The organism is Limisphaera ngatamarikiensis (assembly GCF_011044775.1).
GTDB lineage: Bacteria > Verrucomicrobiota > Verrucomicrobiia > Limisphaerales > Limisphaeraceae > Limisphaera > Limisphaera ngatamarikiensis.
The window spans coordinates 57,985-115,655 of record NZ_JAAKYA010000042.1 but is presented as its reverse complement, the minus strand read 5'-3'; the positions used below and the strand labels follow the sequence as shown (position 1 = coordinate 115,655).

At 63.8% G+C, this 57,671-nt stretch carries 41 protein-coding genes and 1 pseudogene (2 of these 42 only partly in view); 21 read left to right on the top strand and 21 right to left on the bottom strand.

The genetic code is table 11. The features are described from left to right. On the top strand, nt 1-161 hold the end of the coding sequence (locus G4L39_RS06295; protein ID WP_165106774.1) for a hypothetical protein. It extends 181 nt beyond the left edge of the window; 161 of the gene's 342 nt are visible here — the last part of the coding sequence; the start codon falls outside the window, past its left edge; the stop codon is at nt 159-161. Nucleotides 162-318: 157 nt separating this feature from the next. Here the strand turns inward: G4L39_RS06295 and eboE are convergent, their stop codons facing one another. Then, on the bottom strand, nt 319-1,491 hold the full coding sequence (eboE, locus tag G4L39_RS06290; RefSeq protein WP_165106773.1) for a metabolite traffic protein EboE: 1,173 nt from the start codon (nt 1,489-1,491) through the stop codon (nt 319-321). 642 nt (nt 1,492-2,133) lie between these two features. On the opposite strand from eboE, the gene G4L39_RS06285 reads away from it, so the two are divergent. Next, on the top strand, nt 2,134-2,778 hold the full coding sequence (locus tag G4L39_RS06285; protein ID WP_165106771.1) for a site-2 protease family protein: 645 nt from the start codon (nt 2,134-2,136) through the stop codon (nt 2,776-2,778). A gap of 352 nt (nt 2,779-3,130) precedes the next feature. Here G4L39_RS06285 and G4L39_RS06280 read toward each other — a convergent pair whose 3' ends face one another. Together G4L39_RS06280 and G4L39_RS06275 are read right to left on the bottom strand one after the other, a co-directional pair. Then, nucleotides 3,131-5,113, bottom strand: coding sequence for a HEAT repeat domain-containing protein (locus G4L39_RS06280; RefSeq protein WP_165106770.1), 1,983 nt, complete (start codon nt 5,111-5,113; stop codon nt 3,131-3,133). Between the two features lie 18 nt (nt 5,114-5,131). Beyond that, the gene (locus G4L39_RS06275; RefSeq protein ID WP_205880827.1) at nt 5,132-6,331 is read right to left on the bottom strand and encodes a Gfo/Idh/MocA family protein; all 1,200 of its coding nucleotides are present in this window, start codon (nt 6,329-6,331) and stop codon (nt 5,132-5,134) included. A 402-nt stretch (nt 6,332-6,733) separates the two neighbouring features. On the opposite strand from G4L39_RS06275, the gene G4L39_RS06270 reads away from it, so the two are divergent. From G4L39_RS06270 to G4L39_RS06250, 6 genes and pseudogenes are all read left to right on the top strand, one after another. Further along, complete coding sequence (locus G4L39_RS06270) at nt 6,734-8,050, top strand: XylR family transcriptional regulator (protein WP_165106767.1); 1,317 nt, start codon at nt 6,734-6,736, stop codon at nt 8,048-8,050. Between the two features lie 829 nt (nt 8,051-8,879). After that, nucleotides 8,880-9,659: a type II secretion system protein gene (locus G4L39_RS06265; protein WP_165106766.1), complete on the top strand. Its 780-nt coding sequence runs from the start codon at nt 8,880-8,882 to the stop codon at nt 9,657-9,659. Between the two features lie 175 nt (nt 9,660-9,834). After that, nucleotides 9,835-10,542, top strand: a pseudogene (locus G4L39_RS15900) (LamG domain-containing protein); the annotation flags it as partial. 135 nt (nt 10,543-10,677) lie between these two features. Beyond that, nucleotides 10,678-12,735: a LamG-like jellyroll fold domain-containing protein gene (locus G4L39_RS06260; protein ID WP_425485738.1), complete on the top strand. Its 2,058-nt coding sequence runs from the start codon at nt 10,678-10,680 to the stop codon at nt 12,733-12,735. Nucleotides 12,736-12,765: 30 nt separating this feature from the next. Continuing rightward, nucleotides 12,766-13,887, top strand: a complete 1,122-nt coding sequence (locus tag G4L39_RS06255; RefSeq protein ID WP_343203310.1) for an arabinan endo-1,5-alpha-L-arabinosidase — start codon at nt 12,766-12,768, stop codon at nt 13,885-13,887. 166 nt (nt 13,888-14,053) lie between these two features. After that, nucleotides 14,054-16,672: an alpha-L-arabinofuranosidase C-terminal domain-containing protein gene (locus tag G4L39_RS06250; protein WP_165106762.1), complete on the top strand. Its 2,619-nt coding sequence runs from the start codon at nt 14,054-14,056 to the stop codon at nt 16,670-16,672. Between the two features lie 434 nt (nt 16,673-17,106). On the opposite strand, the gene G4L39_RS06245 is transcribed toward G4L39_RS06250, so the two are convergent. Genes G4L39_RS06245 through G4L39_RS06235 form a run of 3 tightly spaced genes read right to left on the bottom strand, consistent with a single transcriptional unit; the run spans nt 17,107 to nt 19,904 of the window. After that, a complete protein-coding gene (locus G4L39_RS06245; protein ID WP_165106761.1) occupies nt 17,107-18,819 on the bottom strand; it encodes a hypothetical protein in 1,713 nt (570 codons plus the stop codon). A gap of 15 nt (nt 18,820-18,834) precedes the next feature. Continuing rightward, a complete protein-coding gene (locus G4L39_RS06240; RefSeq protein ID WP_165106759.1) occupies nt 18,835-19,455 on the bottom strand; it encodes a PulJ/GspJ family protein in 621 nt (206 codons plus the stop codon). Then, complete coding sequence (locus G4L39_RS06235; protein ID WP_165106758.1) at nt 19,452-19,904, bottom strand: type IV pilus modification PilV family protein; 453 nt, start codon at nt 19,902-19,904, stop codon at nt 19,452-19,454. The genes G4L39_RS06240 and G4L39_RS06235 overlap by 4 nt, the downstream gene beginning before the upstream one ends. Nucleotides 19,905-20,145: 241 nt before the next feature. Between G4L39_RS06235 and G4L39_RS06230 the strand changes: the two genes are divergently transcribed. The 6 genes from G4L39_RS06230 (at nt 20,146) to G4L39_RS06205 (ending at nt 27,438) form a co-directional block, all read left to right on the top strand. Beyond that, nucleotides 20,146-20,814, top strand: a complete 669-nt coding sequence (locus tag G4L39_RS06230; RefSeq protein ID WP_165106756.1) for an HAD family hydrolase — start codon at nt 20,146-20,148, stop codon at nt 20,812-20,814. 155 nt (nt 20,815-20,969) lie between these two features. Continuing rightward, the gene (gene fabG, locus G4L39_RS06225) at nt 20,970-21,713 is read left to right on the top strand and encodes a 3-oxoacyl-[acyl-carrier-protein] reductase (protein ID WP_165106755.1); all 744 of its coding nucleotides are present in this window, start codon (nt 20,970-20,972) and stop codon (nt 21,711-21,713) included. 103 nt (nt 21,714-21,816) lie between these two features. Further along, nucleotides 21,817-22,062 carry an acyl carrier protein gene (gene acpP / locus G4L39_RS06220; protein ID WP_165106754.1) on the top strand — a complete coding sequence of 82 codons (246 nt, stop codon included), beginning with the start codon at nt 21,817-21,819 and terminating at the stop codon, nt 22,060-22,062. Between the two features lie 65 nt (nt 22,063-22,127). Continuing rightward, the gene (fabF, locus tag G4L39_RS06215) at nt 22,128-23,387 is read left to right on the top strand and encodes a beta-ketoacyl-ACP synthase II (protein WP_165106752.1); all 1,260 of its coding nucleotides are present in this window, start codon (nt 22,128-22,130) and stop codon (nt 23,385-23,387) included. A 40-nt stretch (nt 23,388-23,427) separates the two neighbouring features. After that, a complete protein-coding gene (locus G4L39_RS06210) occupies nt 23,428-24,789 on the top strand; it encodes a thymidine phosphorylase (RefSeq protein ID WP_165106750.1) in 1,362 nt (453 codons plus the stop codon). Between the two features lie 888 nt (nt 24,790-25,677). Then, the gene (locus G4L39_RS06205) at nt 25,678-27,438 is read left to right on the top strand and encodes a hypothetical protein (protein ID WP_165106748.1); all 1,761 of its coding nucleotides are present in this window, start codon (nt 25,678-25,680) and stop codon (nt 27,436-27,438) included. A gap of 145 nt (nt 27,439-27,583) precedes the next feature. Here the strand turns inward: G4L39_RS06205 and G4L39_RS06200 are convergent, their stop codons facing one another. The 6 genes from G4L39_RS06200 to G4L39_RS06175 form a co-directional block, all read right to left on the bottom strand. Then, the gene (locus G4L39_RS06200; RefSeq protein ID WP_165106747.1) at nt 27,584-29,050 is read right to left on the bottom strand and encodes an NADP-dependent isocitrate dehydrogenase; all 1,467 of its coding nucleotides are present in this window, start codon (nt 29,048-29,050) and stop codon (nt 27,584-27,586) included. A gap of 111 nt (nt 29,051-29,161) precedes the next feature. Continuing rightward, nucleotides 29,162-31,135: a squalene--hopene cyclase gene (gene shc / locus G4L39_RS06195; protein ID WP_165106745.1), complete on the bottom strand. Its 1,974-nt coding sequence runs from the start codon at nt 31,133-31,135 to the stop codon at nt 29,162-29,164. A gap of 208 nt (nt 31,136-31,343) precedes the next feature. After that, nucleotides 31,344-32,642: a diaminopimelate decarboxylase gene (gene lysA / locus G4L39_RS06190; RefSeq protein ID WP_165106743.1), complete on the bottom strand. Its 1,299-nt coding sequence runs from the start codon at nt 32,640-32,642 to the stop codon at nt 31,344-31,346. A gap of 75 nt (nt 32,643-32,717) precedes the next feature. Further along, nucleotides 32,718-32,948: a hypothetical protein gene (locus tag G4L39_RS06185; RefSeq protein ID WP_165106742.1), complete on the bottom strand. Its 231-nt coding sequence runs from the start codon at nt 32,946-32,948 to the stop codon at nt 32,718-32,720. Between the two features lie 651 nt (nt 32,949-33,599). Then, on the bottom strand, nt 33,600-34,439 hold the full coding sequence (locus G4L39_RS06180; protein ID WP_165106740.1) for a type II secretion system protein: 840 nt from the start codon (nt 34,437-34,439) through the stop codon (nt 33,600-33,602). Nucleotides 34,440-34,452: 13 nt separating this feature from the next. After that, a complete protein-coding gene (locus G4L39_RS06175) occupies nt 34,453-34,896 on the bottom strand; it encodes a hypothetical protein (RefSeq protein ID WP_165106739.1) in 444 nt (147 codons plus the stop codon). A gap of 189 nt (nt 34,897-35,085) precedes the next feature. Between G4L39_RS06175 and G4L39_RS06170 the strand changes: the two genes are divergently transcribed. Continuing rightward, nucleotides 35,086-35,310 (top strand): hypothetical protein, encoded by a 225-nt coding sequence (locus G4L39_RS06170; RefSeq protein ID WP_165106737.1) that lies wholly within the window; start codon nt 35,086-35,088, stop codon nt 35,308-35,310. 7 nt (nt 35,311-35,317) lie between these two features. Here G4L39_RS06170 and G4L39_RS15400 read toward each other — a convergent pair whose 3' ends face one another. Beyond that, on the bottom strand, nt 35,318-36,835 hold the full coding sequence (locus G4L39_RS15400; RefSeq protein WP_165106736.1) for a sigma-54 interaction domain-containing protein: 1,518 nt from the start codon (nt 36,833-36,835) through the stop codon (nt 35,318-35,320). A gap of 1,080 nt (nt 36,836-37,915) precedes the next feature. Here G4L39_RS15400 and G4L39_RS06160 point away from each other — a divergent pair. Then, complete coding sequence (locus G4L39_RS06160) at nt 37,916-41,197, top strand: LamG-like jellyroll fold domain-containing protein (protein ID WP_165106734.1); 3,282 nt, start codon at nt 37,916-37,918, stop codon at nt 41,195-41,197. A 144-nt stretch (nt 41,198-41,341) separates the two neighbouring features. Then, on the top strand, nt 41,342-43,261 hold the full coding sequence (locus G4L39_RS06155; protein WP_165106733.1) for a metallophosphoesterase family protein: 1,920 nt from the start codon (nt 41,342-41,344) through the stop codon (nt 43,259-43,261). Between the two features lie 179 nt (nt 43,262-43,440). On the opposite strand, the gene G4L39_RS06150 is transcribed toward G4L39_RS06155, so the two are convergent. From G4L39_RS06150 to G4L39_RS06125, 6 genes are read right to left on the bottom strand one after another with little or no spacing between them, the layout of a single operon-like run. Then, a complete protein-coding gene (locus G4L39_RS06150; RefSeq protein WP_165106732.1) occupies nt 43,441-44,757 on the bottom strand; it encodes a sulfate adenylyltransferase subunit 1 in 1,317 nt (438 codons plus the stop codon). Nucleotides 44,758-44,796: 39 nt separating this feature from the next. Further along, the gene (cysD, locus tag G4L39_RS06145; protein ID WP_165106731.1) at nt 44,797-45,702 is read right to left on the bottom strand and encodes a sulfate adenylyltransferase subunit CysD; all 906 of its coding nucleotides are present in this window, start codon (nt 45,700-45,702) and stop codon (nt 44,797-44,799) included. Between the two features lie 45 nt (nt 45,703-45,747). After that, nucleotides 45,748-46,404, bottom strand: coding sequence for a phosphoadenosine phosphosulfate reductase domain-containing protein (locus G4L39_RS06140; RefSeq protein ID WP_165106730.1), 657 nt, complete (start codon nt 46,402-46,404; stop codon nt 45,748-45,750). Continuing rightward, a complete protein-coding gene (locus G4L39_RS06135; RefSeq protein ID WP_165106729.1) occupies nt 46,401-48,095 on the bottom strand; it encodes an NADPH-dependent assimilatory sulfite reductase hemoprotein subunit in 1,695 nt (564 codons plus the stop codon). Before G4L39_RS06135 ends, G4L39_RS06140 begins: the two co-directional genes overlap by 4 nt. Nucleotides 48,096-48,108: 13 nt before the next feature. Beyond that, entirely contained in the window at nt 48,109-49,071 is a 963-nt protein-coding gene (cysK, locus tag G4L39_RS06130; RefSeq protein WP_165106728.1) for a cysteine synthase A, read from the bottom strand. A 32-nt stretch (nt 49,072-49,103) separates the two neighbouring features. Continuing rightward, entirely contained in the window at nt 49,104-49,331 is a 228-nt protein-coding gene (locus tag G4L39_RS06125; RefSeq protein ID WP_165106726.1) for a DUF2061 domain-containing protein, read from the bottom strand. A 525-nt stretch (nt 49,332-49,856) separates the two neighbouring features. On the opposite strand from G4L39_RS06125, the gene prfB reads away from it, so the two are divergent. Both prfB and trpC read left to right on the top strand, forming a co-directional pair. After that, nucleotides 49,857-50,954, top strand: a complete 1,098-nt coding sequence (gene prfB / locus G4L39_RS06120; RefSeq protein ID WP_165106815.1) for a peptide chain release factor 2 — start codon at nt 49,857-49,859, stop codon at nt 50,952-50,954. Further along, nucleotides 50,951-51,787: an indole-3-glycerol phosphate synthase TrpC gene (gene trpC, locus G4L39_RS06115; protein WP_165106724.1), complete on the top strand. Its 837-nt coding sequence runs from the start codon at nt 50,951-50,953 to the stop codon at nt 51,785-51,787. Before prfB ends, trpC begins: the two co-directional genes overlap by 4 nt. Nucleotides 51,788-52,905: 1,118 nt before the next feature. Here the strand turns inward: trpC and crtI are convergent. Both crtI and G4L39_RS06105 read right to left on the bottom strand, forming a co-directional pair. Beyond that, nucleotides 52,906-54,384 carry a phytoene desaturase family protein gene (crtI, locus tag G4L39_RS06110; RefSeq protein ID WP_165106723.1) on the bottom strand — a complete coding sequence of 493 codons (1,479 nt, stop codon included), beginning with the start codon at nt 54,382-54,384 and terminating at the stop codon, nt 52,906-52,908. Nucleotides 54,385-54,421: 37 nt separating this feature from the next. After that, nucleotides 54,422-55,807, bottom strand: coding sequence for an aldehyde dehydrogenase family protein (locus G4L39_RS06105; protein WP_165106721.1), 1,386 nt, complete (start codon nt 55,805-55,807; stop codon nt 54,422-54,424). Nucleotides 55,808-55,849: 42 nt separating this feature from the next. Between G4L39_RS06105 and G4L39_RS06100 the strand changes: the two genes are divergently transcribed. Further along, nucleotides 55,850-56,626: a hypothetical protein gene (locus tag G4L39_RS06100; protein ID WP_165106720.1), complete on the top strand. Its 777-nt coding sequence runs from the start codon at nt 55,850-55,852 to the stop codon at nt 56,624-56,626. A 21-nt stretch (nt 56,627-56,647) separates the two neighbouring features. Beyond that, a protein-coding gene (locus G4L39_RS06095) for a phytoene desaturase family protein (RefSeq protein WP_165106718.1) crosses the window boundary here: on the top strand, nt 56,648-57,671 show its 5' portion. Its footprint extends 464 nt past the window's final position; only the first 1,024 of its 1,488 coding nucleotides appear in the window; its start codon is at nt 56,648-56,650; its stop codon lies beyond the right edge, outside the window.

Below are 57,671 nucleotides of genomic sequence, written 5' to 3'. Positions count from 1 at the left end.
CGGGGGGGCGGCTTCCGGCAGTGGGCCAACCCTTGGCCGTATATCGCGATGGGTTGCGGGTGGGAGAGCTGAAGGTCACGGGCCCGCAGCGGGAGGAGCACATTGTGGCTGATATCACGGCGGGCGAAGTGCGCGTGGGAGACGAGGTACGCTCAAACTGAACCATTGTGCGGGGCAGCTGCGGGCAGTCGGCGGTGTTGCTGCGAGCCGCTCGGGCCAACGCCGGACCCGCAGGCACCCGGAGAAGCAGTGTGATTGCCGCCGTGCAAGCGGGGCCGTTTTCGGCAGCAGACCCGAGGTGCCGGGGAAGGATCCAGTTCACGGGGCCGGCCGCAGGCCGCGTTGTTGGAGCCTGGCCAGCAGCCACTCGTAATCAGCGGCGATCTGATCGGGGACTGCGACGGTGCGTTCCTCTGCCGGGAGTATGTCCCAGGTTTGGATTTCGATCTCCAGGTGCCGGCACAGGCCGGGATCGGTCGCCACCTGGTCCATCAATGTTTCCACATGATCCTGCGTGAGGAGAAACCATTCTCCATCCGGGGTGTGAAGCGGTGCATGAAGATGGAGCCGGCACTCCACCGCCGGCAGGCTTTCGCGCGCGGCGCGTTTGGCCTCTGCCAGGTTCCGGAAAATGATTCGTTGCCCGTCGGGCATCCAGGCCACCACGTGGTGTTGGTACTCGGTTTCCTGCAGGGGCTCAAGAAACTGGCAGATCTCGGGGCAGGGACAAATCCGCGGGACCACGCCGAATTGGATTTTGCCCAGTTTGATATGGGCCTCGCGAAAGCAGGCCAGCACTGCGATCGGGTCCTCGAATTCGACGGCGAAATGGGCTGCGTCGTAGGCCACGGTGAGGAATTCAATGAGCCGCGAATCGTTCATGTGTTCGCAGCGGAAGGTGTGGAAGAACTCCAGGATTTCGCCGCTGGTTTCCAGCAGACAATGGGGCGTGGGTTCCAACGCCAGTCGGATCATGCGCCCGGTGCGTTCGCGGGTTCGGTCGAGGTGCTCGATGCACTGCCACAGATGCGTGCGGATCAGGGCCAGTTCCTCGGGTGCATAGAAGGCGCTTTTTACACCGCCGGGCAGGGTGCTGATGGTGCCCTCGACGTCCGGAGGCAACAACTGCACCAAAAGATCGCACAGCAGATTTGTGAACGCGGTTCGCTCCGGCGAGGTCCAGTCGGGCACAAAGACCCGCGGCGGAGCCAGCCGATCGCGAAAGTGACCGCACGGAAAACTGTGGATGCTGAAGACGTAGGCGCCGTGCCGATCCAACCATTTGCGAAAGGCGCGCATCTGGTCCGGGTGGCTCAGTTCCCGGGCGGCGCGCCCGCTGAGTCGCAGGCTGATTCCCATGGGGCGGTCGGGACAGACCCGGGCCCGGATTGGCAGCCAGTACTGTTCCAGCCGGCCCAATGTTTCGGCCCACGAATCCCTGCGGTAAAGGTTGCTGCAGTGGGCCAGGTGCAGGCCGTGCATCAGTTTCATGGTGTCCCACGGGAACCATACGCCCGTTTGGCACCGCGGCCAAGGGCGGGGTTATCAGATCTCCACCGTGTGCCAACCCGCCGGTCCGATTGAAGGAAGACGCGCCCCTTGGGACAGGGCCGGGGGTAGAGGCGGGAAGCGCATGGACGCGGACGCTCCGCGAAGGCGTTGAACCCGGGGTAAACCTCCGCCCGGGGGTCAAGGCGAGCTGCGAAACCCTGGAGGCGGCGCGGCGCGTAAGGTCACCTGCATCCGCACGGGCGGTTGGCCCGGCGCCCCGAAGGTGTGCTGGAGCGGGTGAAATTTGGAATGCCACAGGGTGCGATGGTAACGCGCCAGGTTACCTGACAGGACCGGTGCCGGCTCGTGCGTCGGGCCCGCTGGACGCAAGGGTTTTGGGAGGGGTGGGCGGGGTTGCTGCCGGTATGCGCGGCAAGTTCGGGCTTCTTGCGCCTGATGTGGGCCATCGTGTGTGGAGGCGGCGTCTGGCATTTTGACACAGGGCTGCAGGCAGCCAGGAACAGGCACCCCACCGCGTCAGGACGCGGGCATGCCCCGGTCGCCCCAGAGCGGACTGGCTTTCAGGCGGTTATGTCGGATGCACTCGACGTACCGCGGTGGCTGGCCTAGGCTGCCGGGTCGATGGATGTGAATCAGCTGATTGATGGCCTGATTTTTTACATCGGCCTGTTGGTGCTCCTGACGTTCCACGAGTACGGGCACGCGTGGATGGCCCTGCGATGCGGAGACGACACGGCCAAGCTGCAGGGACGTTGCTCGTTGAACCCGCTGGTACACATGGATCCGATTGGCACGGTGGTGCTGCCGCTGTTGATGATTTTCCTGCCCGGTGCGGGACAGTTTCTTGTGGGCTGGGCCAGGCCCGTGCCGGTCAACCCGTATAATCTGAGGCACCCGAACCGTGATCAGATCCTGGTGGCCATGGCCGGACCGGCCATGAACGTGGTGTTGGCCGTGGGCCTGCTCGGGCTGGCGCGGATTTGCGAGCTGGTTGGTTTCGCAGGCCTGATCGAATTGCTTGCCCGGATGGCCTGGTTGAGCCTGCTGCTCTGTTTCTTCAATCTGATTCCGATTCCGCCATTGGACGGCTCGTACCTGATGCGGCAACTGACCGGGATGTCGCACGAAACTTATCACCGGATTGCCCAGTACGGCTTTCTCATCGTGATTCTTGTCCTGCAGGTCCCCGTGGTCCGGCGTCTGTTGACGGACGTGACTCACTTCTCCTGGGTAATGATCGCGACCGTGTTTGGTCTGGGGGGGTGAGGAAGCAGCGCCAAGGGATGCCGGTTGCCCGATTGTTTTGCGCTGCGCCGGCGCCAATCAGGCCGGAGGGCACCCACCCAGTTAATGCGGGGAGCGCGCTGCTTCCGGGTCCAGAAGCTCTCTCCGGTCCATATTTACCGCTGGGCAGTCCAGTGTGATTGGCACCTCCGTGGCTGTATTGCACCGGGCGGCCGGGACGAAGGGTTGAAGATTGCCTTCTTTTGGACGGGCGGCCCGAATGAAGAACCCGAGGGGGCGCCAACACACCTGCTGTGGCTGCGCGGCACAGTTTCATGTGCGGGGGCGCAGGTGCTGGGTCTGGAGGGGACTGTGCAAGAAACGGCTTGTGCGGTCAGCCGCCCGGATTGACCAATGCCTGCGCACGGCGTTTCAAGTCTTCGTTGGCGGTGAGGGAGATGACCCGCTGCACCGCAAGCTGGACGGGTTCCGGAAGGGGCTGTTGGCCGGCGGTTTTGCACAGGCGCTCCGCCACGTTGAGGAGAGCGGCACAGGCTGCATCGCGGGTCTCTGTGGAGTCGAGAAACGGCTTCACCAAGGTAACGACCTCGGGGGTGGACAATCCGCCCACGGCGGCCAGGTAGAGGTGCGCCATGGAGGTGCCCTCGACAAGGCGGGACGCCTGTCGGCACATGGCCAGTCGCTGTTCGGCGTTCAGTTCCGGGTCTGCGGCCCATTGGAGGTAACGCCGCAGCGCATTTTCGCGGCGGTCCGCTTCGGGGGCTTCCCGGGCCAGGAGCAGCAGGGCCTCGGTTACTTCGGGCGAGCGCCATTGCAAAAGGGCCTCGAAAGCCGCGGCGCGAAGTTCCTGCGGACCGGTGCGCACGGTCGCCAGGCTATAGCGCAACGCGCGGTCGCCTCCGAGCTGGGCAAGCACTCCGTAGAGGACCGGGGCCTGAGTGGGCCCGGTGCCGGCCAGTGCGGTGAGCACGCCTTCCGTTTCTTGCGGACCGGCACCGATGCGTGTGGCGAGGGCCAGGAGGGCTTGGCGGGCGGCATCGAGGTCCTCCCGCTCATTCAGGTGCCGCACTTCCGTCAAAAGCCAGTTCCACTGCATGCGGTTGCCCAGCTCGCCGATCAAGCGAATGGCAGCCAGACGGACCTCCGGGGCCTGGGTTCGGACCATGCGCTGAAGCCGGGGCAGTGCAGCGGCCAGCCGGCGGCGTCGGACCAGGTCCAGGCCGGCCAACTGTCGGGCCGGGTCATCGGCATCCAGCAGCGAGAATATGGCCTGTTCGGCTGCGGCGCCGGGCAGGGCCGCCAGGCCGGAGCGGGCGGCTTCGCGCAGCTCGGGTTCGGCGTGGTACGCCCACGGGACCAGGGCCGTGGCGGCACGAGGATCGCCCAGCCAACCGAGCCCTTGGATGGCTGTGACCCGCACACGCGGGTCGGGATGGTTGGTGGCCTGGAGCAGGAACGGCAGGCCGGCCGGGTCGCCACGAAAGGCCACTGCTTGGAGCACCGGAAGAGACAGGTCGGGTGGCAGCAGGGATGCCGCCTCGCCCAGGGCCCGTGTAACCGATTCACCCGGCAATTGTTGCGCGGCTGCGAGGGCGGCCTCGACCCGGAGAGGGTCGCCGGAACGCAGGCATTCGCTGAGCAGACGCACGTCCCTAGGGCCTTGCATCAAGATCCGGCCCTGCAACGCGGCGAATCGAATGTGAGCCGGTGCGACGCCCGAGGCTTCCAGACCTTCATAGATCCGCAAGGCCGGTTTCCACTGCCCTGCTTGGTGGAGTCGGTGCGCCGCCCGTAGCAGGGCTTCACCGAGGGTGGCGCGCACGTCTGGTGCGGCGGTTTCCCAAATGGTCCAGAGTGCCCGGACCGCTTCAGGAGTCGCCACCTCGCCCAGGGCAAGGGCGGCGGCGCGCCGAATCTCGGGCGAGGGAGAGGTCAGGTGTCGCGCAAGCAAGGGAACGGCGGCCGTGTCGCGTCGGACTCCCAGCGAGGTCAAAAGCCCGGCCAGGACCGGACCCTCGGCCCCATGCGCTGCCTGACGGAGTGCTTCGTTGACCGCCTCACCCGGTACGGGTTCCAGGGCGTACCGGGCCATATGGGAAAGCTCGGCGTTGGTCAACATGGGTGCCAGTGCGGGCAGGGCGCGGACCGATCCGATCCGGGCCAGCTCGCGGCAGGCGTCCATGCGGGCCTTGAGGTCGGCGTCCGGGGCTTGAAGCCGGGCGCAGAGTTCTGTTTCCCGGGGGTCGGGCCGGGACTGCGTTGGCGGGGCGGCGACAGGGCGGGTCCTGCAGCCACCGGCGAGGGCGCCGGCTGCGATGAGGGAGGTGAAGACTCGAAAAAGCCGGGTCGAGTTCATGGCAAAAGTTCTCGCGCTTCAAATGGTGTAAGGCGCCCGCATGGCGCGGGAGCGCAAACGGTTGGCTTCCGGATCATTGGGGAATTCCTCACGCACGGGGTCATACACCAGGTCGCGTCCAAGCCACATGCAGATGTTGCAGGCGTGAACAGTGGCCATGGAATAGTGCATGACCAGGGCATTGGCCACGGGCGGGCGGCGCGATTTCACACAGTCGAAGAAATCCCGTACGTGGCTCATGGGCCGACCGGTTCGGGCCATGTACTGGTCAATCACACGCCGGTATTCGTTCAGGATCCGGGGCGAGGAAACTTCGGGCCGGGAATACCCATCGGCGCAGGAGGCCCAGCCTTCCGTGCCTTCAAAGCGGACGCCACAGGAGCCGCGCCAGAGTTGCTCTCCGCGGGAAAGGATCAGCCGGGTGCCGTCGGCGAACTCGGCCACCATGCCGTCGCCGGTATCGTTGGCCACGTGATGATAGCGGACGGGGCAGGTGTGGGCCCGGTCCAACCCCATCAGAGCCTGGGCAATGGTGTGGGCGCCCCATTCGCCAATGGATCCGGTGTGAAAATCGTAAAATCCGCGCCATGCACCCGCCACGTAGGCGGGGTTGTAAGGGCGCCACGGACTTGGGCCGAGCCAGGCGTCCCAGTCGACCTCCTCGCGCGGGGGTTCCGGTTGGCCGGGCAACCAATCATGGCGCATCAGCGCCTTGTCCCAGGGTGCAATGTGCACATGGACGGTGTGCACGCGGCCGAGCAACCCCTGGTGGGCGGCTTCTTGACAGAAGACAAAGTTGGCTTCGCTGAGTCGCTGGGTGCCGGTTTGGTAGACCCGCCCGTATCGTTGGGCTGTTTCCACCACGGCGCGTCCTTCGGCGATGGTCATGCAGGAGGGCTTTTCCACGTACACATCCTTGCCCGCTTGCATGGCCCAGATGGCGGCCAGGGCGTGCCAGCGGTCGCCGGTGGCGATGAGTACGGCGTCGACGTCGGTTCGTTCGGCCAGGAATTCGCGGATATTCCGGTAGGCCCGGCAATCCCGGTTTCCGTAATGGTCGTCGACAACCTGCTTGGCGGCCTGGCGGGCCTCCCGTCGTGCATCGCACACTGCCACGAACCGGACGTCTTTTTCGGGCAGCATCCAGCGCAATACATGGAGACCCCGGCTGCCAATTCCGATGGCACCCATGAGAATCCGTTCACTGGGTGGAATCATTCCGGCGCGGCCCAGCGCGGAAGCGGGGACGATCGTGGGAAACCCGAGGGCGACCCCGGTCAGTGACAAACGCCTCAAAAACTCCCGCCGGTGGATGCCGGCATGACCGCGATGGACGGACGCTTTTGAGCCTGACGAGGACGCTGGTTCGCGCATGGGCCGAAGCCTAAAATTACGGCGGCTCCGGGCCAAGTGGAATTTGCCGGGGTGGGCCGGCCGACGTTCCCTGCACCGGGGGATCATGCGAAAGGCTGGCAACGCCGGGTACGTTGTCAACTACATATTGGGGCATGCGCGCGCCAGGGCTGTGCGTCCGGGACAGGCCGGGACTGCCGAAACCACACCGTCCAAACCCTCGGACGGACTTGACGCCCGGCAACTCCCGGGTGAAGTAAGGAACACATGGCAGGCGCGCCGACCAACAATACCGGACCCGAAACCCTCGTCCCACCGGCGGGAGCAGTCGCCACCGAGGTCGCCTCAAAGGGGAGCGAGGCTGAAGCTCCATCCCGTGCACGGCCCGCGACGGTCACCCGCGGTCGCACCCGAAAGCGCGTTTCTCCCAGGACCTCCATTCCGCGGGTGGCCCTGCTGATCGAGTCGTCCCGGGCGGCCGGTCGGGCGCTGTTGTGCGGCATTGCCCGCTACGCCCATCACCACGGACCCTGGTCGTTCTATTGGGAAGCGCGAGGGTTGGAGAATCCGTCACCCTCGGCGCTGGTGCTGGACGCCGACGGCGTCATCATGCGCGACACGGGTCAGGTGGAACAGGTCCTGGCCCGGGGCTTGCCCACTGTTGTGGTCTGCCATCGCCACGCCGAGATGGACGGGGTCATCAGTGTGGTGACGGACGGTGAGGTGATCGGACGGCTGGCTGCCGAGCATCTTCTGGCCTGCGGCGTGCGTCACTTTGCCTTTTGCGGCTACAAGGATTGCACCTGGTCGGAAAGTCGTTGGGCCTCCTTTCAGCAACGCGTCGCCGAGGCGGGGTTTGAAGCCACGGTATTCCGCGTCCAGGCAGAGGTTACCGGGGCGCCCTGGCAGGATCAGCGGCCCGCCATTGCCCGGTGGCTTCAAACCTTGCCACGTCCCGTGGGTCTCATGGCCTGCAACGACGACCTCGGCCACGAGGTGGTGGCGGCCTGCAAGCTGGTGGGGTTGTCCGTGCCCGATGACGTGGCCGTAATCGGCGCCGACAACGACGAGGTGGTTTGCGGACTCAGCGACCCACCCCTGTCCAGCGTGCATATCAACTTCGAACAGGCGGGTTATGAAGCGGCGGAGGTGCTGGACCGGCTCATGCGTCGGGGGCGCGGCGAGACCGGCCGAATCCTCGTCCGCGCCAGTCATGTGGTCCCGCGCCGGTCCACGGATATCCTGGCGGTGGACGATCCCGTCCTGGCCCGGGGCTTGCAGTTTATCCGGGACCATGCCCGGGAACCCTTTTTGGTCGACGACGTGGCCCGCGCCGCCGGGATCTCCCGCAGGGCCCTGGAAAAGCGGTTCCGCCGCTTTCTCGGACGGTCCATCCTCCACGAAATTCGCCGGGTCCGTGCCGACCAGATCGCCCGGATGCTGGTGGAAACCGACCTGCCGGTTTCTGAGATTGCTCAACACCTGGGCTTCACGGATGTCCAACACGTGGCCCGCTACTTCCGGGCGGCCAAACACATGAGCCCCCTGGCTTGGCGGAAACTTTACGGGCGAAGGCCCTCCTGAAACGTTGAGAGCAGGTTCGCCCGGCTGGCCGGTGCCGGGGAGGTCTCCGGTTCGAGGGGCGGGTTTTCACCGCTGGAACGCAGCGTGTAGTGTGCCCGCTACGCATTTCCGGTTGGTTTCTTCAGGACGCTGAAGCGTTGCCGGCGACGTAATGGCGCGACACTTTGCCCCGCAGCGGCGTCCAGGGCAGGCAAACTGCGGGCTTATTTCGATGCATCTTTGCCGGACGTAGGGATGGGTAGGGTGAGGGGCTCTGCTGACCGGCATTTGCAATCCAAGGGATCCAGGTGGCCCTGGTATCGGGCCTTCGGGGGGATGGAAAGCTTGACAGGGCGGGGTACGGCCGGCCGTTCGGGTCGCCATTGGCTACGCGCTGTAGCATCAACCGGACCCATTGTTGAACGGTTGCTTCATCAGCACGGTGGATGATTTGGGGATCTGTTGTGCTGGGCCGGATGCCCTGCACCACTCGGGGGGCGGCAGGTCGGTGGTGCAGACTGTGAAAGGGACCCACGCATGGGCCGGGTAGTCCAACGTCTTATGGGCGGCGGCCCGACCCGGACGGGTGCCACCGCAGCCTTCAACCGGAATGGAGAGGCTTTGCTGTGTCCACAACATATTGATGTGCAGTCGGTTAGTTTGCATGCGCTCTGAAACTGGCCTACCCCAGGCCCGGATCGCTCATGGCCTGCTGATCAACCGCCTAGCCGGGTTTCGTTCGCAAAATGGCGAAATCTGTGCGCAAAATGGCGTTGTCACCGTGTCAACCGCCCGTTACGTTGTCGTATCAAAGGCGCTGTCGCGGCGTCGTACCCGAACCGAGATTCCTATGAGCAGGCTGGATGCGAACCGATCGGTGGACCGTCGAGGTTGTCCGAGTGGATTTCGTGCGTTTACCCTCATCGAACTGTTGGTGGTGATTGCCATCATTGCGATCCTGGCCGGGATGTTGTTGCCGGCTCTTTCGCGGGCCAAAGAGCGGGCCAAGCGAATCCACTGCATGAACAACATCAAACAGCAAAGCACCGCCCTTTTCATGTACGCCGGCGACAACAACGATCGCCTGCCAAGTTGGCGGAACATTGGCAACTGGCTGTGGGACATTCCGCAGGCTGTGACAGACCGGCTGGGGCCGGAGGGGGTTATCCGCCCCTTGTGGTATGATCCGGGGTTCCCCGAGCAAAACGATGACGAACTGTGGAACTTTGCCGTGAACGCAGCCGGAACGGGCTTCCGGGTGGCCGGTTACGCTTATACGTTCGATGGGACGGGATCTTCAGGGCAGCCGATCCTGAATCCCACCAACGTCAACAAAAAGATCACGCCGGAACCCATCACGTTGGGTGCTCTGACCATGCCGGCGCCGCCGGCCTCGGAACGGGTCCTGCTGGCCTGTGCCACCATTTCCACAGGGAACAGCGAGGCGAACCGGAACATCAACAACTACACCCGGATTCAGGGTGGCTGGAGCAAACCGCATCGGTCTCCCCACCTGAACGGTCCCATTCCCAGCGGTGGCAACGTGGGGATGTTGGATGGCAGCGCCCGGTGGCGAAATTTCAACGAAATGCGCGTTCGTACGTTGTCGGGTCCGTACTTTTGGTGGTAGTCCTGCGGGGAAACCATGGCGGGTCAGCCAGCCAGACGTCGGGCGGCTTGTGCAGTTGCCGGTTTTGCGGCGGGGCGTGGCGCGCGAGAAGCCCCGGCGAGCGTGGTCGGAGTGGTGACTTTCAACCTTGTTGAGCGAGTCGAAAACCAACAACCCACCTGGCGGAGTTGAGTCTATGCGTAAAACCTGTTCGATCCTCCTGGCCGGCACCTTGGTGCTGGGGTCGTACGGCGTCCTGCAGGGCGCCACGTTGAAAAACCGCTGGAGCTTCAATGAACCCGGCGGGCAAACCACGGCGGTTGATTCCGTGGGAGGCAAGACCGCCACGCTGATGAATGGCGCCTACTTCGACGGCAGCGGATCGGTCTGGTTGAACACGCCCAACCTTCCCTCGAGCGATCCGAGCGGGGACTACGTGGCCCTCCCCCCGAACATCATCACCGGTTACACGGCCATTACCATTGAGGTTTGGTACACGCCGTTTGTGACGGCGTTTTGGAGCCGGGTTTGGGACTTTGGCAACAGCTTGAACAACAGCGGCGGCTCCACTTCCTACTTCTTCATGCGCACGGGTGACGCCAACGGAGGTGTGCTGGGCGACATCACCATCATGGTCCCGGCACGGAACACCCAGCAGGTGCCCGGCCCCGTGGTGACCGCCGGTTCGGAGACGCACCTGGTCTGGACCTCCGACGGCAACACCGGTGTGGCCCGAATCTACGTCAACGGCCAGTTGGGCGGTGAAACCCTTGGATTCACCAACACACCGGCCATGATCGGCGAAACGACCAACAACTGGCTCGGCCGATCGCAATGGGGGGCCGATCCGTATCCCAACCTCAGTTACAATGAGTTTCGGATCTGGGACGGCGCACTGAACCCCTTGGAGGTTGCTGCCTCCTACGTTTCCGGGCCGGACACCGTGAACACCGATCCCGGCACATTGAACTCCATTGAGGTCCAGCTCCCCTCGGCGCTGACGAAGGGATCGGGTGCCAACGCCAGGGTGCTGGCCCGCATGTCCCGCATTCCTTTTGCCGTGGACGTCACTGGTATGCCCGGGCTCAGTTACCGATCCTCAAATACCGACGTGGTCACGGTGGACGCCGCCGGGCGAATCCGGGCAGTGGCGCTGGGAACGGCCACCATCACCGTGGAGTTCACTTACGGCGGCCAGACCCGATCCGCCCAGCAGGACGTGACGGTATTGAACCTCGAGCCCATCCTGATCCATCGGTACAGCTTCAACGACGACGGCAGCAGTGTTGCGGTGGACAGCGTGGGCGGGGCTCATGGCACCATTCAGATTGCGGCTGAACAGCGGGATGGCCAGGCGATTCTTTACGGCACCGCGTTGTCGTATGTGGAGCTGCCCGCCAACCTGATCACGCCGCAGACCATCACCCGGAATGCCATCACGTTTGAAGCCTGGGCGACCTTTGGCCCCAACGCCAACTGGGCTCGCCTGTTCGACTTTGGCAACACCGTGGGCAGCGACGGCGGCAACTATGTGTTCTTCTGCCCGCGTTCCGGCGGAAACGACTCCCGGTTCATCATTTCCAACACCCAGCCCGGCTGGAGCGGAAACGGTGAGCAGGGCGTGTACATCCCCACGATCATGGACAATTGGACCAACGTCCATATCGTGGCCATTCTGGACTTCGGTCGTGACCTGGCCGCCGTTTACACCAACGGTCGGTTGGCGGGTCTGAACACCAGCATGACCCGGGAACTTTCGGCCATCATCAACAATTACAGCTATCTCGGCCGGTCGCTCTACGGGGCCGATCCCTATCTCAACGGCATGATTGACGAATTCCGTATCTGGGACGGGGCCCTCAGTGCTCAGCAGATTGTGGCCAGCTATCGGGCGGGCCCCAACAGCACCAACAATGCTCCGGGTCAGTTCATCAGCCTGGACATCGAGGTGCCGGCCCGGATCACGGCGGAATGGCAGGCTCGCGCCCGTGTGATCGGCAACTGGCAGAACGCACCCAACGTGGACCTGTTAGCGGATCCGGACCTGACGCTGACGTCGGATAATCCCGATATTCTGACGGTGGGCAGTGGGGGGCTACTGACCGCGGTGGCGCCGGGAACCGCCACCCTTCGGGCCCGATACCAGGGCCTTGAAGCCACCAAGCAGGTTCAGGTGGTCGCCCCCAGCGCCACGCTGGTGCATCGCTGGACCTTCAACGAAACTGAAGGGAATCGCGTGGAGGATGTGGTGGGTGGTGCCCATGGCTACATCACCTATGCCACCAACACCTTGGGCGTCACGAATGCGTATTGGACCGGGGCGGGCGAGCTGGTGATCAACACCAACGCAGCGCTGGGTGCCACGGACGCTTACATTGACCTGCCGGACGGCATCATCTCCAAACTGACCAACAATGCGACGTTCGAGACCTGGGTGACGATTTACAATGGCGACTATTGGTCGCGCGTGTTCGACTTCGGCAGCCTGCCGGGAGGGCCTACATGGACAGCGGAGCCGAACATCTTCTTTGCCCGGGGTGCCCAGTTCAACTGGGTGTCGGGCAGCATTGGAGGTGCGGCGTTGCCCACGGGCACCAAGGTGCACCTGGTGGTGCTCTTCAATGAATCAGAAAAGCAGGCGAAGTATTACGTCAACGGCGTGTTGGCGGCGATGAGCCAGCCGGGTGCGGTCAATCTCTCACTGTCGCAGATTAACGACACCAACAACTGGCTGGGTCGGTCCCTGTACTCGGAGCCCATGCCCACGCCTTGGCGGGATCCGTACCTGCAGGCGGCCTATGACGAGTTCCGGATCTACTCCGGTCTGCTCTCGGAGGCCCAGATCCTGGCCAACTACGCCGTGGGCCCGAATCCACCGGCTCAGGCGCCGACGCTGGCTGCCCGGATCCAGGGCAACCAGTTGATCCTGAGCTGGCCGAGCAGCGCCACCGGGTTCACGCTCCATTCGACGACGTCGTTGGGAGCCGGCGCAACCTGGTCGCCGGTCAGTGGAACGCCGACGTTGGTGGGCGACCACTATGAACTGGCAGTCCCGCTGGCAGATGCGCCGCAGCGGTACTTCCGACTTCAAAGGTAATCGCGAGGATCCGATGAGTCCTTGATTCACATGGGCTGCACGGAGGATGGAATTTGTCCCCTTCGTGCAGCCCTTGTCTTTCAGGCGGATGCGAACATGAAGACCCGGAGTACCAGGGGGTGCATTGGCGCGGTGGCGGGTCCGTCCGGGATCGGACACGCCATGGCTGACCGAGGAGCACCGTCACGCGCGGCGCTCACAGTGGTCGCTTTGTTGGCCCTGATGTGTGCGCGGGCCGCGGAACCGCCCCCGGTGCCCCGCGGCGTTACTCGGATTCATGATCCTTCCACCGTCATGCGGGACGGCGCGCGTTGGTGGGTCTTTGGGACCGGTCGCGGCATTGTCAGCCTCTGGTCCACCAACCGATTGGACTGGCATCAGGGGCCGTCCGTGTTTCGGGAAGCCCCGGCTTGGGCCAATGAATGGGTGCCGGAGCACCGGTTTCGGTATTGGGCGCCCGACGTGATCCGGGTGGGTGAGCAGTTTTACCTGTATTATTCGGTCTCGACCTGGGGTTCGAGGCAGTCGGCGATCGGGCTGGCACGGTCGCGGGCCCTCGATCCGGAGGCACCGGGCGGCGGCTGGCGCGATGCGGGGCCCGTGGTCCGCACCACGCCGGCCGACAATTACAATGCCATTGATCCGGCGCCCTTTTTGGACCGTGACGGGCGCCTTTGGCTGGTGTTTGGCTCCTACTGGTCGGGAATCAAGTTGGTGGAGCTCGATCCGGCCACGGGCTTGCGCAAAAATGCCGGATCGCCCCTGGTGGATCTGGCATGGAAGGAGGCGATTGAGGCCGCGGCACTGCTCCGTCACGGTGACGATTACTTCCTGTTCGTCAACTGGGGACAGTGTTGTCGGGGTACCAACAGCACGTATGAGATCCGGGTCGGGCGGAGTCGATCTGTGACCGGACCGTACCTGGACCGGGATGGCCGCGACCTTCGGGAGGGAGGGGGAACTCTGTTTCTGAGCGGCTCGGGCCGCTTCATCGGGCCGGGGCATCCTGCGTTTTTCGAGGCAGAGGGGCGGTGGTGGGTCAGCTACCACTTCTACGACGCCGAGCAAGCCGGCCGTAGCGCCCTCGACATTCTGCCGTTGGAATGGGATGCCGAAGGTTGGCCCATGGTCCGGCCGAGGCAGAGACCATGACCGGGCGACAGCAGCAGCCGCGCACCGGACACTGGAAGAGGCGCAGGTGGCCGCTGCCGGTGGCCGCGTACCTTGTCAGGTTTGCAAGAACGACTCGACCGGGGTGTCCCCGAGTGGTGCGTGATGCGACGTGATTTTGTGTGCAACGGAGAACGGAGGTATGCGAATGGTTGAATCGGTTCTTCGCAAGGCCTGGCTTCGGCCGGTCCGGGTGCCGGAGGCATGGGCAATCTTGGTGCTCTGGGGATGGATGATCTCCCCAATCGCCAGGGTTGAGGCAGCCGTGGGGACGGAGGGAACGGTTGCGGGGCGGACACAACCTGCGGTCCTTCGCATTGACCTTCGACAGACAGGCAAGCCGATCAGCACGAATCTGATCGGCGTGTTTTTCGAGGACATCAATTACGCGGCAGATGGTGGGCTTTACGCGGAACTGGTGCAGAACCGGTCCTTTGAGTATCGGCCCACGGCCCGACCGGATTGGACCGCCTTGACTGCTTGGGAAACGGTGCGACGGCGGGGCGCCGACGGGACCGTGGTGGTGGCCGACGCGTTTCCGGTCCATCCGAACAACCCGCATTACGTGGTGTTGGAGACCCGGGCTCCCGGCGATGGTTTTGGACTGCGCAACCGCGGTTTTGACGGGATTTCGGTGCAGGCGGGCAATGTCTATGACTTTTCGCTGTTTGGCCGCCAGCTGTTTACGGGGAATCGGTGGGGTAACAGTGGCGTTCTGGAAGGGCCGGCCGAGTTTGAGGTTCGGCTGGAGGCTCCGGACGGTTCCGTGCTGGCTTCGGCCACGGTGGCTGTCACAGGCCGTGAATGGCGGAAATTCCACTGCACCCTGACACCGGCGCGGACCGAGGAACGGGCGCAGCTGGTTTTGCTTTCCCGGACGCGGGGCGGGGTTGCCCTGGACGAAATCTCACTGTTTCCCCGAAACACTTTCAAAGGGCGCCCCAATGGTTTGCGTGCCGACCTGGCCCAGACCATTGCGGACCTCAAGCCGCGCTTTGTGCGCTTCCCGGGCGGTTGCCTGGTGCATGGTTACGGTCTGAACAACCTCTACCGCTGGCCCCTGGCCGTCGGGCCGGTGGAACAGCGCCGCAGCCAGCCCAATCTCTGGGGCTATCACCAGAGCATGGGGCTGGGTTATTTCGAGTACTTTCAGTTTTGCGAGGATATTGGTGCCGAGCCTGTGCCCGTGGTGCCAGCGGGCGTGTGCTGTCAAAACGCGGATCATCAGGGCGGCACCGGCCAGCGCGGTCTGCCCATGGAGGAGATGCCCGCCTATGTACAGGAGGTCCTGGATCTCATTGAATGGGCCAATGGACCGCCCGATTCACGCTGGGGTTCGGTGCGGGCCGCCGCCGGGCATCCCGAGCCGTTCCGGCTCAAATACCTCGCAGTGGGCAACGAGGAGCATATCACCCCGGTGTTCAAAGAACGGTTTCGCATGATTTACGAAGCCGTTCGCCGGAAACACCCGGAGATCACCGTCATTGGCACGGTCGGGCCGTTCCACAGCGGGCCGGACTATGAGGAGGGCTGGCGTTTTGCAGATGAGCTGCGCCTGCCCATGGTGGACGAGCATTACTACGTGGCGCCGGCCTGGTTTTGGGAAAACCTAGAGCGGTATGACCGGTACGATCGGGCCCGCTCGAAGGTCTACCTGGGCGAGTATGCGGCGCATGATGTGGGGCGGCGGAACACGTTGAGATCGGCCCTGGCGGAGGCGGCCTACCTGACGGCCCTTGAGCGGAACGCAGACGTGGTGCTCATGGCCTCCTACGCGCCCTTGCTGGGGAGGGAGGGAAACACACAATGGCGTCCCAACCTGATCTATTTCACCAACACCCGCGTTTTACGCACGGTGAACTATTACGTCCAGCAGTTGTTCAGCCTTCATGCCGGGGACGTGTATCTGCGTGCTGAATGCGAGGATCCACGGGCGTCTGCCGGTGAGGGCATCCGACCGGATGACCGCCTGTTCCTGGGAACCTGGGATACGCAGGCGGAATTCGATGACCTGCGCGTGGAGGCGGGCGACCGGGTGGTCTGGGCCGAGGACTTTTCCAAAGACCGGGGACCCTGGGAGGCGTTGAGCGGGGACTGGCAGGTGGTCAACGGGGTGTTGCAACAGCGCAGTGCCGCCACGCCGGCCCGGTGCTTGTTCAACGTCCCACCGGGTACTACAAGATTCACGCTGAGTTTGCGGGCGCGGAAGCTGGGCGGTTCGGAGGGGTTCCTGATCGGATTCCGCTACCGCGACGCCGACCACTATTACTGGTGGAACCTGGGGGGCTGGGGGAACACACGCCATGCATTTGAGAAGGCCGTGGACGGCACCCGGGCGGAGGTGGGCCCGGCACGGCCGGGTCGGATCGAAACCGGCCGGTGGTACCGGATTCGCCTCGAGATGGACGGGTCCAAGGTCAGGTGTTACTTGGACAACGAATTGGTACAGGAACTGGACGACGCCGGCTTTGTGCCGCGACCCGAGATCGCGTGGTCGGCCGTTCGCGATCGAGCAACGGGGGACGTGATTCTGAAGCTGGTGAACGGCAGTGACCGACCGCGGCCCTTCCGCATTCAACTGCCGGGTCTGGAAGGGCCCGCGACAGCGACCGTGGTTACGCTGGCGCATTCGGATCCGATGGCCGTGAACGACTTTGAGAATCCCGACCGCGTCGTGCCCCGGACCGGCCGCATGGAGGTGGGGCCTGAGTTCATCTTCGAGGCTGCGCCGTGGTCGCTGAACGTCGTGCGGTTTCCGCTGAAGTAGCGGCGCAGAGCACAGTTCGGCACCAGGAATTGACCGGACCCGGTTCATTCCCGGCGCAGTGTGGTTTGACACTGCCGCCGTCTGTTGAGCCGGGACGTTCCGTTTGGCGAACCGGGTGGTTCGAGCTTTGGGAGGTGCAGGGGAGCTGGACCGCGGCTGTGGACTGCAGGATCGATTCGCCAGGGTTATTGGGCGGGTGAGGTGAGGATCCCACCGGACGACCCCAGCAGGGCTGCGGCAGGTTGTCGGGTGCGAGAAGGTGTTGGCCGGCGGTTCACCAGGCAGCTGCCTCGCTTTGGGTTATGTTTGCGGCTGCGGATTGGCGGCGCGGTCTGCGATGGCAATCCCCACGGCCCCGGCAGGGGCAGATCCTTGCGGGTGGCGGGGCTCGGAGGGTTTGAGATCAACAGGCGCGTCGGCCGGGGGTGAGGCGGTCACTGGCTGGCCGCCAGCACCTGCCACCGCCCGCGGATGACAGCCCGCACCGAGGGGCACAAGGGCGGCAGTTTGTCCGGGTTGAGGAAGTTCAGGTCAAAGTGCCAGTTGCGGTTTGGGGCGTTGTACACGGTGCCCGTCCCGGGCCAGACATTGGTGGCCATTCGACTCGGGTAGAGCACAATCATGGAGCCGTTATAGGTAAGAGTTTTCTGGCTCCAATTCTCCAAGAAGCGGGGGAAGTTTTCGACGCCGCCGCTGTAGGCGCCCGGCCGCGTGGGAACGATCCCGGCCATGAACGCCGCGTTCACCGTGGTGTCGGCGGCGATGCGGTTGTTGATGGATTGCGCACTCTTTGAGTCGTTCCAATTGGGTGAGAGGATGGTAATGGCATCGGCGATGATCGCCGCGGGTCGGGTTTGGGTGGTATTGGTGGTGCCGCGGTAGGCGGCGGGGGCGTTGTAGTGGCCCAGGATGTAGAGAGGGTTGGGCGTGGCCACCGTCAGGCCACTGGAGGGTAATGTGGCGCCGTTGACCAGGCGCACCGCAGGCAGTTGGCTCGACGGGAAGGTGCGCAGGTCGGCCACATAGACCGAGCTGATGGGCCGGCCCAGGGCGAGGCGAATGGGATTGGTGGCAGCCGTGCTCCAGGTGGCGAATTTACCAACGTCAATCTCCACCGCTCGCACGGTTTTGTTTTCGCGCAGATCCGTGAAGCTGGCGTTGGTGGAGACAAAATTGGTGACCGCGTTCCAGGGCAGGGAAACCGCTTGGGCCTGGGTCATGGGTCCGCCCCGGATTTCCACACCGCTGTCGCGCAGTACCAACAAGAGGTCCGCCTTGTTGTAAAACCGTTCCTTGGCCAGTTCGGACGTGAGCGGTTCGCCCGGCGGTGGTGGTTCCACGATGGCGCGCACGGCGTTTGGATCGTTGGGGACGCCGATCGGTATGTTGAGGCTCATCACTCCGCTATCGGCCCTTCCTTGAAAAACGACCGGTCCGCGGCTTCGAATCAGCGGGTCGTCGGGATGCTTGTTCAGGAAAATGGTCCCGCTGGCGGTGACGTCATTAAGGAAGGTCAAAGAACTGGCTGGACTACAGTAGATGTTCTGGTTTCCGTGCACCCGACCACCGATGGTCATGGTGGCGCCCGGATTGATTTCGAGGTCGAGGTTGTAAAAGATTGTGAACTGGAAGATGGGCACGAGGGCGAACTGAACCTCCTGCTCGACGGCCGCGGCCACGCGGGATGGGTGGGCAAGGTTGGCCGCCCGGGCCCGGATGCGAAACGTGGCAGCGCGCCCGGAGAGCCCGCGATACTGGGACTGGAGATTGGTCACGACCCAGGGGGTGCTCTGCTCCACCAGCATGGGCACCCCGCCGATTCCCGTGCCCTCGAAGTCGAACCCGGCCCAGCAGGGATCCTCCTCCGGGGTGGGGATTCGCAGGGGGTACAGGCCCATGTTGGCCTGGAGCACACTGAGTCCGAGGCGTGAATAGTCGTTGACCATCGCGGACAGCACTTTTTCCGTGGCTGCTTCTGCGGCGTAGACGGCCTCCTGATAGCGGAGGTTGCGCTCGGTCAGAGAGGCGGTGCTGGCCGTCCAGCTCATGGCGGCTGCCAGGATGGCCACCCCGATTCCGCCCATGAGCATGACCATGAGCAGGGCGGACCCATCATTGCGCCGTGGGTTTTGGCTGGGAACTTTCATGGGCACGCTCGAAGGTCATTCCAGTGAACGACGGGTGATACGTGTGCGGACCTGGTAGAAATCGTAGAAGGCGCCGGGCCCCACCGGCATGGTGGGAAAAATCAACTGGGAGAATTCAAGGGTCAGACCAATCACCCGGTTGTTGAAGGAGTTGGTCTGGACATTGCCGGCGAAATCCTCGGCGGTGAACACCATGGTGTTGGTGACGAAAGAGGCGACCGGTCGGACCCCGGAGTCGTCCGAAGACAGGCGCAGCAGCCGCTGGGTCTCCTCGTCGAGATAATACCGGACGAAGCGGTTCGTTTGGGACTTGTCGGGGTAGATTTGCAGGGCGTTGCCAATCTGGGGTTGGCCGGGTGGAACGGGATTGAAGGAGACATCGTCACCCATGCCGACCTGCACCCAGCCGGCGGATCGAACCTCTCTCTCCAGGAGGCTCAGGGAACGGCGGGCATCGTCCGTGGCGGCGAGCTTGGCTCGGCCCAGTTTGTCCAGCCGCAGGGCCAGCAGATGTATGGAGAGCAATCCGCCGAAGAGCAAGACCAGGATCGTGGAGGTGGTCATGACCTCCGGCAGTGTATAGCCCGCCGACCTCCAGTGCGCGGCGGGCCCCGGGCTGTGGTTTCGCGGCTTCATTGGTCCGGGGCGCGATACGTGACCACCGTGTTGGTGAATGTGCGCCGTTGCTTGAACGACCAAACCGTCTCGGCGCGAATCAGTTTCAGCGGCGGATTGGTCGAAACCACCACGATCGAAACGTAGGATGTGGCCAAGGGAATGTTGCCGCCGTTGACCGGTAGGTCGAGGATGTCCACCCGCGGCGGGAAATTACCGGGTACCAGTTGGTCCACCGGGGGTGAGGCCTGGGTGTCCCATTTGGCGGCTCGAGTTTGCTCCAGGCGGTCGGCCGCCAGCGCCTGTGCAGCCAACCAATAGGCCGTCCACTCTGCCCGGGTGGTGGTGAGGACGTAACCGGATACGATCCCGGCGTAGAGGAGGGCTGCGATGCCCATCGCAACGACCACCTCCGTCAGGGATAATCCGCGGGTCTTGAAATCCTTGTTGCGCTGGAGCCTGATGTTCATTCCCGAGCACGCAAGGCTCTGGTCTGCAACGCCCGGAATGCAAGAATCATGCCGGCACTGGTCGCCGCACCAGATGGCCAAGATTGGCGACTGCACCTGTACGCTTCGCGTGCATGTGTCTCAAAATCGGACAGGCCAGATCAGAGCCGGGCCGGGTAACAGCCCAGGGCCGGCGGCCGGAGTGCGATCAGCCCAAAGAAGGCTTGCAAGCGGGCGACGAGCTGGCGTAAGGAGGACGGCCATGTCGGTTTGGGGTGCAATCTTTGATTGGGATGGCGTGGTGGTGGATTCCTCTGCGGCCCATGAACGGGCCTGGGAACGCCTGGCTGCCGAGGTCGGTCGGTCGTTACCGCCCGGCTTTTTCCTGCGCAGTTTTGGCATGAAAAACGACCGGGCGATCCGGGAACTACTGGGCTGGACTCACGATCCGGCCGAGCTGAAGCGGTTGGGAGAACGGAAGGAGGAGCTTTTTCGGGAAGAGATCCGGCACCGACCACTCCAGCCCCTGCCTGGAGTGCGCACCTGGTTGGAACGACTCAGGGCGGCGGGTGTGCCGTGTGCGGTGGGGTCTTCCACGCCACGGGCCAACATCGAGTGCGTGATGAACAGCCTGGCATTGCAGGGGTTGTTCAAGGTCATCGTCACGGGCGAAGACGTGCAGAAGGGCAAACCGGATCCGGAGGTGTTTTTGCGGGCGGCTTCGGGCCTGGGAGTACCGCCCGAACGTTGCGTGGTATTTGAGGATGCCCCGGTGGGGATCGAAGCGGCCCGGCGGGGCGGCATGCGCGTCGTCGGGGTCGCCGGAACACATCCGCCGGAACGGTTGTCGGGTTGTGACCGCGTCGTGCGGCGGTTGGACGAGCTCACGGTTGAGGAGCTGGCGGCCTGGTTTGCGCCTGCGCCGGTTTGAGGCCGGGGGCCATGCCCTTTGCAAGGCTTTCCGGTTGCGGCGTGGTGGTGCGGGCATGCCCTGCAGCGTTCGCGGGGAGGCGGGTGAGGGCCGGGCATGGGTGATGGATTTTGGTGTTTATCTGGAGGGGCAGCCCGGGTAAGAATCCGGCCGCCATGAAACCGTTGGAACAGCAGGTGGCAGTGGTAACCGGCGGCAGCCGCGGCATCGGACGCGCGGTGGCGTTGCGGTTGGCGAGCGCAGGTGCTGATGTTGCCGTGGTGGCAAGGTCGGTGGAGGCCTGCGCAGCCACCGTGGAGGCGGTGCGGGGGCTGGGCCGGCGCGCCTGGGCGTTTGCGGCCAATGTGGCGGATGCGGCCAGCGTGGATGCGGTGGCCGAGACCATTCTCCGTGAAGCGGGCCGTGTGGACGTGCTGGTGAACAACGCGGGTATTACCAGGGATGGCCTGCTGATCCGGATGAGCGAGGCCGATTGGGACGCGGTGCTGGACACGAACCTCAAGGGGGCGTTTTTGTTTACACGGGCGCTGGCGCGGCCCATGTTGAAGCAGCGTTCCGGCCGGATCATTAACATCAGTTCGGTCATCGGGTTGATGGGCAACGCCGGACAAACCAACTACGCGGCGAGCAAGGCGGGGTTGATCGGGTTCACCAAATCCTGCGCCCGCGAGTTTGCCTCCCGGGGGGTGACGGTCAACGCGGTGGCACCCGGCTTCATTGAAACCGACATGACCGCGGCGCTGAAGGAGGAGCAGCGCCGGGCGATTTTGGAACGCGTGCCGATGGGCTGCATGGGCACGCCGGAGGACGTGGCCCACGTGGTGTGGTTTCTGGCCCTGCCCGAATCGCGCTACATCACGGGACAGGTCTTGACGGTGGACGGTGGACTGGTCATGTAAATGGCGGCCCTGAGCGGCAGAGGCGACGGTTTTTCGGGGCTTGACGCCCCAGAAACGGTTCCATAGACACAGAGCAACAAAGACCGAGCAACGGGAGAGACCCATGGCTGAAAACAGCATCGAACAACGAGTCAAAAAAATCATTGCCGAGCAGTTGGATGTGAACCCGGACCAGGTCACGCCGGAAGCCCGGCTGATCGACGATCTGGGGGCCGACTCCCTGGACGCGGTGGAACTGATCATGGCGCTGGAGGAGGAGTTCGGCCACGACATCCCCGACGAGCAGGCCGAGAAAATGCAGACCGTCGGGGACATCATCAAGTACATCGAGGAGCAGGAGGAGAAATAAGGGCCGTACCGGAGGATGCCGGGGCAGGGCAGCGGTCCGGCCGCACGCACTGCCCCTTTTGATTTATGGGCGCAAGTTCGAACGAACGCCGCGTGGTGGTCACCGGCCTGGGGGTGGTGACCCCGTTGGGTCACACACTGGAAACCTTTTGGGAGAATCTCATCGCAGGTCGCTGCGGCATTCAGCGGATTACGCGGTTTGACCCCTCACCGTTCCCCACCCAGATCGCGGCGGAAGTGCGGGACTTTGACCCGTTGCCGGCCTTCCCCTCGGCGAAGGAGCTGCGCCGGACCGACCGTTTCGCCCAGTTCGGGATCTACGCGGCCTGGGCGGCTCTGAAGGATTCGGGGGCCGACCTGGACCGGCTGAACCGCGAGGAAATCGGCGTCATCATCGGGTCCGGCATCGGGGGCCTGGAAACCACAAGCCACCAGCATCAAGTGCTGTTGGAGCGTGGCCCCAACCGACTGTCTGCGTTCATGATCCCGATGCTGATCAGCAACATGGCGTCGGGGATGTTTTCCATGTACTACGGCCTCAAAGGCCCCAACTACGCCACCTGCTCGGCCTGCGCGACCGCCAACCACGCCATCGGAGAGGCATGGCGCACCATCAAGACCGGCGACGCGGTCATGATGTTTGCCGGTGGGGCGGAAGCGACCATTGTACCCATCGGCATTGGCGGCTTCTGTGCCATGCGGGCCATGAGCACGCGCAACGACGATCCCCAGCATGCCTCGCGGCCCTTCGATCGTGAGCGGGACGGATTCGTCATGGGGGAGGGAGCGGGGGTGATCGTGCTGGAGGAACTCGAGCACGCGAAACGACGCGGCGCCCGGATTTATTGCGAAATTGTGGGCTACGGCAACACGGCCGACGCCCATCACCTGACGGCGCCGGCCCCGGGCGGCGAGGGTGCGGCCCGCTGCATGCGAATGGCCCTTCGCAACGGGCGGCTCAATCCGGAGGACATCACGTACATCAATGCCCATGGCACCTCCACACCGGCTGGCGATGTGGCCGAGACCCAGGCCATCAAGGCGGTGTTTGGGGATCATGCGCGGCGCCTGGCGGTCAGTTCGATCAAGGGCGCCATCGGCCACATGTTGGGTGCGGCCGGCGCCGTGGAGATGGCCGCTTCCGTGCTGGCCTTGTGGCACGGGGTGGTCCCGCCCACCATCAATTACGAATATCCGGATCCGGAGTGCGATCTGGATTACGTGCCGAACACGGCACGAGAGATGAAAATCCACGCCTTCATCAACAACTCGTTTGGCTTCGGCGGGCACAACGCCAGTATCGCGGCCAAACGGTTTGAGGGCTGAGCTTGCAACCGTCCGCAGGGCGCCCGTCAAATCCGCCCCCATGAATGCGCTGGGATGGATCGAAACCAAGCGCGACGGCGGCGCCTTGTCAGCAGCCGACTGGCGCGCACTGGTGGATGGGGTGGTGCGGAGTACCGTTCCCGATTACCAGCTCGCCGCGCTTCTCATGGCCATTTACTTCCGCGGCATGGATGACGCGGAAACTGCTGCGCTGACCCTGGCCATGCGCGATTCCGGTCGCGTGTTTGTGTGGCCGGAAGATCCACGCCCGGTGGTGGATAAACACTCCACCGGCGGCGTTGGCGACAAGGTCTCGCTGCCCCTGGCGCCGCTGCTGGCCGCCCTCGGGTTTCGCGTGCCCATGATTTCAGGGCGCAGTCTGGGCATCACCGGCGGGACCTTGGACAAGCTGGAATCCATCCCCGGTTACCGAACCCGCCTGAGCCCCGGCGAGTTTCAGGCGCAGGTGCAGGAACTGGGCTGCGCCGTCGTTGGCCAGACCGAGGATCTCGTGCCCGCAGACCGAAAGCTCTATGCCTTGCGCGATGCCACGGGTACAGTGGCCAGCCTGCCCCTGATCACCAGTTCCATCCTCTCAAAAAAGCTCGCAGAGGGGATTTCAGCCCTTGTGCTGGACGTGAAGTGCGGTCGCGCGGCCTTCATGAGGGATGCGGAATCCGCACGGGCACTGGCCACGCGCATGGTGCGCCTGGCAGGGGCGTGCGGAGTGCAAACGGTGGCTCTGGTAACGGCGATGGACCAACCCCTGGGCCGTGCTGCTGGCAATTGGCTCGAGATCAGGGAGGTCCACGAGTTTCTGAGCGCCTGTGCGCGGGGGGATGGCGACCCACGCCGCACGGCTCCGTGGCAGGATCTCGAGATCCTCGTGGTTGAATGTGCCGCCAGGTTGCTGTGCTTGACCGGTCGAGCCGGAAGTTTGGAGGAGGCACGGGGCCGGGCCTGCGCCTGCCTGCACTCGCCCGCGCCCCTCCGATTTTGGCTACGGATGTTGGCCGCTCAAGGGGCCGATCTGGAGGCGTACGAAAAACGCCTGGAGCAGGATGTGCTGGCTCCGTGCGCGGTGGAGGTGTTGGCACCCGCGGACGGGTGGGTGACCGTCTGCGATGCACGTCGGGTGGGGGAAGTGATCCGCGATTTGGGGGGCGGGCGGTTCCGCGCCGAGGATGCCGTGGACCCCAATGTTGGCGTGGACCGGCTGGTCAAGGTTGGAGAGAGGGTTCGGCAGGGCGACGTCCTGGCCCGGGTGCACGGTCCGGATGTCGACCGGACTCGCGCAGCAGCCCGGCAGCTGCAAACGGCTTTTTGTCTGGGCGACCGGCCTGAGACCTGCCCGGGACCGGTTCTCTTTGAGGTGGGTCCCTCTGAGGGCGGTGGCGGTTAGCTCACGGGCCGCATCCGCGCAGTGGATTGCCCCCGGCTTTGGGTTCGTGTGCAGGCCCAGGGAAGGCCGGGGAGCGGTGTTCCGACCGGTTTAGTGACGCGCCTGGGGATGCAGCTGCGGCTCCGCCGGGGCTTGGGAGGCGCCTCGGGCCGAATCTCTGGCATTTCGGGGCATGGGATTGCGTCGCCGATTTGCCTCCTTTCTCGTCATCGCAGGACGTTTGGCGGTGTATCTGAACGGGCGGGATTCGTCCTCGGGGGGCGTGTCGGTGTGCCGCCTTGGAACGCCCCGACACACTCGGTGGTGGAGCGGCAGCGTTTGCGTCGCCGGCCCGTCCCCGGTGGTTCATGGTGCCAGCTTCAATTTCGGATCCTACTGGCCGTGCTGGGGGGCTGGCCATGGAGCGTGCCTGGCAGCGACTTTCGGCTCCAGCCATGTGACCTGAAGACTCAGAGGACCCTACGTCGCGCCGTAAAGGCGCAGGCGGTTCGAGCGCAAGGTCCGGTTTGTCCGCCAGGCCCTGGCGTTCCCGTTGATCAGTGCCATCTGGCCGTGCCCGGGGTTGGTTGGGTGGGGCAGCAGCTTGCGGCATGCGGTCGTCCGGGTTATCGGAAATGTAGGTGCCGGGGGAGCTCGAGCCACTGAAGGTGCTCCAGGGCGACGTCCGAAGTTCCCGGTGACGTGGCTGAGGGCGGCGGGGCGGTGAGCAATCCGGCTCAGGAAGGATCCGACCGGCCGGTCCGGCCGCACCGGGGCGGGGAGACGATGTGGGCGTGTCCCGTGTCGTCGACCGGGTTAGCTGCCAACCGGTTTCCTTGCATCCCGTGTCTTTCGGGGCGTGGAGATTTGAGTGGAAAAACGGTGGGAACCTGCGGCAGATTGGGATTCATGGCACAGGAAACGATCCAGACCGAACGCACGACCGCGCCGGCCCTGGGGGAGATGGAGCGGGAATGGCCCGAGGTGCGCATGCGGCTGGAACAGTTGACGTCGCGCTTTGCGGTGCTTGAGGAGGAGGTTCGGTCGTTGCGGCGGTTGTTGGAGCGGGTGATCGAGCACCGGCAAAAATCCCACGGGGAACTGGTGCTGCTGCTGACCGGTCTGGTGAGCAAACTGCCCATCCAGGATGTGGGCACGTTTGTCTCGCGTCTGGTGGAGCACAACACCCATGTCAGTGACATCCTCACGGCCCTGGGCAAGGGGCAGACGGATGCAGAGGCGCTGCGGCCGCCGTTGCTGGAGGCTCTGGAGGAAACGAAGAACCGGTTGCGCGACGCGGCCCGGGAGGCGGTACGGGAACTCATGCGCCTGGAAACGCCGTTGGAGGTGGAGATGCTGCAGTCGCTCATCGAGGAGCCGGAACGTTTTTTCACGCCTCCGGTGGTGCGGGCGACCCGTTGTTTTGTGAAGGGACAGGTGCCGCGGGAGCGTATCGTGCGGCAGTTTGGGGAGGCGGCGCTGTTTTGTTTCCAGGACATGACGACCGATCCAAAGCTGAATCCGCGGCCCAAGCCGGAAGAAATTGCGCTGGCGTTCCGGCCGGAGGCGGAGGAGTTGTTGGAAAGGGACTCAACCCTGTCCCCGGAACAAAAATCCGGTTTGCTGGACCTGCTGCGGCGGATTCGGCAGAGTCGCGGAGACAGTGCGGATGCGCGGGCGCAGCGGGAGGCGTTCACGCGGCTGTCGTTCATTCTGGATCTGCTGCATTTTTACGAGAATCAGAGCACGGAACCGGTGGATGTGGTGTTTGCCCAGCGGTTGCCCGCGTTGATCGAGCAGATCGTGTTCATTCACCCCGGCGCGACCTTGAACGAGGAGGCGGTTCGGAAGGCGGAGTCGCTGCTGGCGCTGGTGCTGAGCCCGGAACATCGGCTGATGATCATCAACAACGTGGGCAAGGCCGGGGGGCCGGCGCGAACGTTGAAATTCATCCTGCGATTGCGGGCGCCCGAGAGTACGGATTTGGAGGTGGTGGTGTTGGATTTTGTACGGCACCTGTTACCGGGGGGAGGTCGCACTCCGGCGGTGGCCGACTGGCTGCCCGTCCTGCGGCTTGTACCGCAGGAACGGCAAAAGATGGTGCTACGGGCACTGATGGGGAGCGAACGGTTGCCCAAGGAAAAGGCCCGGGCACTCGCCATGGAATTGGCGGACGCTCTGGGCCTTCCACCCATGGAGGTGCAAACCCCGCCGCCGACGCTGCCGCCGGAGATCGAACGGGAACGGGCCTGGGAACAGATCCAGAATCTGATGTTGCACCATGCCGATCCGCGCGAGGTGGCCGCGGCCATTCGCGACCGACTGCATGCGCACTACGACGCGGACGAGCTGCGGCAGTCCTGGTTGGCGCTGAGTTCGGTGGATCCGATGACGTTCATCCGGGTTTGCTCCGTGCTTCCGTACACTTCCAATGGAAAAACCGACCCCATCGCCCACCCGGCCCTGCAGAGCTATGTGACGCGGCTGATGCACGAGAAGTATGCCCACGTTTACCAGCGCGTGTTGACCAGCCTGCGTCAGATCTGTCGTTTGAAGCCGGACAGCCCCACACTCCACAATTTTCTGGCGGTGGTGCGCTGGGTGGACCCGGCCGCTGCAGCGCGTCTGACGGCAGACATAGGTCTTCCGGCTCACCCGGGTTCGTCCTGAACCGGTTTGTTTTTCGGCTCCATGGGGCGGCACCTGTAATGGAGCGGGGGCCCGCAGGTTCCGTGGCGGCCCCGGCCGGAATGCGGTGGGACAGCCGGGTTGTGCTGCCGAGTTCTACTGAGTGCCCGGGCGGGTACGCCGGAGTTCAGTCCTCGCCCTGGGCCATGGTGAAGCCACGGGCGCCGTCGAACTCCTGCAACTTCTCCAGGTGCATCCAGCGATATTTTGCAGACACGCGCTGAAGCAACTGGAAAATGGCCGCGTCGGTCAGGTCAGCGGATTCGTCCCGCAGAATGAACCGGCAGCGCCAATGGTCCACGCAGTCGGTAATGGCACCGGTCGGGGGGTAGACCTTGGTGCCACGGTTGGAGATCATCTTCAGTTTGAGGGGCAGGTCGGCCACCAGGTCTTCCAAGCCCCGGCCGAGGGCCTCGGCGGCAAGGCTCGATTCGATGAACAGGTCCACGCCGACCACGCGCCGGGTCTTCGGCCGGACCCAATCGGGTTCCGGACCGAGTTGGGGCAGCCGGATGGGTCTGTAATCGCGGACGCGGTGGCGTTGGGACTTGCGGCCGAGGTTGGCGATGATCTCGTCCGTGTAGGCGGTGGTGGTGGCGCATCGGTCGTAGCCGACCACGTCGCCGGTGCGTACCTTGCCTTCCTCCAGGGTGACGAGGATCGCGTGCTCGATTTTGGCGGCGGCCTCGAACTCGCCCAGGTGCCGCAACATCAGGACGGCCGAGAGGATGACGGCGGTCGGGTTGATGACGTTCTTCCCGGCATATTTGGGGGCGGAGCCATGCACGGCTTCGAAGATGGCCACGTCGTTGCCGATGTTGGCCGACGGGGCAAAACCCAGCCCACCGATCAGCGCCGAGGTGAGATCGCTGATGATGTCGCCGTTCATGTTGGTGGTGACGATGACATCGAACTGTTCCGGGCGCTTGACCAGCTGATGGGCGCAGTTGTCGATGATGATGTGCTGGGCCTCGATGTCGGGGTACTCGGGGCTGATGCGTTCGAACGTGCGTTTGAGGAGGCCCTCGGTCAGCTTCATGATGTTGGATTTGGTGGCGCAATGCACCCGTTTACGGCCCTCGGCGCGGGCCAGTTCAAACGCCAGGCGGACGACCTTTTCGCAGCCCTTGGCCGAGATGAGCTTCAGACACTGGGCCACGCCGGGCGTTTGCATGTGTTCAATGCCGGCGTAAAGGTCCTCGACGTTTTCCCGGACCACGACCAGGTCAATCCCGCGCCCGCTGTAGGGGGTGGGCACGCCGGGCAGTTCGCGCACCGGCCGGATGTTGCCGTAGGTCTCGAACAATTTGCGGAGCGTGACGTTGGCGCTCTTTTCGCCATAGCCCACCGGGGTTTCCAGGGGCCCTTTCAGCACCACTCGCGTCCGGCGGATGGATTCGATGGTCTCCTGGGGGACACCCGAGGCGATCCCCTTGCGGAACACGGATGCCCCGGCTTCACATTCCTCCCATTCGATGGCGGCGCCCGCCGCTTCGATGATGCGTTGCGCGGCCCGAACGCATTCCGGGCCGACGCCGTCGCCCGGAATGACCGTCACCTTGCGTTTCTGTTTCTGGGTTTCTGCGGTGCTCATGACGTTTGCCCTTTGCTTTGATTGTGCCGAAAAAATCGTCGGTTGCCGAACGGAGCCAAGGGGCCTCTGCTGTTTTCCACGGGGGTCGGGCCCGGTGCGGTGGCCGTGCCGTCAGTATTCCCCCCGGAGCAGTTTCCGGTAGGTGGCCAGGGCCAGCAGGGGCCAGGCGTTCCGGTAGCTGTCGTACTTCAGGTAGAAGACCTTGGGGAAGCCGGTCCCGGTGGTTTCCTCCTCGGTCCAAGTGCCGTCCAGGTTTTGGGTGCGGAGGAGGTATTCGACACCGGCGCGGAGGGAGGGGCGGTGCGGGTCGCCGAAGGTGCAGAGAGCCATGACGGCCCAGGCCGTTTGCGAGGCCGTGCTGGGGCCCTGCCCCTTGAAAACGGGGTCGTCGTACGTGTTGCAGCGTTCCCCCCAACCGCCGTCCTCGTGTTGGACGCTTTCCAGCCAGTCGCGCGCCCGCAGCAGCCAGGGTTGGTTCATGTCCATCTTCAGGGCATGCAGGCCCCGGAGGACCTGCCAGGTACCGTAGATGTAATTGACGCCCCAACGACCGTACCAGGAGCCGTCGGCTTCCTGTTGCGAACGCAGCCATGCGACGGCGCGGCGGACCTGCGGGTGGTCGAGGGAATAACCTTCACGTCCCATGACCTCCAGCACGCGGGCCGTGATGTCCGCGCACTCGGGATCGAGCATGGCGTTGTGATCGGCGAAGGGCACCTTTTCGAGGATGTTGTTGGTGCAGTCCTTGTCGAAGGCGGCCCAGCCGCCGTCGCGGCATTGGAACGTGAGCATCCAGTTGAGCCCGCGCCGGAAGGCGGCGTCGCGGCGGGCCGGATCGCGCGTGGGAACCTGGCGAAGGGCCAGCAGGACCATGGCGGTGTCGTCCACGTCCGGGTTCCATTTGTTGTTGAACTCGAAAGCCCAGCCGCTGGGCTCGACCGGTGCGGGGTTCTTGTGTTGCCAGTCGCCGCGGAACCGGATCTCACGGTCCAACAACCAATCGACGGCGCGCACGACGGCGGGATGGTCTTCGGGGATGCCGGATTCGCGCAGGGCGATGGTCACAATGGCGGTGTCCCAGACCGGCGAGAGGCACGGTTCGATCCGGACCGAATCGGCCGTTTCGTGCTCCAGTTCTTTCAGATGGCGGCGGGCCCGGATGACCTCGGGATGATCGTCCGGATAACCGAGTGCCTTGAGGGCGATCAGGGAGTTGAGCATGGCCGGGAAAATGGCTCCCAGCCCGTCGGAACCTTCAAAGCGCTCCAGCATCCATTGCTCGGCCTTGCGGAGCGCGCGGCGCCGGAACGGATGGATCCCGAGGCGAACCCACAGTTCGGCGAATTTGTGGACCTTGTCCAGGAGCAGGAAAAAGTTGCGCCAGGTAAACCAGTCCGGATCGCGCGGCAGGCGCAGGTCGCGCTCGTGAAAGCCCTCGGGGTAGAGCTCGTCCAGGTCCACACCGCAGGGCCGGGTTGGGCGAAAATGATTGATGATGGCCAGGGGCACCAACATGGCCCGGGTCCAGTTGCTCATGTCCCAGAAGTTGACCCGGAACCATTTGCCCAGCAGCAGCACCTCGCAGGGGATTGTGGGGACGTATTTCCACGGGAAGAGCCCCAACAGGGCGAGGTACAGCTTGGAGAAGGTGTTCATGCGCGGCACACCGCCGAGCGAGCGGGCCACCTCGCGGGCCTTGAGCATTCGTGGGTGTGTGGGAGGGATGCCGGCCAGCTTCAGGGCCAGATAGGCCTTGATGGTGGCGTTCACTTCGGCCGGCCCGCCGTGGTAAATGTTCCAGCCGCCGTCCGGGAGCTGCTTGTCGAAGATGTGACGCACGGCCTTGCGCTGCCAGGCCGGGTCCACGCTCCGGTCCCAGTGATGGAACGCGACCATGTCCGCCACGAGGGTGACGTCCACGATCAGCTCGCCGATCCAATAACCTTCCGGCTTCTGTTGGCCGAGCCAGAAGGCTTGGGAACGCTGGATGGCTTCATGGAGCCGGTCCAGCCATGAGGACCCCGGGCCGGCTTGGACCGACGACAAGGGCACCTCCGAAACGGCATTTCTGGAACGTTGCGTCATCAGGCCAATCAGGATGGAGTTCAGATGGGCTTCTGTAAAGTACTTCCGGACCGGCCGGAAAGCGGGATGGGGCGTGCGGGAAGGCGCGATCGGGTCTGCCTACAGCTGTGGGCTTCCCATGTAGGCGAGGGGCACAACGTCTGGCAGGGGAAGAGAGCCCACCGGCGCGCGGGTTCGGGTCAGAGGTCCCCTTGCTGCCACAAGGCGCTTATCTCTGCCACGGGGCGGGCCGTTCCCATTGCCAGATGGCTTCGACCGGCTGGCGCTGCCGAATGAGGGCAGAACGGTTCTTGTGCACCAGCGCCTCGGCGGCCAATGGCCGGGTGTTGTAATTGGACCCCATGGCGGACCCGTAGGCGCCCGCGCTGAGGATGGCCAGAAGATCGCCGGGCCGGGGCAACGGCAGCGGACGATCCTTGCAGAAGTAATCGCCGGACTCGCACACCCCGCCCACCACGTCGCACTCGACCATGGCGGCCTTGCTGCGGCGGACGGGCACGATTTCATGGTGGGCGTCGTAGAAGGCGGGGCGGATGAGCTCGGTCATGGCTGCGTCCACGATCACAAAGGTTTTGCGGCCGGTTTTCTTGATGTACTCGACGCGCGTGACAAGGATCCCGGCATTGCCGGTGATAAAGCGGCCCGGCTCCAGCAGGACGCGCAGGCCCAAAGGCTTGAGGATTGGGACCAAGCGCGCGGCGTGAAGTTCCGGGGTCAACATGCGCCGGCCCCTGGGCGTCTGCCACCAGGCCGGGTCGCCGCTGGCCAACGCCTCCTCATAGACGATGCCCAGGCCGCCCCCGATGTCGAAAAACTCGAGACCATACCGGTCTTTCAGCCGCTGTACCAGGGGCGCGACCTTGCGCACGGCGTCTTCAAACGGTTGCACCCGGGTCAGTTGCGAGCCGATGTGCATTTGAACGCCGCGAAGCCACAGGTTCCGACGGCGGGCCGCCCGGGCGTAAAGTTCTTCCACCTGGTCGAAAGGGATGCCGAACTTGTTCTCGTAAGTGCCGGTGGTGATTTTGGCGTGCGTGTGTGCTTCGACGTCCGGGTTGACCCGGATGGCGACGGGGGCGACGCACCCCAGATCGCCTGCCAGCCGGTCGATGCGTTCCAATTCCTGCTCGCTTTCGACGTTGAAGCAGTGGATTCCGGCACGGAGGGCGGTGACAATTTCCTCTTCGGTTTTGGCCACGCCGGCAAACACGCAGCGGTCGGCCGGCCCGCCCGCCGCCAGTACTCGCAGCAATTCGCCGCCGCTGACGACGTCGAACCCGCTGCCCAGGTCGGCCATCAGGCGCAGGATCGCCAGGTTGGAGTTGGCCTTGACGGCGTAGCAGGGCAGATGACGGACCCCGGCCCAGGCCTCATCGAGCCGGCGGAAGTTGTCCGTCAGGGTTTGCTGGGAGTAGACGTAAAGCGGTGTACCGTGTCGCCGGGCCAGCGTCTCGATCGACACGCCCTCGCAAAACAGTTCGTCTCCGTGGTATCGGAAATGATGCATCGTCCTGCCACTCCTTGTGCTGCGCGGGCAAACGGGTCGAAGTGCGGGGCATCAAGCCGGGGTGCAGCGGATGCCCTAGCGTTGCACCCCCCCGGACAGGATCCGCGCACGTTCTCGGTGGTACTCCTCGGGTGTCAGACGATCGGCTTTGTAGGCTTCCAGCAGTTCGGCCAGGCGCGTCCGTTGTTCGGGCGTCAGGGGTGGTTCCGGAGGCTGGAAGGGCGGCGGCACCGGGGTTTGCTTCTTCACCCCAACGCGCTGGGATCCAAGGGTTTGGGCATCCGTGCCGGGCATGCTTGGCGCCATCGGCTTCGCTTCCTCAGCGGTGGGTTCCCCAGTTTTTTCGGCCTCTTTTGCCGAGACCAATTCGGAGGCTTTGGGACGTCGACCGACGGAGGCTCGGGCCGGGATTTCGTAGGGATGGTGAGGGGCGTACAATGGTTTGCGGTCCGACCGGGCAGTCGACCCAGCATGCACGGCCGGAGGATTACTCAGTAGCCCGGTGACCCCCACCAAGCTGGCAGCCACCCATGACAGGAACTTCATACTTGAAGCTTCTAGGACAAGAGCCTTCCGAAGGCAACTGGTTTTGATGAGCTGCGCGCCGGCCGAGCGGGTGTTCCGGAGCGCCACGCATATGGGCCGGAGGGGCCGGCAACTGAGTGGGTAGCACCGTTGATGCGCCGGAAGATTCACCCGGCCTCGCGATCAAGGCGCTTTATGATTCCCAGCAGGAAACCGCTGCGGCGGGGCGCTTGCGGCTTTTGGTGAGGGCCACAGATTGTCGGTGCCCGGCGGTTGGGTCGTTCGGGCCGGGAGAGAAAAGGGTGTGGTGGAGCCCGTTGAGTTCAGATCGCAAGGCGATTCGCATGGGCCGGCTCGGGCGTTTCCATGGCCCACCCGATGTGGCGCGGCGGAGGGAATGAGCCGTTCGCCCCTCTACAGGGCCAACGGGGTTCAGTCGTTCGCCACGACCGTCCAGAAGCCGCGCGGATCGTTGATGGAACCGCGGCCGATGGTTTGTTCCACTTTCAACAGTTCGCTGTGCCCGTCGTGGAACAGATAGTTGAAGCGCCCGTTGTGCAGGTAGTAGACGGGACCACCGTAGCCCTCCAGTTGCCGGGCGGGACTGGGCACGGCAGCGGGCCAGCAGTTGCCGGCGATGTTGTTGGTTTTCGGGTTTTCGGCGAGGAGAAAGGTCCGCGCTGGTTGCTCGACCACGGAGCTCTTATAGCCCGGTTGTTCCCAATTGGGCAGGCCCGGCACGCCGCGCCACCAATAATATACGCCCACACCCCGTGTGGTGGGCGGCAGGGGATCGCCGAACCGGTTCACTGATAACGAGGCTTCGATCATCGAGTAGGTCCGGCGCTGGCCGTACTGCGCCCAAACCACCGTGTTCGGGACCCGGTCAGCCGGGCATTTGAGGAGTTTCGGGACGTACACGCTGTCCATGATCGCCAGGTCGAGTTCCGATTGGGGGGCCGTGCCTCCCAGACTCCGATGCAGCAGGTCGTCCCAGGACATCTGGTACATGTAGTCCCCGGTGTAAATGGCGGCATAGGGGTACATGTCGTTGTTGTCGTTGAGGTGCAAGGCCATGGCCACCCCGATCTGTTTTTGGTTGGCCATGCACTGGGTGGTGTGGGCCTTGGCCTTGGCTTTCCCCAGCGCCGGCAAAAGCATGGACGCCAGGATGGCCAGGATGGCGATTACGACCAACAGCTCGATCAAGGTGAATGCACACGGGCCCGTGTGGGGTTGTGCGGGCCGGTCATGACAAGGATTGAGGCGCATGGCGGGATCTCTGTCACCGTTTGACCAGCATGACCTCCAGCCGTTTGGGGTCGATGGTGTATCGCATGCCCGGCGGAGGCGGTGGAAGGGTCTTGATATAGCCTGCGGCCACCACCTCGTCCAATCCGCCGGGGACGCGCCTTCGTTCGGCGCTGTACCGGCGCACGGCCTGGGTGAGTGCTTGCAAATCCGGCGCGGCGGCTGCGGGTGCGGCCGGTGTGTTTACGTGGGCGGGGGAGCCCGGCGGTCCAAGGGGTTGACCCGGCTCAACCGATGGAGGCGATCCGGTAGGAGGTGTCGCAGCCGGGTCCGTGGACGGACCGGACCGCCCGCATGCCTGGAACAGGACCAATCCCAACACCCCGGCCCCCAACCAGGCCAACAGCCTGCGAAGCCTTGCGGGCGCCCCGGCTCCATACGTTTCGCCCCGACGAGGTCTCGTGAATCGGTCGTTCATGGCGCTGAGGACGAAACTCTCAATGGACTCAACTTATAGGGGCGGCGCACAGAATGCATGTCATGAGAATTGGTGACAGAGCGTGCGCGGAGCAATGAAATGCCCGGCGGGTTGCGATTCCATAGCCGGCCCGAAAATTTTCACCCTACCCCGGTATTTGTCCCACCCCCTCTTCTACGATGGGGCTGTATGAACGGGAACACGATGTTGCGGGGGAAGGGAATGCAACTGGAACTGGACCTGGGCCGGCTTGGAACGCGCCGGTGCAGCATGGCGGAGCGGCGGCGGGCTCGGGCTGCATGGTGGTTTGCCCAGATGCGGCGCGTGGTGGAGGAGGCGGCTCGAGCTGCCGAGGCCGCCGGCGCGCGCGGGCACATGCGCCCGGGTTTTTCGGCCCCGCGCCCGACGCGGTGACGTGGCGTCAGGGGTGGTGGGGGCGGACTGGCTCGCCGGGCGCGGGCGCCTGATCGCCGGGGTTGGCGGAGTCGGAACTTCGGCGGCGCGGTGTGCCGGGCCCCGGGGAACGGAAATGTTCCTTGCGCAGGCCGTGACGGCGCATTTTGTCAAAGAGTGCCCTAGGGGTGATGCCTGCGCGGCGGGCGGCCTCGCTCACACGGCCCTGGGTCACGTGAAGCAGCGTTGTGAAGTAGGCGCGCTCCACGCGGTCCAGCTCGGTCCGGCGGACCTCCTCCCACGTCCGATGGATCCACTCGGCGGGACTGCCCGGCGCGGTGGTGGTCGGGCTGGTGGTCCCGGTCGTAGGGTTCTGCGAAGGTCGGCAGCGAATCGCGTAGGGGAGGTCATGGAGGGTGATTTCGTTGCCCGGGCACAAGAGCATGGCCCGTTCAAGCACGTTCATCAGTTCCCGCACATTGCCGGGCCAGTCGTACTGCTGCAGGGCCTCGACCGCCTCCGGAGTGATTCCCGTTACGGGTCGGTTCACGCGGGGTCGCAAATGTCGCATAAAGTTCTGGATCAGGAGGGGAATATCCTCTCTCCGCTCTCTCAGCGGGGGCACCGTGAGCGTGATCACACCCAGTCGGAAAAAGAGGTCGCGGCGGAAACGCCCGGCTTCCACATCGGCCACAACGTCGCGGTTGGTTGCCGCCATCACACGAACATCCACGGAGATGGTGCGTTCACTGCCCAGCCGGCGGATGGCCCGCTCCTGGAGGGCTCGCAACAACTTGACCTGAAGGTGAAGGGGCATGTCACCGATCTCGTCGAGGAACAAGGTGCCGCGATGAGCCAGTTCGAAGCTGCCCCGATGGGTGCGCACCGCGCCGGTGAAGGCCCCCTCCTCGTATCCAAACAGTTCACTTTCCAGCAGCGTGTCCGGGAGGGCAGCGCAGTTCACGGCCACCCACGGCCCTGCAGCGCGCGGACTGGCCGCGTGAATGGCCCGGGCCAGGTGTTCCTTACCCACTCCGGTTTCCCCGAGGATCAGCAGGGAGGCGTCACTGGGCACCACACGACGGACCAGATCCAAGAACGATTGCATGGCAGGGCTGACAGAGACGAAGTCAGCCAGGGAAGGCACGGGTTGCTGCTGCAGGGCCGCAGCCAGGAACGCCCGGCGTCGTGTGAAGATCGACCGTAAAGCCTCCGTCAGGTCTTCATCCGTGAGCCGGGGCGACAACACAGCCTCCGCCCCGGCGGCGATCCACTTGCCCGTAACCGCGCCCTCGGGGTTCTCTTCAAACACAACCACCCAGGGGGCCTCCGGCAATTGTTGCAGTTGACGGATGCTCTCGGGAGCCAGCGGCCGGATGCAATCAGACTGCACCAACAAAATGTCGCAACATGAACGTGCCACGGTGGTGACGTCCACCCGCGCCCCGGGCAGGTTCTGCACCTCGGCATCCAAACCCCTGCAAACGCGTTCCACCCGGCGCTTCAACGGTGGGGATGCCAATTGGAGAGCGACTTTGAGGAGCATGGGAAGTTGTGGTTCCTTTCACTCCGGTTCTGTGAAGCAATGGTTCCTTGTTGACCGGAAGATTTACTACCGACGTCAACAGCCCCTTGGCAAGCCTGGTTGAGCAGAAGCCGGCTGGGGTTTTCCAAGTTGTTGGGATGGTGTGTGTTGGCGCGCCAATCCTCTAGGCCTTTGGGTTTGGCATGTCGGCTGCCTTGGATGCGGTTGCCGTGTCTCTCGTGGCGCCGGAACCTCCGGCTTCATGGGCGAAGACCCGCATGTGAATCAAGTTTGCAAACGCAGACCATGGCCCAAAAGAATCCTGCTACCGAACCATCGAAGAAAGGGACCGGGTCGAGCAAGACCACGGGCGGCCCTGGGCAGGCTCCCGCGAAACCTTCGACTCCTGGCGGACAATCCGGGACGGGCCCGTCCGGCAAACCAGTCGGCGGTTCAAATCAGCCACCGAAGCGGTAGGCCGCGGGCCCGCTCGGATTTTGAGAGACTGATCCAACCCGCCCGTTACCGGTGCGGCGGGTGGGTTGGGACAGCCCCCGAGTGATCCGGACCCTCAAAGCTCATCCCTCCTTTCATGGTTCCGCGCGAGACCTGCCCATGGCCAGCTTTCGTGCCCGTGCGGGGCTGGTGGGGGGACAGCGGTAGTGGCGGGTGCCGCCACCCGGCAAGGTGTTTGGCGGAGCGCCGCGGTGGGTCGTGCTCACGGGCACCAAAGACGCGGAGGAATGAGTGGAAAAGTTCTTAGAACGGCGTCTTGCGGTGGTGTCCGGGTTGATCGGTCGCCGGTTTTTGCGGGCCCGATCCAGGCGAGGTTCGGGACAGTTCGTCAAAGCCGGACTGTCTAGTGTAGGTGTGACCTGTCCGGGTTTTAGCTATTGCGGCGCGCGGTACAGGGCTACCGACAGTCGTCGAGGTTCTGGCCGCGTTGGGTGGCCACCTGTGGGACGGTGGTTTTCCCCGAGGGGGGTTGTTACCCACTTTTGTTCGGATTGTCCGCCAACCTTCACCCGCTCGTGACATGTACGGGTTATCCAGGAACGTGATGTGGACGGACAACTTCCATCGGCTGGGGAAAAGAATGCCATGTTACGCATCCGATTAACCGGGCGGGCGGGTTGTGCCATCCCGTGGCTGCTGGGCCTGTTTCTTCTGCACGACGCGGGGTTTCCTCCCGTGCGCGGTGCCACAGAGCGGTACTTTGATAGTTTTGAGGAAGCCTGTGCAGCGTTGGGATTCCAACCGACGGCACCGGGCAGTGCAGTGGTGGTGTTCCTAAGTGATGCGCATATGAATCTTGGCGGCGGGCTTTATCCGGTGACCACCAACCTTGACCCGCGGTTGATTACATTTCTGAACAGCCTGCGTCCGCCACCGGCCAAAATCATTGTAGGCGGGGACATTGGCGAAGCCCTGGCACCGATGCCGGGCTGGCAACCCAGCGATCGGCTCTGGCAGCTTGGTACCAATGAATTTGCCCTATGGACGCAGGTGATGCGGCAACTGACCAACGTCGGACGCGGGGATATCGTCTGGATACCGGGGAATCACGACCAGCTGGATACGGAGCAGGACGCCGAGACATTCCGGCTCTGGTTTCCTGACATGCCTCCGCAACGGGTATTGGATGTGGCCGGGACGCGCTTTTACCTCCTGAACTGCGGGAATTACGGCGGGCGGAATGCGGCGCAAAGAGAATGGCTGCGCCAACAGTGGATGAACACGCCGGCGGGCATGGAGCGTGTGGTTGTGGTGCATGTGGCTCCGTTTTTGCAACGTGTCACCTACCGTGGCATCGGACTGGACCTGCGCGAGGTGATTGCCGATTACCAGGGACGTGTATGGGTGTTGAGCGGTCATGAGCACTCGCACACAGCGAAAAGCTACCGTGTGGGCCGGGCCGATGTGTGCCAGGTGATTGTGGGTACGGCCAACCCGCAGGCAACCAATGGCCGGTCCTATGATACAGGCTGCCTGTTGGTATGCTTGAACCGGGGGATCGCGGGGTTGCTGTACTGGCATCTGTACGACGGGCGTTTTCACATTGTTCAACCGCCCTTTGACGCAGTGCCGGAGACGGTGGCGGGAGCCTTCGAAGAAGTACCCGGGCTGGTTTGGCGCCGATTGAAGGCGCGCGGCCAACCTCCGGAAGTGGCGAGTGTGGACGCTACGGACTCCGTTGAATGGTATGCGTACACGCGGCTGCTGGAGTGGAGGTTTCCCTGGGACGGACGCGTGTGGCCCGTGGAAGAGTTTTGCCTCCTGGCGTTGGGGGTCACACCGGGCGCCACCGTGGAAATCAAGAATGAGGCCGGCGATTGGCAGGCCTTGCCATGGCCGCAGGCTACGAACGGGACATACCGCTTCCGCATACCTGAACCGCTGCGCGCCCACAGCTTTTTTGAGTTGCGGTACCGAAGCAAGGGATTCAATGATTTTATCGGTGGTTGGGGGTTGGTGGGACCGGCCACGACGAACCCGGAAGGTCCGTCCGGGACCGGTGAAGTCGCCGACATCGTGGTGTCTGCCGGAGAGACGTTGAACGTGCCCCTGATGGCCTGGCTGGGTGAGTGGAGCGGGGCCGGCTTTGGTTGGCTTGCCCGGGGAGGCTTGGGGAGCTGGGTGGATCCGGTCGCGGGCTGGTTGCGATGGAGGGTTCCTCCAGAGGTACCCACCGGAGTTTGGACGTGGTGGGAACTCCTGCGCCGGGGAGGCTCAAACCTCTTAACCGCTTTGAGGGTTCCTTGTGTCGTGGCGGGGCCTGATCGTTTGCGTAGGGCCTCTCCCGAAGGAGGGCATTGGTGGGTTCGTAATCTTGCTGCCGTGGAGGGAATGCCATGGTTTGAACGCGATTTTGCCGCCGGGGACTGGCTTCCGGCGGTTGGCCCGCTGGGGTATGGTCGGACTGGGTTGGCCACGGACCTGGAGGCGCTCTGGGGCTATCGTCCCGCGGCTGTGGCCCTGCGGGGATGGTTCAGGTGGCCCGGCGCAATGGAGGGTGCCGTGGCGCCGACCTTTCGACTGCGATCCGGTTTGCGCTGGCGCTTATGGGTGAATGGTCGCTGGATTGCGGAAGGACCCGGCTTCACGAATGCGCCGATTCAGTCATGGCTTGTGCAGTCGGATCTGGACGGGCCGGGCACGGCCCTCTGGGACGTGTCGGTCCCGTTGTCCGGCTTGGTGCCGGGCTCCAATCTGGTTGCGGTGGAGATCCGGGCCGAGGGCTCGGAACGGTTGCCCCGCTACTACATAGCTTTCGACGGTCCCGTTTTGGAGTGGCGCGAGAAAATCTCGGGAGAACGGTTGCGGGTTCGGGCATCGAACCTGGATTCGGTGGCAGGTCGCTGGAGTGGGGCTGTCACCAATGGAGGGTCATCAGACGGGCTGGAGGTGCCGGGCTCGGAGAGTTGGGCGCCGGCCGAGGGATTTACCGTGGGTGGGTGGTTTGCGTACGGAAAGCAGGGCGGGGATGACCCGCCTTCGTATGCCATCGAAAAGCCGGGCCTGTTTGCCCTGTACTATACCGGCACGCGCACAAATCGCTACCGGTTCCGCGTGGGGTCGGCCGAGGTCCAGGACACGACCTCCGGGACCGTCCCGGGCCAGTGGAGGTTCGTCGTGGGATGGTTCGACGGGACACGTGCCTACCTTCAAGTGGACCAGGGCCCGGTCCTCAGTGTCGCAGCCGAAAGGCCGGCCGGGAGCGACAGGGCAATCACTCTGCTGCGTCGCAGTGGCGGCGGCGGATTCGCGATGGACGAGGTGTTTCTGTTTGACCGTGTGCTCACGGCCGAGGAGCGGGCTGCCATCTACCGCGAAGGGGTGTGGGCACGGTTTGGCGTGACGCCCGAGGCATTGTCGTGGGAGGGAGAACTTCGGTGGATCAGCATCGAACGGCCTGTTTTGGGCTCTGTCCCTTCACAGGTGCTGGCGTCGGCGGGGGGGCCGTTGACGCTCGAGGTGGACGTCCAAAGCCCGGCCCCCCTGGCGTGTTTTTGGATCCGTGACGGCGCGGTGGTGCCGGGCGCAACGAACCGGTGGCTGCGTTGGCAGAACCTGGCCGTCTCGGATGCCGGGTGGTACCAGCTGGTGGCCAGCAACCGGGTCGGCGCGGTCACCAGTGCACCGATCCGGTTGATCGTTGTCCGTCCGCCGCGGCTGGTGTGGGAGCCGGGCGGGAAGCCGGGAACATTGCGGCTGCGTTCCACGGATGTTGAGGAAGTCGGACTCAAGCTGGTGTTGGAGACCTCGGAGGATTTGGTGAACTGGACGCGCTACCGGGAGGGGGTGGGTCAGGTGCTTGTGGACGTGCCCATTGACGCCGACGGGACCAACCGCGCACGGTTTTTCCGGCTGCGATTGGAGTGACCCATGGAGGCTTACGGCGTCCAAAGTAACTTGGCTGAACCGTTCTGGATGCCAGGATTCAGCGCATCGTATCAGAGGAGGCGGGGCGTGAATGAGGGCAGACCAGTGAGTGAGAGGACAGAGAGATCAAGGCATCGGCTGGTGATGTCGTTGTGGTATTGGGGGCTGGCCGGGTTGGTGCTGTGGGGACCGAAGGTCCGGGCGACGGTGGATCCGGTGCTGGTTCCCGCGGGAGGGCAGTGGCGGTATTGGGTGAATCGGGTGGACAGTCAGGGGCCGCCGGCGGGTTGGTGGCTACCGGATTTCGACGATTCTTCCTGGCCGGTGGGGCGGGGCGGGTTTGGCTCGGGTCTGGGAGACGAAACCACGGTGTTGGAGCGAACAAACGTGGTGTCGGCGTGTTTCCGGACGGCGTTTGTTGTGGAGAATCCCTCGGAGATACGCTGGCTGGTCCTGCGTGCAGGGTACCAGAGCGGTCTGGCCGTGTGGCTGAATGGGACGAACGTCTATAGCATTGGCCTCCGGCAACCTCCGAGTGTTTGGGATCAGACGCCGCCGTTTTATGGGCGCTGGTACACGCGCGAGGTGGATCTGAGCGGTTTTACGGGGATTCTCAGGACCGGCACCAACATCCTGGCGGTGCAGGTGCACAGCCACGTGACCAATCCCGCGGCATTGTTCTGGTCGGGGGAACTCCGGGCGAACGTGACACGGGGACCAATCCTTTCGCGGGTGCAGTCTCGAACCGCCCGGATCGGCGTCCGCACGGCCCGGCCGGCAACGGTCCGTGTGCGTTACGGAAACGGGGATGTGCTCGATCGGACGGCCACAGGATTGGGACCCGCCCGGGACCATGTCGTGGAACTGACAAACCTGGAACCCGCGATGGAGTGGTCCTACCAAGTGGTGGTGGAGGCGGAGGGTGCGGAGGTGGCGTTGCCGGTGGAGAAGTTTCGAACACCGCCGGAGCGGGGGCGGTTGCGGTTCGTGGTGGTGGGCGACAGCGGGTCCGGCACCCTGCCTCAGCTGCAGGTGGTTTCGTGTTTGTCCACGGCGGCCGTGGACCTGATCCTGCACACGGGCGATCTGGTCTATCCGGAGCTGACCCGGGAACTGGTGGGCCTGCGCTGTTTGAGTGTGATGGATCCCCTGCTGCGGCGGGTGCCGATGTATCTAACGATGGGAAACCACGACCTTTACAACACCTTGTACCGGGACTTGCCGGGTACGCCCTACCTGGAAACCTTTGACCTGCCCACCAATGCTGTGACCGGCACAGGGCACTTCTATTCCTTCGACGTGGGGGAGGTGCACTTCGTCAGCCTGTTCGCGCCCACCCTTTTGCCCTTTCCGGGTACAACGAACTTTGCTCTCGGGCCCGAGAGCGTTCAGTTGCAGTGGTTGAGGGAGGACCTGGCGGCAAGCGGGAAACCGTGGCGAGTGGTGTTTTTGCACAGTCCCCTTTTCACCTCGGGCGGGCGCCGATACGACGACATGAATACCAACGGCGTGCCGGATCGCCTGGAGTTGCAGGGGTGGCTTTTGCCCGTGCTGAGCCGGTATGGGGTTCAGGCCGTCTTTTGCGGGCATGACCATGTTTATGAGCGTTTTCGACCCGTCCAGGGGGTGCACATTTGGACCAGCGGAGGCGGCGGGTATACCCTCTATTCGCTAACCGAGCGGGATCCCTTGAGCGTAAAATTCGAGGTCCGGTTCCATCACCTGGAGTGCGAGGTGGAGGGCGATCGTCTCGTGGTTGTGGCCCGGGATCGTTTCGGAGCGGTGTTCGACAGGGCCGAGGTGCCGAGGGTCCTGCCACCCAGCGTGGATGCGGGCCTCGAAGGAAGCGCCGGACAAGACCCTCTGGCGCTCCGGCTGGAATGGAACAGTGCGCCGGGGGAACGTTACCGGGTGGAACGGGCCGAATCTTTGGAGGGACCGTTTGTGGGAGTGGAGGATCTTATTGCGAACGATTTTCGTACCGTTTGGAGCACGCCCCTGCGTGACAACGCCTCTTTATCGGGGGCGGGGGCGGTCTTTTACCGGGTGGTGTGGCTGAGATAGACGCCTGGTTCGCAGCCGGGGGCGGGGCAGGCGCGGGACGCCGGAACAGTGTCGGCCGCGGGCTTATAGCGGCACCGTTCTGGCTTGGCACCTGCCAGGGACATTCAGGGCTTGGTCAGGGGCACTGTGCAAGGTTTGCCGGGTGGGCGGGACGAGATCCCTCCCTGCGCCGCCGCGGCTCAGATGACGAAGTCCGTGTACTCGAGTTTGGCCCGTTCTTGGGGTGGCCGTAGCATGCCGGCGGCAACGGTGGCGTTGGTACCGGGCTCGATGAGGATGAACGAGCCGGTCATGCGATTGGTGTGGTAGCCATCGTAGATCAGGGCCTTGGAGGTGCGGATACGCACCTCGCCGATGTCATTGAGCTGGAGTTCGGCGGGTGCGGGCCGGGGTTCAAACGTCGTGATGTCCAAACGGTGTTCGATGGAGGTCACGACCGCCTGCACGGTCTGGGTGGTGTGCTTGAGGAGGAACTTGCGTCCGGGAAGGAGCGGACGCGTGTGCATCCAGCAGATTCGGGCCTGGACATCCTGGCTCATGCCGGGAAGTTGCTCCGGGTCCACGATCATGTCGCCGCGGCTGATGTCCAGGTCATGTTCCAGTACCAGGGTGATACTCTGGGGGCAAAAGGCCTCGGGTTCGATGCCGTCGGGGGTCCAAATCTCCCGCACTGTGGTCTTCCAGCCGGATGGGAGGACCAGAACCTTTTGTCCGACCCTGACGATTCCGCCGGCGAGTTGACCGCTGAAGCCGCGGAAATCGTGGAGGTTGGGATCGGTGGGCCGGTGCGGGCGGTTCACCCATTGGACCGGGAACCGCAACTGGGTGAGATTCCAGTCACTGGCAATGTGGACGGTTTCGAGGTGCCGGAGCAGGGTGGGCCCCTCATACCATGGGGTGTGCCGGGATGGGTCCACGACGTTGTCGCCATACAGGGCGCTGATGGGGATGAACTTGACGTCGCGGAAGGCATCCAGCTTGGGCAGGAAGGCCTCGATTTCGGCGCGGATCTCCAGGAACCGGTGCTCGCTCCAGTCCACCAGATCCATTTTGTTGATGGCGAAAACGATGTGGGGGATGCCGAGCAGGGCGGCGATGCAGGCATGGCGCCGCGTTTGTTCGGTGACGCCTTGACGCGCATCCACCAACACCACGGAGAGATTGGCCGTGGATGCGCCTGTGACCATGTTACGGGTATACTGGACGTGTCCCGGGGTGTCGGCGACGATGAAACGGCGGCGCGGGGTGGCGAAGTAGCGGTAGGCGACGTCAATGGTGATGCCCTGTTCCCGTTCCGCGCGGAGACCGTCGGTGACGTTGGCCAGGTTGATCTGGCCGCCGCCGGTGAGGTCAGCCGACCGCTGAAGGGCTTCCAGCTGATCCTCCATCAGACTTTTGGAGTCATAGAGGAGACGGCCGATGAGGGTGGACTTGCCGTCGTCCACGCTGCCGCAGGTGTTGAATCGCAGGATTTCGATGGAAGGCGTGGCGGTCATGGGAGTTCCGAAAGGATCGCAGAGGTTCCTGCCGCGTGTTCAGAAATATCCGAGCCGCTTGCGGTCTTCCATGGCGGCCTCGCCGGTACGGTCATCGGCACGGGCGCCGCGTTCGGTGACGCGGGCGGCGGCGACCTCGGCGATGATGTCGTCGAGGCTGTCCGCAGGGCTTTCGATCATGCCGGTGCTGATGATGTCGCCGATGGTGCGGACGCGCACGCGGAGTTCACGGACCTCCTCACCCGGCTGGGGCGGGAGGAATTCGTTCACGGCCAGCCACTGGCCCTGGCGGCGAACGCAGAGGCGGTTGTGGCTGAAATAGATGCTGGGGACCTCGAGCTTTTCCTTGCGGATGTATTCCCAGACATCCAGCTCGGTCCAATTGGACAGCGGGAACACCCGCATGTGTTCGCCGGGGTTGACACGGGTGTTGTAGAGGTTCCAGACCTCGGGACGTTGGTTGCGGGGGTCCCACTGCCCAAACGCGTCGCGGAAGCTGAAGAACCGTTCCTTGGCGCGGGCCTTTTCCTCGTCGCGGCGGGCCCCTCCAATGCAGGCGTCGAAGCGGAACTCTTCGATGGCCGCCAGCAGGGTGGGGATCTGAAGCCGGTTGCGACTGATTTCGCCCGGGGCGGGCACGGCGATGCCCTTCGCGATGGCGTCCTCCACCTTGCGCACGATCAGCCGGGCGCCGAGTTCGCGGGCTCGTCGGTCCCGGAACTCGTTCAGTTCAGGGAAATGGTGCCCGGTGTCGATGTTCAATAACGGCATGGGGATGGGGGAAGGCCGGAACGCCTTCTCGGCCAGCCGCAGCAGACAAATGGAATCCTTACCGCCGGAAAAGAGGATGCAGGGGCGCTCGAACTCGGCGGCCACCTCACGGATGACGTGGATGGCCTCACTTTCAAGGTATTGAAGGTGATCCAACTGGTAGGAGTTTCTCATGCGGTGATCGAAACGTTCCGCTGGCCAGGGTCCGGGCAAACGGGCTCAGGACGACAACACCTGGGATCCCCAACGGGCGTGCAGGCCGCACTCGCGCTTTTCGTCGGCCTTGGCCGGATCGAAGTAATCCCATTCGTTGGGGAGGTTATGCTGCCGAAGGTAGGCTTCCATGTCGGCATCGCTCCAGTGGAAGACCGGACTGACTTTCAACAGCTTGAAATTCTCGTCCCACACAACGACGTCGAGGCCGGCTCGGTGCGGGTTTTGGACCTTGCGCAGCGCTGTCAGCCAGACCCGGGGGGCCAGCTCGCGAATCCCGCGCTGGAAGGGTTCCAATTTCATGAGGGCGCTGAACCGACGAAGTCCTTCTTCGTCTTCCGGGCCGGGAGGTGGACCATGAAGGGCCTGGTAATGGGCGGCCGAAAGTTTGGGGTGGTAGATGTGAAGGTTCAGGTTCAACAACCGACGCAGCTCCTCCGCGTGCCGATACGTGGCGGGCCGATTAAAGCCGTGGTCCACCCAGAGCACGGGAATGTCGGGTAGTTCCTGGACACAGAGGTGCAGCAAAACGGCCTCGTAGGGGCGGAAATTGGTTGAGACCACCGCGCGCCCCTCCGCGCGTTGGAGGGCCCAGCGCACAATGTCGCGTGGGTGGCGGTCCCGGAGCTCGGCGTTCCATTGTTGAATGAGTTCGGCGTTCATGCGGGAACGGGTGCAGCTTGAGTTTCCGACCAGAGGACGCGGGCGGCCCAGTCGCCGAAGCGCTCGCTTGCCCGGCGTTCACGTGCGTAACGTTCCAAAAGAGAGCGCAGCTCGGCCTCGAGCTCGGTCTCCTTCACCGTATCCTTCCAGAGTCGGTTGAGCCGGGTTCCGGCCACGTCGCCGCCGACCCAGAGTTGGTAGCGGCCGGGCGCCTTGCCCACCAGACCGATCTCCGCCATGTAGGGTCGGGCGCAGCCATTGGGACAGCCGGTCATCCGGACAATGATTTCCTGATCCTGCAGCCCCAGTTCGGCTGCGATCCGCTCCAGTCGGTTCAGAACGCTCGGCAGAAGACGCTCGGATTCGGCCAGGGCAAGGCCGCAGGTGGGCAGGGCAGGGCAGGAGAGGGCGGCTGCACGGATGACGCTGGTCTGGCGATCGGTGCGCACGCCGTGGTCGCGCAGGAGCGCGTCCAGTTCGGGGCGCACAGCCTCGGGCACGTTGGCGAGAATCACGTTCTGGTTCGGCGTGAGACGGAACTCGAGGTCCGGCCAACGGTCGGCCACCAGGCGCAGGGCGGTCTTGAGCCGCACCTGCGCGGTATCTTTGACCCGACCGGACTCGACAAAGACGGTGAAGAACCAGCGCCCGTCCACCTGCCGGTGCCAGCCCAACAAATCGCCCGTGGTGGTGAAATGGAAGGGGCGCGCCGGCTCGAGCTTGAAACCCGCCCGTGCCTCGACCTCGGCGCGTGTCCAGTCCACGCCCCGCTCGGCGACGACGTACTTGAGCCGGGCATGTTTCCGGTTGGTGCGGTCGCCGAAGTCTCGGTGGATGGTCAGAACGGCCCGGGCCACGTCAATCACCTTTTCCCGGGGCAGGAAGCCAATGACATCCGCCAGGCGCGGATAGGTTTGGGCGTTGCCATGGCTGCGGCCCATCCCCCCACCCACGGCGAGGTTGTAGCCCAGCAGCCGACCGTCTTCCACAATGGCGATGAAGCCGAGATCGTTGGTGAGGATGTCGATGTCGTTGACCGGGGGAATCACAAAGCCGGTCTTGAATTTGCGCGGCAGATAACCCTTGCCGTAGAGCGGATCTTCGAAGTCGCGGTGTTCGGGTTGATTGAGATTCAGTTCGACCCCTTCGACCCAGATTTTGTGATAAGCCGGTGTGCGCGGCTTGAGGGCCTCGGCCACGCGTTTGCAGTCCTCGAACACCTCGGCCCGGGCCGGCGTATAGGCCGGTGTGGGCGGCGCCATGACGTTGCGGTTGACATCGCCGCAGGCGGCCAGCGTGGACAGCAGACACTCGTTGATGCCATGGATCAGCGGACGCAACCCGGATTTGACGACCCCGTGGAATTGGATGCTCTGTCGGGTGGTGATGCGGAGGGTGTTGTTGCCGTACCGGGACGACAGGTCATCAAACACCGCCCATTGACGCGGGGTCATCACGCCGCCCGGGATCCGGCCACGGACCATGAAGATCCACTTCTTGCCGGTTTTCCGCAGATCGCGGTCGTCCTGCTGGTAAACGCCGTGAAATTTGAGGAACTCGTAGTCGTCGTCGCTGAAATGGTCCGTGGTCGGATCCGCCAGCGTGGTGGCGATGGTGCCGGCCAGGGTGGGGCACCCGGTCTTGAGGGCTTCGTTGCGGGTCAGGCCATTCGGAGAGGGGACTGCATTCATGGGTTCAACCACTTCAGGCTTGTACCTGGCGGCGCGCCTCGTCCGCCAGGGGGGTGCTCAGGTAACGCTCGCCCGTGCTGGGCGCCACGGTCACGATCAGCTTGCCCTTGTTTTCGGGGCGTTTGGCCACCTGCATTGCGGCCCACACGTTGGCCCCGCTGGAAATACCGGCCAAAATGCCCTCCTCCAGGGCCAATCGGCGGGCCATCGCGAAGGCGTCCTCGTTGCTGACCGTGATGACCTCGTCGAGGATTTGTAGGTTGAGCACCTTGGGAACAAACCCCGCGCCCGTACCCTGAATCTTGTGGGGACCGGGCTTGATGGGTTCGCCCCGCAGGGTCTGCGTGATGACGGGTGAGTCTTTCGGCTCGACGGCGATGACCTTGAAATCCTTCTTCCTGGATTTGATGACCTCACCCACGCCGGTGATGGTGCCGCCGGTGCCCACCGCCGCGACGAAGATGTCCACCTTGCCATTGGTGTCAGCCCAGATTTCCTCGGCAGTGGTTCGGCGATGGATCTCCGGATTGGCAGGGTTTTCAAATTGCTGAGGGATCCACGACGGCTGGATGTCCCGATGCAGCTCCTCGGCCTTGCGGATGGCGCCGCGCATGCCTTCCGGACCGGGCGTGAGCACCAGCCGGGCGCCAAGCATGGCCAACAGCGTGCGCCGTTCCAGACTCATGGTTTCCGGCATGGTCAAAATGAGCTTGTAACCGCGGGCAGCCGCCACGAACGCCAGGGCAATCCCGGTGTTGCCCGAGGTGGGCTCGATGATGGTGGTGTCCGGCGTGAGAATCCCGTCGCGCTCGGCCGCGGCGATCATGGCGTAGCCGATCCGGTCCTTCACGCTGCTCAGCGGGTTGAAAAACTCGCACTTGACCGCGATGGTGGCGTCAAGACCGGCGGTGATGCGGTTCAACTTCACCAGCGGGGTGCGCCCCACGGTGCTGACGATATCCGGATGCAACGGCATGGCTGTGTCCTCCGTAATGTTTGGTAATCCACTCAGATGCTGTAGTCCTCCTGCCCTTTCACGCGGCCGAAGGAAATCCGATTCCAAACACGCTCATGCAAATAGTAAAGCAGGATTTTGGTGCACAATTCGATCAGGCCGATCGATACGGCAGCTTTGAACCGGCCCGTGACCAGGAACGACACAAAGATCGTGTCCAGCGTGCCGGTAATCCGCCACGAGATGGCCTTGACCAAGCTCCGGTATGGCTTTTCGACCACATCACCCTCCCGTTTCCATCCGCCAGGCGCGACCTTGAACGCCTTGGTCGGGACTGCCGGGGCTGGCTTGCGAGTCCAGCCAACCTGCCGGAGCCCCGACGTCCGGCCTCTTGGGACCTCAAACTTGCCGGCTGGGCATCGCTGACCCAAATCAGCGTCAACTGCCGGGCCAGCATTCGATTTCTTCTGCTTTGCACCTGCAAGACGCACCAACAGTACCAAGAAACTACAAAATGTCAATAGGGTTTATAGAATTTTCTTGGGGCCTGCCCGAGGTTTTTGCAACTCATTGGAAGCCAGTGCATTGCCCTGTCCGTGGTCAGTGGGAAGCCAGGGCTGACAGGCAACCAAGGTTTCAGCGCTGGGATAGGAAGTTGGTTCGGTTCCGTGCGTGGCGGCCCGCCCCACGGGTGCGGCGGGCTTGGTTGGGGTCCAACGTTGCTTGGGGCGCCGGGGCGGATATTTTGAAGGGCATGTTTGAGACGATTGAAGCCCAACTGGCCACCGCAGCAGACAAACTGAAGCATCTGCGGAGGTTTCTTTGACGTGCCCGGTGCGCAGCGCCGTCTGGAGGAAATCGAGACCCAGATGGCCGCGGAGAACTTTTGGGCCAATCGCGAACAGGCGCAAAAACTCATCGAAGAGGCGAGCCAGTTGCGGTCCAAGATCGAGCCCCTGCGGAAGGCCGAAAAACAGCTGGAGGATCTGCGGGTGATGGTGGAGCTGGGCAAGGCCGAGCCGCCGTCGGCCCAGCCGGCGTTGTTGGAGGACCTGACGGCGGATACGGAAAGGTTTCTCAAGGAGCTGGAAAAACTCGAGCTCAAGGTCCTGCTCAACGGTCCGCACGATCACCGTAACTGCATCATGAGCATCAACGCGGGTGCCGGGGGGACCGAGTCCTGCGACTGGGCCGCCATGCTGTTGCGGATGTACCAGCGGTGGGCCGAGTCGCGCGGCTGGGAGGTCGAGATAGAGGACATCCTTCCGGGTGAGGCGGCCGGGATCAAACATGCGACGCTGACGATCCGGGGCGAGAATGCCTATGGTTTTTGCAAGGCCGAACGCGGCGTACACCGGCTGGTGCGTATCTCGCCCTTTGATGCCAACAGGCGGCGGCACACGAGCTTCGCCAGTGTGGACGTGATTGCCGAGATCGAAGACCCTGGCGAGATTGAGATCAACCCTGCGGATTTGGAGATCGAGTTTTACCGGTCCGGAGGCAAGGGAGGTCAGAACGTGAACAAGGTGGAGACCGCCGTACGGATCCGGCACATCCCCACAGGGATTGTGGTTGCCTGCCAAAGTCAGCGTTCCCAGCACCAAAACCGTGCCACGGCCATGAAGTTGCTGATTTCCAAACTCCTGGCCTGGCGGGAGGACCAGCAACGGGCCGAGATGGAACGTTTTTACGGGGAAAAGGGCAGCATCAGTTGGGGCAACCAGATCCGCAGTTACGTCCTGCAACCCTACCGCATGGTCAAGGATCTTCGGACGGGGGTACAGACGGGTGACACGGACGCCGTGCTGGACGGGGACCTGGACATGTTCGTGCATGCCTGGTTGCGAGCGGGTTGTCCGACCAGGCGGCAGCAGGGGATCAAGGACGAGGAGGACGAGGCATGACGGCGCCGGCAGGAGTGCGGACGGTGTTGGACACCATTGTTGAACGGAAGCGCGAGGAAATCGCGCGTTTGCCGGCCCGCACGGTCACGGTGGAGGACCTCCGTGCGGCCCTCAAGCAGCGTGGATCGACCCGGGACTTTTGCGGGGCTCTACTATCGCCGCCGGTGGGACCGCCGGCGCTCATCGCGGAGGTCAAAAAGGCATCGCCCTCGGCCGGCGTGATCCGGCCCGATTTTGACCCGGTGGCCGTGGCGCGGACTTATGAAATGGGCGGAGCGGCCTGCTTGTCCGTGCTCACGGATGAGCCGTTTTTTCAAGGGCATCTGGAATACCTCCGCCGGGTCCGGGCTGCTGTCCGGCTACCGTTGTTGCGGAAGGACTTCATCCTGGACGAGCGGCAATTGTTGGAATCGGTGGAGTGGGGGGCGGACGCGGTGCTGCTGATTGTGGCGATCCTGCCGCAGCCGCGGCTGCAATCGCTGCACGACCTGGCCGTCCGGGCGGGGTTGTCGGTGCTGGTGGAGGTGCATGACGAGACAGAGTTGGAACGTGCCCTTGCACTGAAACCGCGTTTGTTGGGGGTGAACAATCGTGACCTTCGAACATTTCAGGTCGATCTGGGTACCACGGAACGGCTCGCCCGCCGGTTGCAGCAGCTTTGTCCAGATCCCCGGCGGCGTCCCTTGCTCGTGGCCGAAAGCGGTATTCACTCCCGGCAGGATGTGGAGCGGGTTCGTGCGGCCGGCGCGGATGCGATTCTGGTGGGGGAAAGCCTCATGCGGAGTGCCGATCTCCCGGGACGGATTCGCGAGCTGATGGGCCTATCGGGCTGAGGAACGCGGCCGCAGGTCGGGTGCAGGTTGGAACCGCGGCGCTGCAGGCCAACTCTTCATGCAGCGCTTGGGTGCTTTCTCAAGGCCGGCCGCTGTTGCCCGGCTTGCTTCCTGCAGGCGAGCAGATCGATCTTCCATGCGGCATGGACGATGCCGACCGTTCACGGGGTTGAGTCCCTTGGTGGCCTCCAGCCGCGGGATGGCGACAGGCCCTAGCACAATGACCCGGCCATTACCCCCGGCCACCGGCCACGAGCGACAGCATCGGGAAAGCCATTCACCTCAGTGCGTGGGCAGGGGAATGCGCGAGCTGACGGATGGGCACCGGGTCGATTTTGGGCCCACTTCAAACAGCAGCAGTAAACGGCCGACATGCCAGCCTTGACCGGGCCTTGCGCGCCCTTCGGGACTCATCAAGGGCTCAACAACAGACGCAAACTGAGGAAGGTGGAAAGACAAGAGGCGGCCATGCCGGTTTGCCGCACAAATCCAGGCACCGCCATGCACGGCAGAAGCGGGCAAATGCCGGTTTCAATGTCGTTTCCGGTCCTCTGGGGATACGGGGCGTCGAAACCAGCACGTCCACGCCGGGCTTCAACAGGGTCTGGAGCCTGCTTTGGCACGCCGCTATCTGCCCTCCGAGGCTGGCCGTGGTGGAACTGTCTGACGGATGGCAGTGAACGGCTCGGAGATCCAGACCGTATGCGACCCAATTCAAGGTCGGCCGTTGCCCCTTGCATCACACGGATACCGGGTTAGTTGTGTGCCCCGGCCATGGTTGCGGACGGGGCCCCCCCGGGCCTGACTGCTTTCCGGAGCACAGATCTGGCAAGGATCGGGTCCAGTGGTGGTTGATGTGGTTCTGAGTGGCTCCACGACAGCAACGTCTGCGCATTCTTTTTACTTGAGCCCAATGGCCGCGTTCAAGGTTTCAGGCCGCGGCAACGGAGACACTTGGAGGGGTGCCGGACCCTGGGTGCGGTGAACCTGGCCTGTCGGTTGGGGCACGGTAGCCAGATGAAAGGGCCCGTCGGGTGTATCATGCCCAGTCGTGGATTCGTGGAGGTGGAATTGCGCGGCACCCAGGGATGTGGAAGCCCTGCTGGGACAGAAGCGTCTCAGGCGAGGTCTTCGAGGAGCAGCCGGGAGGTAATGCGTGCGGATTCGAAGATGACCGGCAGGCCGCTACCGGGGTGGGTGCCCCCGCCAACCAGATAGAGTCGGTCGAATTCCTCAAAGCGGTTGTGCGGGCGAAAGATTAGCATCTGTCCCAGATTATGGGCGAGGTTGAAGGTTGCGCCCTTGTAAATGTTCATCTGTTGTTCCCAGTCGTCCGGTGTGATGATGCGCTCGAAACGGATGCGCGGCTCCAGGTTGCGGACGCCGATCCGCTCAAGCTGTCGCAGCACCAACTGGCGGAATCTGTTGCGTTCCTGGTTCCACTGGATATTGGGGTGCCTGTGGCTCACCGGCACTAGAACGTAAAGGAGGCTGTGGCCGGCCGGTGCGAGCGTGGGATCCGTGCGGCACGGATTTTGGACGTAGAACGATGGGTCCTCCGAAAGCACGTGGCGCTGCTCGATGTCCTCGAGGTTTCGGCGGTAATCGGCTGCAATGTAGATGTTATGGTGTTGCAGCTCCTCGCAGGTTCCCTCAATGCCCAGGTACATCATGAACGTGGAACAGGAGAAGCGCTTTCGGGCGATGGTTTCGTCGGTCCATTTACGGCGCAGATGGTTTGGAATGAGGGTGGTCATGGCGTGGGCGAAGTCGGCATTCACAACGACCGCATCGGCATCGTAACGAGCCGTCGCGGTTCGGACCCCAACGGCACGGCGGTTTTGGATCAGGATTTCCAGGACCGGTTCGTTCAGGTGTAGCTCAACTCCCATCTCTGTGGCGACCCGTGCCATGGCGCGCGTGAGGGCGTTGCAGCCGCCGATGGGATGCCAGATGCCATATTCGTACTCCAGGAAGGACAGGATCGAGAACAAGCTGGGACACTGAAACGGGGACATGCCCAGGTACTTGGACTGGAAGGTGAATGCCAACTGAAGGCGGGGATCGCGAAAGTAGCGGGCCATTTCGGCATGGAGCGACCTCCACGGCTTCAAATGCGGCAAAACGGCGAGCATGCGCCGGTTGACCAGATCCTGCCATCCCTCAAAGGGCATTTGCAGGCAGGGGGCAAACTTTTCGAGCTTGACCCGATTGTTCTTCAGGAAAAGGCGGAAGGCGCGGGCATCCGTGGGCGAAAGGCGTGCGATTTCGGCCTCCATGCGGTCGACGTCGGGGGAACAGAGCAGCTCGCCGCCGGCCCCAAACACCAGCCGGTATTGGGGGTCCAGTCGCTTCATGGGGACCTCCTGATACAGGTCCCGGCCCACTGCGGCGAAGATTTCCTCGAGCACCTGGGGATAGAGAAAGAAGGTGGGGCCAAGGTCGAACCGAAATCCGTTGCCTTCGAGGCATGAAGTGCGCCCGCCGACGCGGGGCTGCTTTTCGAGGATGATGACCTGCAACCCGGCCCGGGCCAAAAGCAGGGCGGCGGCCAGTCCGCCGGGTCCGGCTCCCACAATCAGGACGCGTTTTGGCATGCCGGTGGATTAGCGAAGATTGGTCCGGGTTGCAAGGTCACCATCGTAACAACCACCTTGCCAGGCACTTCAGCCTGGAAAGCGCCAACCGCGAAGGCGGATAGCGCCACCGCCAGTCCGGGAAGAGTGACCGACGCAACACGGGCCGGTAATGCGAAAAGGTCTGGAAACTGGCATGACCGTGGTAAACACCCATCCCGCTGGGGCCCAGTCCCCCAAACGGCAGTTCGCGGGCAGCCACCTGGAGGATTGTGTCATTGATGCAGACGCCGCCGGAGCGGGTTCGGGCCAGGACCCGCTCCTGGATGGCGCGCTGCCGTGTGAACAGATAGAGCGCGAGAGGGGCGGGTTGTTGAGCCAGCCATTCCAGGGCCTCATCCAAATGTCGGAAACTGAGAATGGGCAAAAGAGGGCCGAAGATCTCCTCTTGCATCAAGGGCGCATCGGGCGAAACGTCGGTGATGAGCGTGGGACCGAAGTACAGACTTTCCGCATCCATGTCGCCGCCCAAGATCACCCGCCCACCCGACAGCAAGGAACGCAGACGTTCGAAATGCGCCCGATTCACAATGCGCCCATAGTCGGCGCTCCGGCGGGGGTTGTCCCCGAAAAACTCGCGGATGGCGCGCGTGAGGGCTTCGATCAGGGCCTCGCACACGGGTTCCTCCACCAGGACGAAGTCCGGCGCCACGCACGTCTGACCGGCGTTGAGAAACTTGCCCCAGGCAATGCGCCGGGCGGCCACGTCCAAGGGTGCATCCTTGCACACGATGCAGGGAGACTTGCCGCCCAGCTCCAGCACAACGGGGGTGAGATGGTGTGCCGCGGCCAACATAACGCGCCGGCCTGTGGACCGGCTGCCCGTAAAGAAAATCTTGTCAAAGGGCTCACTCACCAGGGCTTCGGCCAGATCGGGCCCCCCTTCCAGCAACCTTACATGGGCAGGGGAGAACGTGTCGCGAATCAGCCGGGCGAGGGCCCTGGAGGTTTCGGGAGCCAGTTCCGAAGGTTTGAGCACGGCACAGTTGCCAGCCGCGATGGCTCCCACCAGGGGCATCAGCAACAGTTGCACCGGATAATTCCACGGCCCCAGAATGAGCACCACACCCAGCGGCTCGGGCTGAATCCATCCGCTGGCTGGGAACGCCAGAAGGGGCACCCGGCGCCTTTGCGGTCGAACCCAGCGACGCAGCTTGGCCGCTGCGTATTCGATCTCGGCGGCTACCATCGCGATCTCGCTGACCACGGCCTCAGGAGCGGGTCGACCGAGATCTTTCGCCAGCGCCTGAAGCAGGAAGTTTTCCCCGGCCTTGAGGGCATCCTGCAGGCGGCGCAACTGTTCGACCCTGAACTCGAGCGGACGGGTGGCGCCGGTGCGAAAGAATGCGCGCTGCTCGTCGAGGATTTCCCTTACCGTTGTCATGGGCTTGCAAGGATCGGCCGTCATGCTAAAGCTCGTCAAGGTATGGTTCGCGGCTGGGTCATGATGGCGATGCTGGCTGTCCTGGGGCTGCGGGCGGAGCAGGCGCCCTGTGAGGCACTGATTCGGGGAGTGAAGGAGTTTGCACGCGCCTACCGGGACTGGGACGGGGCCGGGTTTCAAATGTCGGCCCGTTCTTTCGAAACGGCTGTGCAACAGGATCCCGACTCGGTTCTGGCACGCTACTGGCTGGGTGTAACTCAGTTTCACCTCGTCTTGTGGCTCCGGCACCCCTCGGGGAGCTGGGCAGATGCGCCGCCGGAGGGGCCGGTGCTGGAAGCTGCGATTGAAACCCTCCGCGAGGGCATGCGGCTGGATCCGGAACAGGCCGAAATTCACGCCCTGTTGGGCACGCTCTACGGCATGAAGGCCGAGGGTGGCCTGGGGCGGGCCCTTTGGCTGGGGCCGCGCATCGAGCGGCACAAGCGGTGGGCTCTGGCCCATGGTGCGGAAAATCCCAGGGTGCAGTATTTGCTCGGCGTCTGCCGGTTTCACACCGCCCGGAAGCCGGCAGACTGGCAGGAGACGCTGGCCATACTCCGAAAAGCCGATACCCTCTTCACCGCGGAAGGGGATGGCCCGGCAGGACCGACTGAACCTCGGTGGGGTCACCCCGGCTGCCTGACTTTTTTGGCGCTGGCACACGAGCGTCTGGGAAATGCCCCGGAAGCCGCCGTGTGTTTCCGCCGCGCGTTGGAACTGCAGCCCGTCAACCGGCTTGCCCGGGAGGGGCTTCAGAGGTTGTCAAAAGTTGCTCCCTGACCACCCTGCCCCCCACCATCCATGCAGGCGAACAAGAAGGTTATCGTGATCGGCGCGGGCCTGGGCGGGATCTCTGCCGCCATTAGCCTGCGCCAAGCGGGTTACGAGGTTGAGCTCCTGGAAAAAAACGAGCGGATTGGCGGAAAGCTCAACGTCCTCAGGGCGGAGGGATTCACTTTTGACCTGGGTCCCTCGATTTTAACCCTGCCGCACATCCTGGCCCGCCTGTTCGAACGAAGTGGCCGGGAGATGCGGGACTACATCACCCTGCGCCCGGTCCGGCCCCACTGGCGGTGCTTTTTCGAGGATGGAACGGTGGTCGATCTGGTGCCGGAACCGGCCGCCATGGCGGAGCAGGCCCGCCGCGTGAAAGAACCGCCGGAGAACGTGGAACGGTTCCTGGAGTATTCCGGCCGCCTCTTTGACCTGATTCATGAGGGGTACTTTGAGCAGGGGTTGGATAACTGGCGGGATTTCGCCCGGCATTACGGGCTCTGGAAGTTTCTTCGGTTTGACCTGTTCCGGTCCATGCACCAGGCGGTGGCGGCGCACTTCCGCACCTCATACTTCCGCGACATTTTCGATTTTTTCATCAAGTACGTCGGCTCGTCCGCGCTCCGCGCACCTGCGTTCATGAATTGTCTGCCCACAATCCAGTTCCGTTACGACCTTTGGTACGTGGACGGTGGGCTGTATCGCATCGCGGAGGCGCTCCAACGGTTGATGCAGGAGCTGGGGATCCGAATTCAATGCGGCGTGGAGGTCATACGGATCACACGCAACGGATCACGGGTCACCGGCGTGGTCACGGCAGAGGGTGCATTTCACCCGGCTGATATCGTGGTGTCCAACATGGAGGTTGTGCCGGCCCATGCTGAGCTGCTGGGTGAAGATCGGACGGTTGTGGCGTCGTTGGAGAGGAGGTTGGAGCCGGCGTGTTCGGGCCTGGTTATCGATGTGGGGCTCGACTGTCAGTACCCGCAGCTGGCGCACCACAACTTCTTTTTCAGCAAAGACCAGAAGGCCCACTTTGCCGAGGTGTTTG

Coding starts and splice junctions, on each gene's coding strand:
- eboE (WP_165106773.1), bottom strand. CDS start 1,491: ATGAAACTGATGCACGGCCTGCACCTGGCCCACTGCAGCAACCTTTAC.
- G4L39_RS06285 (WP_165106771.1), top strand. CDS start 2,134: ATGGATGTGAATCAGCTGATTGATGGCCTGATTTTTTACATCGGCCTG.
- G4L39_RS06280 (WP_165106770.1), bottom strand. CDS start 5,113: ATGAACTCGACCCGGCTTTTTCGAGTCTTCACCTCCCTCATCGCAGCC.
- G4L39_RS06275 (WP_205880827.1), bottom strand. CDS start 6,331: ATGATTCCACCCAGTGAACGGATTCTCATGGGTGCCATCGGAATTGGC.
- G4L39_RS06270 (WP_165106767.1), top strand. CDS start 6,734: ATGGCAGGCGCGCCGACCAACAATACCGGACCCGAAACCCTCGTCCCA.
- G4L39_RS06265 (WP_165106766.1), top strand. CDS start 8,880: ATGAGCAGGCTGGATGCGAACCGATCGGTGGACCGTCGAGGTTGTCCG.
- G4L39_RS06260 (WP_425485738.1), top strand. CDS start 10,678: ATGTCCCGCATTCCTTTTGCCGTGGACGTCACTGGTATGCCCGGGCTC.
- G4L39_RS06255 (WP_343203310.1), top strand. CDS start 12,766: ATGGGCTGCACGGAGGATGGAATTTGTCCCCTTCGTGCAGCCCTTGTC.
- G4L39_RS06250 (WP_165106762.1), top strand. CDS start 14,054: ATGGTTGAATCGGTTCTTCGCAAGGCCTGGCTTCGGCCGGTCCGGGTG.
- G4L39_RS06245 (WP_165106761.1), bottom strand. CDS start 18,819: ATGAAAGTTCCCAGCCAAAACCCACGGCGCAATGATGGGTCCGCCCTG.
- G4L39_RS06240 (WP_165106759.1), bottom strand. CDS start 19,455: ATGAAGCCGCGAAACCACAGCCCGGGGCCCGCCGCGCACTGGAGGTCG.
- G4L39_RS06235 (WP_165106758.1), bottom strand. CDS start 19,904: ATGAACATCAGGCTCCAGCGCAACAAGGATTTCAAGACCCGCGGATTA.
- G4L39_RS06230 (WP_165106756.1), top strand. CDS start 20,146: ATGTCGGTTTGGGGTGCAATCTTTGATTGGGATGGCGTGGTGGTGGAT.
- fabG (WP_165106755.1), top strand. CDS start 20,970: ATGAAACCGTTGGAACAGCAGGTGGCAGTGGTAACCGGCGGCAGCCGC.
- acpP (WP_165106754.1), top strand. CDS start 21,817: ATGGCTGAAAACAGCATCGAACAACGAGTCAAAAAAATCATTGCCGAG.
- fabF (WP_165106752.1), top strand. CDS start 22,128: ATGGGCGCAAGTTCGAACGAACGCCGCGTGGTGGTCACCGGCCTGGGG.
- G4L39_RS06210 (WP_165106750.1), top strand. CDS start 23,428: ATGAATGCGCTGGGATGGATCGAAACCAAGCGCGACGGCGGCGCCTTG.
- G4L39_RS06205 (WP_165106748.1), top strand. CDS start 25,678: ATGGCACAGGAAACGATCCAGACCGAACGCACGACCGCGCCGGCCCTG.
- G4L39_RS06200 (WP_165106747.1), bottom strand. CDS start 29,050: ATGAGCACCGCAGAAACCCAGAAACAGAAACGCAAGGTGACGGTCATT.
- shc (WP_165106745.1), bottom strand. CDS start 31,135: ATGACGCAACGTTCCAGAAATGCCGTTTCGGAGGTGCCCTTGTCGTCG.
- lysA (WP_165106743.1), bottom strand. CDS start 32,642: ATGCATCATTTCCGATACCACGGAGACGAACTGTTTTGCGAGGGCGTG.
- G4L39_RS06185 (WP_165106742.1), bottom strand. CDS start 32,948: ATGGCGCCAAGCATGCCCGGCACGGATGCCCAAACCCTTGGATCCCAG.
- G4L39_RS06180 (WP_165106740.1), bottom strand. CDS start 34,439: ATGCGCCTCAATCCTTGTCATGACCGGCCCGCACAACCCCACACGGGC.
- G4L39_RS06175 (WP_165106739.1), bottom strand. CDS start 34,896: ATGAACGACCGATTCACGAGACCTCGTCGGGGCGAAACGTATGGAGCC.
- G4L39_RS06170 (WP_165106737.1), top strand. CDS start 35,086: ATGAACGGGAACACGATGTTGCGGGGGAAGGGAATGCAACTGGAACTG.
- G4L39_RS15400 (WP_165106736.1), bottom strand. CDS start 36,835: ATGCTCCTCAAAGTCGCTCTCCAATTGGCATCCCCACCGTTGAAGCGC.
- G4L39_RS06160 (WP_165106734.1), top strand. CDS start 37,916: ATGTTACGCATCCGATTAACCGGGCGGGCGGGTTGTGCCATCCCGTGG.
- G4L39_RS06155 (WP_165106733.1), top strand. CDS start 41,342: ATGTCGTTGTGGTATTGGGGGCTGGCCGGGTTGGTGCTGTGGGGACCG.
- G4L39_RS06150 (WP_165106732.1), bottom strand. CDS start 44,757: ATGACCGCCACGCCTTCCATCGAAATCCTGCGATTCAACACCTGCGGC.
- cysD (WP_165106731.1), bottom strand. CDS start 45,702: ATGAGAAACTCCTACCAGTTGGATCACCTTCAATACCTTGAAAGTGAG.
- G4L39_RS06140 (WP_165106730.1), bottom strand. CDS start 46,404: ATGAACGCCGAACTCATTCAACAATGGAACGCCGAGCTCCGGGACCGC.
- G4L39_RS06135 (WP_165106729.1), bottom strand. CDS start 48,095: ATGAATGCAGTCCCCTCTCCGAATGGCCTGACCCGCAACGAAGCCCTC.
- cysK (WP_165106728.1), bottom strand. CDS start 49,071: ATGCCGTTGCATCCGGATATCGTCAGCACCGTGGGGCGCACCCCGCTG.
- trpC (WP_165106724.1), top strand. CDS start 50,951: ATGACGGCGCCGGCAGGAGTGCGGACGGTGTTGGACACCATTGTTGAA.
- crtI (WP_165106723.1), bottom strand. CDS start 54,384: ATGCCAAAACGCGTCCTGATTGTGGGAGCCGGACCCGGCGGACTGGCC.
- G4L39_RS06105 (WP_165106721.1), bottom strand. CDS start 55,807: ATGACAACGGTAAGGGAAATCCTCGACGAGCAGCGCGCATTCTTTCGC.
- G4L39_RS06100 (WP_165106720.1), top strand. CDS start 55,850: ATGGTTCGCGGCTGGGTCATGATGGCGATGCTGGCTGTCCTGGGGCTG.